General features: G+C 55.0%; 14 protein-coding genes (1 of these 14 cut by a window edge). 7 read left to right on the forward strand and 7 right to left on the reverse strand.

Annotated elements, in window-relative coordinates; all coding sequences use genetic code 11:
• Positions 1 to 17 precede the first annotated feature (17 nt).
• Complete coding sequence (locus Pla100_RS13565; protein ID WP_146578250.1) at positions 18 to 3005, forward strand: PVC-type heme-binding CxxCH protein; 2988 nt, start codon at positions 18 to 20, stop codon at positions 3003 to 3005.
• 471 nt (positions 3006 to 3476) lie between these two features.
• Here the strand turns inward: Pla100_RS13565 and Pla100_RS13570 are convergent, their stop codons facing one another.
• Complete coding sequence (locus tag Pla100_RS13570) at positions 3477 to 4697, reverse strand: DUF1559 domain-containing protein (protein WP_146578251.1); 1221 nt, start codon at positions 4695 to 4697, stop codon at positions 3477 to 3479.
• Between the two features lie 480 nt (positions 4698 to 5177).
• Between Pla100_RS13570 and Pla100_RS13575 the strand changes: the two genes are divergently transcribed.
• The 3 genes from Pla100_RS13575 (at position 5178) to Pla100_RS13585 (ending at position 11296) form a co-directional block, all read left to right on the forward strand.
• Entirely contained in the window at positions 5178 to 5714 is a 537-nt protein-coding gene (locus tag Pla100_RS13575; protein WP_146578252.1) for a sigma-70 family RNA polymerase sigma factor, read from the forward strand.
• Positions 5711 to 7678, forward strand: a complete 1968-nt coding sequence (locus tag Pla100_RS13580; RefSeq protein WP_146578253.1) for a FecR domain-containing protein — start codon at positions 5711 to 5713, stop codon at positions 7676 to 7678. Before Pla100_RS13575 ends, Pla100_RS13580 begins: the two co-directional genes overlap by 4 nt.
• Positions 7679 to 7831: 153 nt before the next feature.
• Positions 7832 to 11296: an AAA domain-containing protein gene (locus Pla100_RS13585; protein ID WP_146578254.1), complete on the forward strand. Its 3465-nt coding sequence runs from the start codon at positions 7832 to 7834 to the stop codon at positions 11294 to 11296.
• 154 nt (positions 11297 to 11450) lie between these two features.
• Here Pla100_RS13585 and Pla100_RS13590 read toward each other — a convergent pair whose 3' ends face one another.
• The 4 genes from Pla100_RS13590 to Pla100_RS13605 all read right to left on the reverse strand — a co-directional run bounded on the left by Pla100_RS13590 (position 11451) and on the right by Pla100_RS13605 (position 18901).
• Entirely contained in the window at positions 11451 to 12380 is a 930-nt protein-coding gene (locus Pla100_RS13590; RefSeq protein WP_146578255.1) for a hypothetical protein, read from the reverse strand.
• Between the two features lie 153 nt (positions 12381 to 12533).
• Positions 12534 to 15407 carry a protein kinase domain-containing protein gene (locus tag Pla100_RS13595; protein WP_146578256.1) on the reverse strand — a complete coding sequence of 958 codons (2874 nt, stop codon included), beginning with the start codon at positions 15405 to 15407 and terminating at the stop codon, positions 12534 to 12536.
• Between the two features lie 17 nt (positions 15408 to 15424).
• Positions 15425 to 17932, reverse strand: a complete 2508-nt coding sequence (locus tag Pla100_RS13600; RefSeq protein ID WP_231603034.1) for a serine/threonine protein kinase — start codon at positions 17930 to 17932, stop codon at positions 15425 to 15427.
• Between the two features lie 348 nt (positions 17933 to 18280).
• Entirely contained in the window at positions 18281 to 18901 is a 621-nt protein-coding gene (locus tag Pla100_RS13605) for an RNA polymerase sigma factor (protein WP_231603070.1), read from the reverse strand.
• A 250-nt stretch (positions 18902 to 19151) separates the two neighbouring features.
• Between Pla100_RS13605 and Pla100_RS13610 the strand changes: the two genes are divergently transcribed.
• Together Pla100_RS13610 and Pla100_RS13615 are read left to right on the forward strand one after the other, a co-directional pair.
• On the forward strand, positions 19152 to 49187 hold the full coding sequence (locus tag Pla100_RS13610; protein ID WP_197167921.1) for a LamG-like jellyroll fold domain-containing protein: 30036 nt from the start codon (positions 19152 to 19154) through the stop codon (positions 49185 to 49187).
• 413 nt (positions 49188 to 49600) lie between these two features.
• Positions 49601 to 53161, forward strand: a complete 3561-nt coding sequence (locus Pla100_RS13615; RefSeq protein WP_146578260.1) for a protein kinase domain-containing protein — start codon at positions 49601 to 49603, stop codon at positions 53159 to 53161.
• Between the two features lie 203 nt (positions 53162 to 53364).
• Here Pla100_RS13615 and Pla100_RS13625 read toward each other — a convergent pair whose 3' ends face one another.
• Both Pla100_RS13625 and Pla100_RS13630 read right to left on the reverse strand, forming a co-directional pair.
• Positions 53365 to 54474, reverse strand: a complete 1110-nt coding sequence (locus Pla100_RS13625) for a DUF1559 family PulG-like putative transporter (protein ID WP_146578261.1) — start codon at positions 54472 to 54474, stop codon at positions 53365 to 53367.
• A 160-nt stretch (positions 54475 to 54634) separates the two neighbouring features.
• Positions 54635 to 55240, reverse strand: coding sequence for an RNA polymerase sigma factor (locus Pla100_RS13630; RefSeq protein ID WP_146578262.1), 606 nt, complete (start codon positions 55238 to 55240; stop codon positions 54635 to 54637).
• Positions 55241 to 55516: 276 nt separating this feature from the next.
• On the opposite strand from Pla100_RS13630, the gene Pla100_RS13635 reads away from it, so the two are divergent.
• Positions 55517 to 57671, forward strand: the 5' end (the start) of a protein-coding gene (locus Pla100_RS13635) for a LamG-like jellyroll fold domain-containing protein (protein WP_146578263.1). It continues 28469 nt past the right edge of the window; the window shows 2155 of its 30624 coding nt (coding positions 1-2155); it begins with the start codon at positions 55517 to 55519; its stop codon lies off the right edge, out of view.

The following is a 57671-nucleotide window of genomic DNA, read 5'->3' on the forward strand; positions in this document are numbered from 1 at the left end:
AGAACGATCCGATTTTTATGTACTACTTGCTCGATTGGCCGAGACTCCTGAAACGTTCATGCGTTTTGATGCTGTTTGCCGTGTTACCGACGAGCAGCCTGGTGATGCAACCCGCCTTGGCCGAAGACCCGGTAGATGTCGTTACCGATGTGATGAAAAAACAGTCATCGCCGAGAGCTGCCGACTTTCCACCGGTGATCAACAGCCCCTCCGAGGCGGACCAGTTGCCGATGCCGGCCGAGGACGCTGCCGTTTCGATGAAGTTGCCTGAAGGCTTTCACGCGACCGTTTTCGCTTTGGAACCGGATGTCCAAAACCCCATTGCGATGGCGTGGGACGAGCGGCAGCGTCTTTGGATCGCGGAAAACTACACGTACTCCGATCGGACGCAGAGGTTCGACCTGTCGATGCGCGACCGCGTTTTGATCTTTGAAGATTCTGACAAGGACGGCAAAGCAGACACACGCAAAGTGTTCCTTGATGACGTGCAAATGCTGACCAGTGTCGAGATCGGCCACGGCGGCGTGTACTTGATGTGCCCGCCTCAACTGTTGTTCGTCCCCGATGCGGATGGCGACGATGTGCCCGACGGACCGCCGCAAGTTTTGCTCGATGGGTTTGAAATTGGTGAGAGCAGTCGCCACAACTTTGCCAATGGGCTTCGTTGGGGGCCTGACGGTTGGCTGTACGGTCGATGCGGACATTCTTGCCCAGGCCGAATCGGCCAACCCGGCACACCTGCGGATCAACGCATTCCGATCGACGGTGGCATCTGGCGATACCATCCAACCCGCCAAGTCGTCGAGGTCTTATGCCACGGCACGGTTAACCCGTGGGGGCATGATTGGGACAAGAATGGCGAGTTGTTCTTTATCAATACAGTCATTGGACACCTATGGCATATGGTGCCGGGTTCGCATTTTAAAGAATCATTCGGCGAAAGCGAAAACCCGTTCGTCTATGAGCGAATGGATATGATCGCTGACCACTATCACTTCGACACCCGTGGTAATTGGACGAATAGCCGCGACGGCAAGGCAAATGATTTCGGAGGCGGACATGCCCATGTCGGAATGCTGATCTACCACGGAGATCGTTGGCCCAAGCAATATCAAGACAAACTGATGACGATCAACATGCATGGAAGCCGGGTGAATGTGGAGCGACTCGATCGAACGACCAGCGGATACGTCGGGCGACACGAGCCGGACTTTTTAATCTCGCGGGATCCGTTCTTCCGCGGCACGGACCTGAGCGTTGGCCCCGACGGCGACGTCTATCTGATCGATTGGAGCGATACCGGTGAATGTCATGAACACACCGGAGTGCATCGAACGAGCGGTCGTATTTTCAAGATTTCGCATCCTGGGAAATCCACCCGTGTTTTTACAAAGCCCATGTGTTTGGCCGGAACAGGTGAATTGCCAAAACTTTGGCGTGACTATCAAGACGGAAAGATATCCTCCGAGGATTTGAGACAACTTGCCGAGCACGACGACGAACACGTTCGTGTTTGGGCCATTCGTTTACTTACTGATTTTTGGCCGCTCGATTGGATGACGGGGCCGAATCCGCAGGCCGAGTATCCTGTCGATTCGGCGACGACAAGCTTGCTCTTACAAATGGCGAGCGATGATCCATCAGGCTTGGTCGTGCGTGCCCTCGTGAGCACGTTGCAGCGGATGCCGATCGAGGCCCGCTCAAGTCTCGCCGAACAAATCTTGTCTCGGCAGGAATTCAGCGATCAAAGAGATCTGGCCTTACTTTGTTGGTATGGGCTGATGCCGTTGGTTGATCGGGCTCCGGATCAATTGGTTGAAATCGCAGCGAAGACCGAGTGGCCGCTGCTGAGCCGCTGGATCGCACGAGGTCTCAGTTCCAGGTATCGCGAGCATTCCGAATCGTTCGAACGACTCTTGCAAGCCGCTAACAAAATGCCGCCGGCGAGCCAGTCCGAAACACTGATCGGTATTCACGAAGGCCTTCAAGGTTATCGAAAAGCCGCCTTGCCGCGAGCGTGGAATGAGTTCTGTCGCTTGCCTGGCGTTCACGATTCGGACCGTCTACGCGATTTGAATATTCTCTTTGGAGATGGTCGTGCTCTCGATGCTGTTCGCGATTTGGTTCTTAACGATCGGGCCGACATGAAAGTACGGATCAGTGCGTTAGAGACTCTGATCGATGCCAAGCCGAACGATCTCCGTCGTGTTTGCGAACAAGTTCTCAATGTCCAATTGCTCAACGGCATAGCGCTGCGTGGGTTGTCATTCGAGGAAGACTCGGAAATTGCCAAACTGATCGTTCGTCGTTACCGGAACTTTCTTGCGGACGACCGGCAGAAAGCAATCGAGACACTGCTGAGCCGAAAAACATGGGCGATGATTTTGTTGGACGCGATCGATCAGGGGCAAAGTTCGCTATCGACTAGCGACTTGTCGGCATCGCAAGCCCGCCAGATCTTGACATTCGATGATGCGGACCTAACCGCTAGACTCGGTGAAGTTTGGGGGCAATTGCGAGAGACGAGCGAGGAACGACGAATTGCCATCGAGGACTGGAAAAAGCGTCTGGACAAGAAGACGTTGGCTGCGGCGGACCTTTCGTCAGGTCGCGTCCTGTTTGAAAAAACGTGTGCGGGGTGTCATATGCTTTACGGTCAAGGCAACCGGGTCGGTCCCGACCTGACCGGAGCGCAGCGCGGCAGCCTGGAATACCTACTGGAAAACATTCTCGACCCCAGTGCCGTCGTCGGCAAAGACTACCGAATGTCGAAAGTCTTGACGGTGGACGGTCGCATCTTGAGTGGCTTGGTCATCAGCCGCGACGCAAACCGATTGGTACTGCGAACGGCAACCGAACCAATTACCATCGCGGACGACGATATCGAGTTGATCGAGGAATCCGCGTTATCGGCGATGCCGGACGGTCTGTTGCACAATTTAACAGACGATCAAGTTGCCGAACTCATTGCTTACCTCATGCACCCGACCCAGGTTTTTCCATGAAACGTGGTGGTGCTTTTCAGTCGCCCATGACACTCCTCCAATCAAGCTGGCATCTGGATTCTTGGCCGCCAGCAGCTATTGGATGACTGATGCAACGACCCCGGCAAAGCAAGTTGCCGATGAATTCGCGGTTAAAGATCGTGCTAGTTCTGATCCCACGCACAATCAACCGCAGAAGCCGATTGCACGGATCGACTGCGGATTAGCTAGGAAGACAGAGAGCACTCGATCATTCGTCGAGTAAACCCGCTTCTCTTAATCTAGCTCCCTCTTTCTCATTCTCCTGAATCAACGCCTCCAAACCCGCTTGGTCGGATACAACCGGTTCGGAACTGTTGCCACAGCCAGTCGACGCAACGACAAGGATAAATATCATCAGGAATAGGCAGAAAGGTTTCATAGCTTCGACTCAGAAAGTATTTGACACTTGGTAACGAGATACATGAGAGGATTCAACACGAGACCGAGCACTCACAATTCCGCTTGGATGGTTTCCTTGCTCGCACGGGTACCTAGAGCTCCCCACAATCCGAAAGGACTGATGCTTCCAGGCGCCGTAGCTCCCGTATCGCCATCTTCCACCGTTGCCGCGACCGAGCCTCCAGCCTCGATCGAGTCGGTGATGAACTTCACCGCCCCGTCACCCATTAGCACGTGAGCTCCGCCCTGGTGTCGACTGGCGAGTGACGCGACACCCTCCTTGGCCCGGGTATTGCCATCCCATCCTACGGCGCCGTCAAAGCAATTTTCACGGTTGGGTGGCAAGATCGTTTGAAACCCGGAGAAAACGAGCATTGCGCTTGCCCATAGAAAACCACGCCCATGCACACCGTTTCCTTTCGTCGTATGCACACGGCCCGCAGCAATCTCCGCCGGTGCCCAGAACGTGGGACGCGCGGGGTCTTTCAATCCAGGTGCGTTGCAGGCGTAGACGTTTTCTTCGAGCGTATCGTTATTGCCGACATGTAAAATCGACGTTCGGATGTCATTGTCTCCGAGATCCGTCGCGATCTCGCCGCCCATCACCGTGTTGGCCAAACCATCGAGAACGTCACGAAAACGCGTGGGTTGATAGGGAACGAACATGCCTCGCAACGAAGCTCTTGCGTCGATTGATTCACCTTGGTTCTCTGCGTAGAAAACATCCCATGGACCTGAGACCGTTTGGTCGACTCCATCTCCGATGCAACAAGCATAATTCGTACGCGCGAACGCCGGCAAACCCTTGCCGGGATCGCTAGGACATCGAAAGGCAGGAACTTCGGTGATCCAAGGGGTGTACCATGCATAACTAGGAGTAGGCTGAGGGCCCATGGCCTGGACGGACGAACTACCAACAAAAGGGTTGGAGATTTGTTCCCAAAGTGCTTGCTGCTCGACGAAGGGGAGCGTGCCCACCAGAAAACCAAGCTTGAAGTTGTTCGAAACAGCGGTTCTCGTTGTTGCGTTTCTAGCTCCCCCGACTCCTAAGGTTCCACCGCCTTGTGTTGGCAATTGGTTGTAGGCAGCATGATAGTTGTGCAAACCGAGACCGATTTGCTTGACGTTATTACTGCAGCTCATTCGCCGTGCCGCCTCTCGGGCTGCTTGCACGGCGGGCAAGAGTAGCCCGACCAAGACGCCGATGATGGCGATCACGACCAACAGTTCTACCAAAGTAAAACCGAGGGGCTTTCGATTGACTAAAGGCATAACCAATTCCTCCGAAGATGCGAAAATGATGGGAATCGTGAAGTCGATTCTCGAAAGGAAAAACGACGCTTACGTTTTGGGTTCATTCCGCAATGCGGCAGAATGACTCACTAAAGTCTTTCTGCGACGTGTTCGTTCACCTGCCGTCAAAAAAAGAAAATATGCTTGTACTTTTGGCGAAGTCAGAAGAAATCAGAAATCTGGCACTTTATGGCAGATCGAGCCATTTGTTGCAGAACAGCAGTAGGATCCATGCTGTGCCGGATCAACGAAATTGTCCGGGCGCCTCCCCGGCCATCACAATCCTAGTGCTTCAACCAGATTTGACTTTAGGGCGTCAGCAACGTGGCTCGACGGTCCTCCGTCGAGAATCACGGTGGGGACCACCGTGCCACGTTTGAAGCCAACCCTCATTTTAAATATTGACGAAGCACTAGGGGCGAAACTGCAAACCGTCCTTGGAAACTCGATTAACCAGATATGCCTTCTCCCGATCCGTCGCGATTCGTCGAACTACTGATCGAACATCAGAGCGATCTGCTGCGCTCGATCATCGCGTTGGTCGGCAATTTGACTGACGCCCAGGACGTCTATCAGGATTCGGCCAAAGCGATGTGGCAAAAGTTTGATCAATACGACCCGCAGCGGCCGTTCTTGCCTTGGGCGAGGCAGTTTGCCCGAAACGAAGCTCTCATGTTTCATCGCAAAAAACACTCGTTCACATTTTTGTCCGAAGAACTGATCAACCAATTGGCCCAAGAGCATGACGAAAGGGAATCGGTTGACCGGGAACGCTCTCGGGCACTCCGAAGCTGCCTAAGAAAACTTCCTCAAGAAGATCAAAAGCTAATCCGACGTCGGTACGACGAACGGGAGCTGACCGTCCAAGAACTAGCCGCCGAATTTGGGAAGACATCCAACGCACTTTACAAGCACCTCGGACGGATCCGGGCGGAGTTGCTTAAGTGCATTGAAACAAGCATGCAGTGGAACGACGCAAAAAAAGGCATCACATGAGCGGAGCACCCGAATCCGAGGAGTCGATGAAGCGAGCCGATCGTTTGAAGCTAAATGATCTCTTGACGCTGTACTGTGATGACCACTTGTCGGCATCTCAACATTCGCTACTCGCCGGAATGTTGGAACGAGAGGACGCGCGTCAATATTATCTCGATTGGATGAGCTTGCATGGTGAATTGGCAGTGGGCAATGTTTGGGTTGAGTCGCTGGACTTCAATCACTCTAGCCTCCAGATAACACAATCAGAGCCCGTCCCGAGTTTTGCGTCCGCCGCAGGGTTGGGTCATCCATCGCGGCTTCATTGGTGGTTCAGTCGAACAGGAATCGTGGCCGCTTTGGTCGTTTTTATTCTGAGTTTCGCGTTGTTACGACAGGACACTTCACCAGCCCTCGGTACGATTGTCGGTCAGTCCAATGCACAATGGAAAGGTGGTCCGAAATCGGTAGGTGACCCAATCGGTGCCGGTGTGCTGGAACTGGCTTCCGGTGAAGCCGAGTTGTTGATGCAGTGTCACGCTGCGATGACGTTGCATGGTCCGGTCACGATCGAAGTACGTGACGCGAAAGCGATCAAGCTATTGTCCGGGCGAGTTTCGCTGAACGTGCCCGACGAAGGAATCGGGTTTCGCGTTCTGACTCCTTCGGCCGACTTAGTCGATATGGGAACCACATTCAGCGTTGATGTGGTCGACCGACATCAGACGGAGTTGCATGTGGCCAAGGGAACTGTCGTCGCTCGATCGATGCAAGCCGACGTCGTGGTTCCGTTTTACGCGCTCGAGGCGGCCCGAATCGGTCTGGGTGATTTCAGCGAAATCGATTTCATTCCGGAAATTTTTCCGAATCAGTTTCTGGACGAGGAACGTGTCGACGAGCTGCCGGTCGGCGCACCGATTCCACTGGATTCGCGAATCGTATTTTTGGGTGACCGCTGGACCGACCGTGAATCGCATTTGCTCTTGTTTCGGCAGGCCTTGACGGACGCGGGAATCGACCACCAAATCCAGCTCTTTAATTTGGGCGTCGCGTTTCCGCTTTCGTTCACCGAGCAACACTTCCGCGATTGCGTTGAATCGGTCCGGCCAACTCACGCCGTGCTTGAGTTCGGTTCTGAAGTCGCTTTGGAACGTCCCGCGAGAACGCCACAAAACTTTGAGACGGATATTCGAGCCTTGATCGATCGCCTCGAAGTCGCAGGCATCGAACCCATTTTGGAGACAACCATCCTGGGACCCTCGATCGCGCACGAGGATCGATCCAGATTGTCGCAGTACAACGAAATCTTGCGTCGCCTTGCACAAGAACTTAATTTGCGTTTGGTCGATTTCGCAAATCGATATAAGGCTTCCGAGAGTTCCGGACGAAGCTTGCTCGCACCCGAGGGCGTGTGGGTGACGTTCGCTGGCTATCAAGAATTGACACGATCCTTGCTTGCTCAATTTGGTTTCGCCAACGTCGTGGTGCCGAACCATTTGCGAGTCACTTTGCTTCCTGGAATCGTCAAGTCATGGCGATACCGATTCAAGGACTCGAAGGATTGGTTGAACGCTGATGAGGTTCGCGATCTCGAGGTAAACGAGGACTGGAAAACGCTCGAACTGCCACAGCCTCAGGGACCCTATGCCGAGCGATTGTCGGATTCTAACCTGGCGAGCTTTCGCGCCCGCGAGCAAGGATTCGCCACCGGGCTTTGGAGCGTCCCTGGTTGGGGTTTGATCGCCAAGGCAAGCCTCCATAGCCCGGATTCGCGTCGGGCCTACATCAACACCGGGGGAACCTTGTTCTCGGTTTGGTTCAACGGCCGCCAAGTCTACAGTCGCGGCAGAAAGGTTTGGACGGGATGGCACGCGGGACGTGAACGAATTGAGATTCAGTTGCGGCCTGGTGATAACGACATTGTGATCGAGGCGGACAACAGTTTTTTTGTCTCGGTCACCGATCAGCCCGACTGGAGTCTGTAGCTCCATCGCCTGTTAGCCGGGCTACTTGACCCTTCTGTCCGAGCAAAGTAACGTTGAAATGATCGGTTTGCCTATTTGGAACTCCGTTTATGACAACGCAATTGGGAGAACGTCAACGTCGATTGCGATCTCACATGAAGGTTCGTCGACGTTATGGACAAAGAGGACGTTACCGCTGATCAGGCGACTGACACGCACGTCGAGAATGCGTTCAAGTTAGCCAGGTTCCCCGTCAAGCTTGATCTGCCGCCGGGGCAACATCAGCAACTCCTTGATGCCGCTGCGTCGGTTGCTCAGGAATATCGGGACGGGTCGCGTTGGAAGCGGCTGGATTGCCGACGCGTGAGCATTTTTGCCGAACGTGATCGTGGCACGGTATATGTGCTTCACGTCGATGGATCGGTGGAATTCGATTGGACGTGGGAAGGTGCCACCGCGTTTTGTCCCGCATCATTCGATGGCGACCAATCCGATCGCGATGCACCGACATGGGAGCGTGGCGGCGAGGGGACCGGTTTCCAAGACGCCCCCGTTTGGTCGGGCGAGATCGTTGAGCTGGACGAACGAAACGGTTGCCTGTTCATTAGCTTGGACGATCCCGAGAAGACTCCGTCGGTCGGTGCGTTTATGGTTCGGCCGTTCGAGTTCATGTCGGTCCTCAACGCGATCTACCAACGCGACGAATTTGAAGAAGCCCGCGGGCATCTTGCGGCAAGACTCAGTGCCGCCGAAGGCAATGTCCATCCTCGGTTACCCGAACCGATTTCTTCGGGTGCAACCACGCCCGGCCTGCCGCACTTGGCCAACTGGTGGCAACATTCTTGGAGCGTGCTTTGGGGACCTCCGGGTACCGGCAAAACCTACACGACCGGTCGGCAAGTCGGCAGCGTCCTCGTCGACGAGTCCGAGCGGATCTTGGTGGTTTCGACGACCAACCGGGCGACCGATGCGGTCGCGATCGCTATCGGCGATGCCGCGAAAGAGTTTTGCCCTGATTTGCTCGAACAAGAAACCATTCTACGAATCGGCAAGGGAGCGGCGTACCAATCATTCACTGAAAAGAAACTCGACCCGATGTTGAGAGGAACCGAGTCGGACGTCTTGTCCCGGATCGACCAACTCACTCAGCAACTTCAAGGTTTAGAATCTTCTGAAGAGAAGGCTCTGACACGAAAACGTATCGTCGAACTACGAACATCCGGCAACGATCAAAGCAGCCACATCTTTGTCGATGCGGATCGCCGCGTCGTGATCGCAACGGCGTTCAAAGCGATGAGCTACCTAAAGGACGAGACGATTCGAACGATGGTCGAACAGGGCGAAGCACCTTTCACCACCGTCGTGATTGATGAAGCGGGACTGATTTCACGTGTGGCGGTAGCCGCTTTGTCGCTGCTCGCTTCCCGGCGAGTGGTCTTGGTCGGTGATTCCAAACAACTTGCGCCGATCAGTCGCATCTCTCGCATTCTGCCCACTCGCCAGCAAACGTGGCTGGCGAGCAGTGGTTTGAGCCACCTCGTCGATCCGCAAGACATCCCGACTGCCGTGCATCTGCTGTCGCAGCAATGGCGAATGCACCCTGATGTTTGCAAGGTCGTCTCCACCTACCAGTACGACGGAGTCTTGACCACCGCACCGGATCGAGTCGGCAAGGGTTCCGCTTTCCCGGATCACATCGAGACAGACTCGACCGAAAACGCGCAATCACCTTCGCCGTTCGTTACCGATCAATCGCGAGCCATTTGGTACGTGCTCGATCATGAGGACGTCGGCTTGTCGTCGATCCGCGCCGCGCGAGGACCGGGCAATCGAAGTTGGGTACGTGGCGTCACTCCAATCGTCCTACAAAAACTGTTTTCCGATGCAAAGCTTCGCGCGGCGAAAGGTTTGTTCATTTCGCCATTCAAAGCGCAAGCGGATCAGATCGGAAAGCATTTGGCGAGCTGGGGAATCGACCGCTGGGAAGCCTCAACCGTCCACAGCCAACAAGGTTCCGAAGCCGAGATCGTGATCTTCGACACCGTCAACGCGGGCAGCGGAACATGGCCGATTCCGGAATGGAAGAGACTCGTCAATGTGGCGCTCAGTCGCGCCAGAGAAGCGATCATCGTTTTGGCAAGTCGATGCGAAATGGACGAGCCCTATCTTCGCCAATTGAAGGGCGAGTTGACGGCGTTATTCCTTGAGCAAGAAGGAGATCGAATGGTTTGGCGCAACGCCGATCATTCAGTGCATCGCCAGACGTCCCGAGTGGCGGAGCCTCAAGCCGGATACAAGAAAGTTTCCTCCTGCCGTGTCGGCGATCAGTTTAATGATCGAAAGAGCTTGAAGCCGATCCTGTCCCAAGAGCAACAACGGCTAACCAACCTCGAACTCGACGGGAAGCCTCGCTTGGTTCGCGGTGTGGCCGGCAGCGGCAAGTCGATTGTCTTGTGCAATTGGCTCGCCAAGACTGCCAAGCGAATGCAATACCAGAAAGATGCTCGCATCTGGGCGGTGTATGCCAACCGAAGTTTGCATAAGCTTTTGCAAGATTCGATCGAGTCGGCATGGGAAAACTTGAACGAACGCGACTTATTCGACCAGTCCGAATTCCCATGGGAGAAGGTGTCGCTGATGCATGTCAAGGACGTCTTAACGGGAATTTTGCCGAACGGCCAGATGTTGGTCGAGTCCATCGGTTTTGATTATGACCGCGCCGCCGAGGAGTTCCTCAATCGCCATGATGTGGACGACTTGCTTCCACGATGTTCGGCTCTCTTCATTGATGAAGCGCAGGACATGGGACCCTCGACGTTGCGACTGCTTTTGGCAATCGTTGAACAGACCGACGAGAGCGATGTCAACAGCCGGTCAGCGCATCTATTCTATGACAACGCTCAAAATGTCTATGGTACCAAGACGCCGAAGTGGTCCGACTTCGGGCTCGACATGCGTGGTCGATCCACGATCATGCGAGAAAGCTTTCGTTCGACCGCGCCGATTACGGAACTCGCCGTCAATGTGTTGAGTCGATTGACGGACACTAAAGATCGCGTTGAGCAACAGGAGTTGTTCCAACTCGGCCTATTGGAATCGACGCGGCGCGGTGACGAAGAATGGTTGCAAGTTCGCTACAACGAGATCGAGGGTCCAAAACCGATCTATCGTAGTTTCGACGATCGCGTCCAAGAAATGGCATCCATCGCGAGCCACTTGAAACACCTCATTGTCAACGACGCTGTTTCGCCCAATGACATTTGCATCCTCTACAACGGCCGGTGCCAGGCTGATTTACAGTCCCACCTTGCTCCGGAACTTGCCAAGATCGGGGTCGAACTTTCATTCCAACGCAACCGCTCATTTGAGCGCAAGCCGGACACGCTCATTGCCACCACACCCCATTCGTTCAAGGGCTACGAGTCTGAAGTGGTGATGATTCCGGGAGTCGACTATTTTGTCGCCACCGAAGGTAAAATTCTGGCCAGCAGTTTGTACGTCGCGATGACGCGTGCCCGCTCGCTGCTGGCGATCTATGGCAGCAAAGAGGGGTCGGAGCCTAGTCGAAGGATCGGCCGAGTGATCGCCGAATGCCTCGCCATCCAAAACGATTCAGCAAGTACCCAAGACTTCGCTTGAGGCCACTGCCAGTTTCCCGATCCGATGTTGAGGTACCGGCTTGCACCAATTTGCCGTTTCGGTCGAGCCGCCGCTGCTTGTCAGTTTCGTCGATGGCGGCGACATGCATTCAATCAGGCGTGATGCGTTAGCCTCAGGGTACCCGACGGATCGTTCAAAAGGCGAGTCGATACTCGGCGCGGAGTGTGTCGCTGTACCAACGGGCTCCCGTGAGGGACCTACCGTAGCCGAGGTAAAACGAGCGGGTTCCTTCATGACAACAGCCAGGCGCGAAACTGAATCTCAAGCCAAGTTTTGCATTGACGATTGTTGTATTGGCATCTTCGACAAACTCCTCTGGTTGTCCTACGTTCTTGCTAACCCGTCCGCCGAGCACGGACCACGCGACGGTCTCAAAGACGGGCGCAACAGATAGCGTTTCGTTATCGATCCAGGTGCGAGAAACGCCGAGTCCATACCGCAGGACGTTGCCAGCCCAAGCGGTACCGCCGATGGGAATGATATCCCGGAGTTCGCCTTCGATGATGGTTCCATTGTGAAATCGATTCAAGAACAGGACGCTTGGTTCGAGACTTACATGCTCGGTGCCAAGCCCTTTTTCGCCGTCTCCAGTGGGAATGAACGTCCGAAATTGAAAGGTAACGTGGCGGTCTGGGCTCTGAGTAAGAGCGGCCCGAAAACCAACATTGATGTCAGATAGACCACTTGCATTCGCATTCAGGTCAGGATTGATCAGCCGAAACGGGACTTCAACGAAACCGGAAATAGCGTCGTCGATCAGCATGCTTTCGGCGTACAACGACAGTTCTTGGAAGTCGATGTTGGTTTCAGCAAGCGGTGGACCGGGCGCGAATGGGTCGACGACGCCATCAATGGGACCGCGACTCTTCGGATAAAAGAACTCCGCTCGATAAGGCGTCGGACTGCCATAATTCGCGTCGGTTCGAAAGCGTAATTGGTTCCGAATGATCGCCGAATCAATGTAGCCGACACCTGTGTCTCCACCTTGAAATTGGGCTGCCACCGAAGTTAGGAGCCCACAGACAATCGTCAACTGAATGCAAAGCTGTCGAAAAGTGACCATGTTGTCTGGTTCTTGCCTGAGGATCACTCTAATCCGGAATACTTCACTCTTCCCACTAATCGTCAGAATGAGTGGAATCCGTGTGAGAACCTCTCGTTGCCCGACTAGACGGCCTATCCTGCCCAGCTTTTTTGCAATGAATCGCCTAGCGATTCAGCGATTCGATTCCATCTGCCCTCGAGCTGCTTCGATTCTTTCGATCGCTTCTTCGAATCGCGGCAGTTTCCTGAGAGGTTGATACATCGAATGGGTTTTCAGTTCGTTCACGTCTCGATATCCGAGTTCAATAGCCTTCTCCAAGTGAGCGAACGGTTCGGCTGTATCTGAAATGGAAGTGTTTGTTTCGCGACTAAGCGACACGGCGATCGCAAAGCGATGATGGTTTAGCAGCCGATTTTTATATTCGAGATTGTGAGGCTGTCGTCGGCAGGCATTTGTTTGATGTTCAATGGCTTCGTTGATCAGTTGATGTGTCGCCTCCTTTTGCCCTTGAATCTGAGCAATTGCCGCACCGTTGCCGAGCACCACCCCCATCCAAGATTCGTATTCGGCGATTCCGGGATACTGATCGGTGAGCTTTTGGATCGTGCGAAGCGATTGCTCTTGGTTTTGGATACATTTCTGCAAACCATCATCGCCAAGCCGCTGTCCATAGAGGCTCGTCAGGTTCACCAGGCAGATGACACGATTCAATTGATATTCAGGAATGTTCCTTGGCAGTTCCTCAAAACGCACACTGGCTTGGGTTAACCAGCTCGCGCCAGATTCCCAATCGCCAATCCGATCAAACAGCAGGTATCCGAGATTACGCTCCGTCACGGCAAGCAGAAACTCCAATCGACGATTTTGTGGATCGCGACTGACGAGTGACTGCAGTTCCCGTGCTGCCTCCCGATATTTAGCTTCGGCGGCCAAATAGTCTTCTTGAACTCGATGCAAACGTCCGATGTTTACCAGCGTTCGCGCGAGATCACGTTGGTATTGAGAGTTGTCGGGATGAGACGCCAAGAGTTTCCGTAGCAGTTTTTCGGACTCGTAGTACCCTGCTTGAGCGGGATCCAGTCGATTCACGTCTTCCAACAAAATGGCCGAGTTGTTGTGCGTCCTCGCAAGCTCGGTCGTCGTTTCTGGATGATCCGGAAAACGCTTGTGGGATTCAAAAAGAATCTGCAATGAGCGATCATAAGATTTTTCAGCGTCCTCGAAACGATCGTGGTCTCGATAAAGTTCTCCGAGGTAGTCGAGCGATTTGCCCCACATCATGGCGTAAACCGGGGTCTCGGGTGACTGTTTGACTAAATGCTCGCACTTATCAATCGCCTTCATGAACGCTAGCTCGGAACGATCAAAGTCACCCAACAATCGACTAGCCTGAGCAACACGGAAGAGGGCTTCGGCAATGTTTCGCTCTCGTTCTTCGTCGGCGAGCTGTTGCCCGTGGTAGGCATTCCAGTCGTCTAGGACTTTGCCATACTCATCGAGCGCCCCTTGGAGTTGTTCGACGTCCATGCGAACACGTCGTGGAACAAGTTCATCATGAGATGAAACGTGTGTGTACTCGGCGCTTTCGATTTCGGCATCAAGGCGGCTTTTAGCTGCATCCAGCCGCACGACAAGACTGGCTTTCACCTGGGTGCTTCGTTGAAACGTCGTCGTCACTCCGAATCCCATGACGAGGATGATGGCAATTGTCAGCACGGCAACCGTACGGTTGCGACTACACAAACGCCAAACACGCTCCAGCGATGACACGGGCCTGGCTTGGATTGGGAATCCCTGGGCAAATCGACGTAGATCGTCTCGTAATTCGATGGCCGACTGATAGCGTCGAAAACGATCTTTTTCCAGACACTTCAAACAGATGGTGTTGAGATCACCACTGATTCGCGTGCTGAGCTTCCGGAGCGATGTCGGCGGCGTATTGATTACTTGGTCAAGAATGTCGTGATGCGATTCACCGATGAACGGTGGACGTCCGACGAGCAAGTGATACAGCATCGCGCCGATCGAATACACATCACTTTGAAATCCGACTTCGTGACGGCGACCGGACGCCTGTTCGGGAGGCATGTAGCTTGGTGTGCCGATCGCTTGGCCGGTTTGACTGAAGTCAACGTCATCCTCCAAGCACTTCGCCAATCCAAAATCGGTGACCATCGCTCGGCCCGATTCGTCGGTGAGTACGTTCGAAGGTTTTAAGTCGCGATGCAGCACGCCGTTTTGATGTGCATAGGCGATGGCATCACATATTTCGATCGTTAAACGCACCGCGTCCGCTTCGCTGATGGCGTGTTTCTTTGCCAGGTGCTGAAGGGTAGGTCCCGTAATGAGATCCATTGTGAAGTAGTGCAAGCCGTTGCATTCACCAATTCGATGAATACGGACGATGTTGGGATGACGCAGCTTGGCGGTCGCTTCGGCTTCGCGTTGAAAGCGGTACAGATTCCTTTCACCGGCGAGATCGCCTGCGACGATCGTTTTCAGCGCGAGGAAGCACTTCAGTTTGACATCCCACGCCTTATAGACGATCCCCATACCACCACGAGCGATTTCGCCGACAATCTCGTAGTCGTCGATTTTGGTCGTTCGGGACGAAATCCGAGTTTTTGTTGAGAATGAAGAACCGGAAATTGACGACCTATCGTCCGATGGCGCGATTGTCTCGGGCAGTCGCGCGTCATCGCCGTCGTTGGTCTCCACGCCGCTGTTGCCGCTGTCTTTTGTGTCCGCTGCCGAAGTCACCGAGTCATCGCTTGTTTGAGTCCAACGCTGTGGAATGCCGGCGATCCGAACCGCGGTGGTTAATCGCTTGGCAAGAGCTGGAGTCCAGGCTCGATCGGGAACTGAAGAATGTCGTTGATCAATCATCACGCGAATCGCTGATATCCCATCCGTACTAAGATGATCAAGGTTTGCTTGGCAGTCCGCACAGTTGTTGATGTGATCCTCCAATTGCGAACGCTTTTCCGCCGAAAGTTGATCGTCGATCAAGTTCCTAAGCGTTTCAATGGAGGGACATTGGAGCATGTCAATCGACGGTGGGCTCACTTGCCTGAACTCGTTTGCCACTGGGCGTTAACGATCGTCCCGTGGTGTTCGTTACCCGATGAATCATGCAAGACGTCACCGCTGCCTTCATCGACACGGTAGAGTGCGAGCGTGTGCTCATCCGTTTTCATTTCGAATTCTGGAGAGAAGTTGTCTTGGTACCGCGCGATCGTCGAGATGCGTGCTTCGCCGATCGATCCCACCATCGAGCCGCCCAATCGGACGGTGGAATCCCACTTGCCGCCACCGCCGGCTCCCCAGTCCATTGTCGAGGGTTCGGTTCCGACCAGTTTGCCGTTGAGATAAAGCCGTCGTTGTTTGTCAATTTCGTCGATGGCGGCAATATGCATCCAATGGGATGCCTGCTCCTGATGCCACAGTGGACCGTGGATGCCGCGAAAGCGAATCGGCGGTGCACCGCGTCCTCCCACTTCACCGTTTTCGATATACCCTGCGCCGCTACCGCTGGTGATCGACCAGTGGTCGATGCCGATGTAGTTTTCATGCGCGTCCATCTCTTGGCGGTCACGTTGAATCCACAATTCCAGCGTATAGACCATCGTGGGTCTGATTTGATTCCACTCCACTGATGCGGTCAGGGTGGGGAACTCCACATAGCTTTCGTTCCGCTCGGTGAAACGCAATGCGTGCTTGCCAGGGTACACGTCCGTCAGCACCGGAATGGGTTCGCGGTCTGATGGGAGTTTCTGAGATTGAGGAATCTCTTGCGAAGAGGACATCTTCGAAGCGGCAAGGGCATCGTTATCCGGCGACGATTCCGGCAATGGAGAGATCAGATGCTCCTCGATCGGCGTTCCATCGCGAATGATTTGGACTTTTTGGTTCTCGACCATCGTGATGCGAAGTGCGATGGTTTCTCCTTGACCGAGTGTGAATTCATTTGTTTGAAAGCTGACATCACCAACCTTGATTTGAAGGTGATGTTCCCCCGGTGCAATCTCGAATTCTCCTTGATCCGCCGTAACTCGGAGTCGGTCGTCGCCACCGACGGACACCTTAATCGACGGGTCATCAATCTCAATTCGCAGCAAACCATGAGGCGTTTGAATGAACATCAAAATGGCCGCCAACAACAACGAGAAACCACCTGCGGACGCGACAATCCATGGCCAAGAGGTGAATCGGTCGTTTCCTGCTGAAACAGTCCGTCTCGACGGATCCACTGTTTCGCTTGCGGCAGGATCAGCACTCGGTGGATCCACAAACGCAAGCGATTGATCCTCTGTCAATGTCGACGCCGAGCCCACACACATCTGAGTCTCGGCATAGGATTCGGAGCGGCGATCGCCTTGTTTTGCGCTGGCCAGATCTGCTCGTTCGGGCAGTCCAACCAGATTCGGAACGCCGAGCGTCACATCTTGGTCGCGGAAGCTGAGCAAGTCGGTAATCACCTCACTCATTGTCTGATATCGGTCATCTGGAGTTTTGGCAACCATCTTGGAGAATATGGCATCGAGAGCCCGTGGTACATCAGCACGCTTTTGACTCAGCGATGGAATTGCGTCCTCTCGATGCGACAAAATCTTTTTCATCATCGTGTCACCATGATAAGGTCGTTCGCCGTTAAGCAGGCAGTACATGGTGCAGCCGAGACTGTAGACATCGGCGCGGGCATCCGCCGATCGCGTGTCGAGAGCCTGCTCGGGGGCCATGAAGTCGACCGTGCCCATGATCTGGCCGACCTGGGTGAGTTGGGCGTCTTCCTCGTTGGCATCGGGGTTTACATCATTCCTGCGGGCGAGTCCCATGTCGAGAACCTTGATGATGCCATTTTGTTGCAACAATAGGTTGGCGGGCTTGATATCTCGATGAATGATTCCGCGATCATGGGCGTATTCCAATCCTTTGGCCGCTTGAATAATGCATTCGACCGCATCCTCCACCGCCAGTGGACCCAATTGTTTGACAATCTTTTCAAGGTCTTGACCCTGGATGTACTCCATCACAAAGTAATGAATCTCGTCCTGTTCGCCGGCATCGTAGGCGGCAACGATATGGGGATGACTCAATTGAGCAACCGCTTGAACCTCGCGGTAGAAACGATCCACTGACGCGGGATCACGGAACGCGGTTTCCGGTAAGACCTTAATCGCGACATCACGCCGCATTCGCTGGTGTCGCGCTTTGAGTACGATTCCCATTCCACCACGGCCCAAAACTCGTTCGACATCGTACCCATTGATCGTCGGGAATTCGGCGAGTTCTTTCTTGATCGTCGGTTGATCGTTCATCAGCAAGGCCTTGGCGACACGTTCCACCCGTGATTGATTCCATTCACCTAGGACACCACTTTTGGCGTTGCAATTATGGATGACTCGTCGAACCAAGACATTGGCGTCCGCATTTTCGACGTGATTCTCGAGTACCAGCTGACAGCGCGGACAAGTTTCAATATGCGACTGAATCTCGTCATGATTACCCCAGCCGATTTCGTCTTGGACAAAGGCTTCAAGAGAATCCTGAGGTGGGCAATCGATCATCATTCTGGCCTCAAAAAACGGTGACAGTTCGCTGTGCTTCGACAGAGAACTGTTGGGGAACATCGGGTCGCTTATTAATCAATACCGAGACCAGCGGATCAACCTACGAGCGGATTGCTGATTTTGATGATTTCGCCCCAGTTCGTTTTGTCAGGCCCGCCGAACTTAGATTGCTTACTTGGCTCAATCGCCGTCTTTTCGGCGGCATCTTCGCCTTCCCAAGAAACCTTGCTGTCTCTGCAGAATCTCGATCGGTCAGATGAACCGGTCCGCCAATGGCTGCGATGATGGGGCGGTCGTCGTATCGCAGCAATCGTGTCACCCGATCATTCGCAGTTACTTGAATGATTCTTAGCCTTCGATTTCGCTGCCGGACTCTAGCACTTCGATTTCGGCGCGAACTTGGTTACCGATTTGATTCTTGGCAGCGTACAACGTACCCAGAGGCATGGCCAATTCGCTGGCGACCTCTTTATTGTCACGCCCTTGAATGGTCGTTTCGTGCCAAGCTCTCCAACGCTCGGTCGACACACGCGAACGCACTCGAGTCATGGCAAACTCGAGGAGCTCCAAATCAAAAACTTCGCTCAGGTTCTCCATCAGCTCCCCTTTCGATTCGATCAAATGCAACCACGAAATGCTGTCGGGCTGATCGGCGGGTAATTGACGATTCTGTAGGCGAGTGAAGTCATTGACCGCATTTTCGGTCGCCTGTCGCAGGTATCCTCGAAAGCTCTGTTTGGCGTCATATCGGAAGCTGCGGATGTATTTCGCGATGCGAACCAAGACTTCTTGGGTGACATCTTCTGCGTCATTGGGTTGCAGGCCTCGGCGTTCGCACCATGAAAAAATCCGACGGCCATAGCGGTCAACGAAATCAACCCACGACTCTTCGTGTCTTTGGTCGGACTGGATACGAGCAATCAAACTGACGTTGGTGCTGCTATCGGTCACGCTCATCACTCGAATCACCTTCAAGAGTATTTTCGGCTATCTGAAAAGAATAGTCATTTTGACTCGTAGTATCTACCACCAATCGGGGTAAGACAGTTGGCGGACTCTCTCAGTGTCGGGAAAGCCGCCGATTCAACTTGGACCTACGATTGCGCAACCGATGAAAATCTTCCGTCGCCGACCTCGACGCTCTCTGACCACCTCTGTCATCCGGTCAAATGCCCGCCGTGATTTGAGTCGGCAACTCCAGTCGCTCGAGCCGCGGCTCTTGTTGGCCGCGGAAATTGGCCTGGAACCGATCGTGTTTGTGCCCGGGTTCGGGGGAACGTTCGCTGCCGATGAATCTCCGTCGGGCGTCGAAAACTGGCTGACGCATCGCGGTTTGCCTCCCGATCAGTTGCAACTCGAGCCGATCGGGAACGTTTACTACGACATCGTGGAGACCCTCAAGAACGTCGGATATGTGGAGAACCAGACTCTTTTCGTCGTGACATGGGACTGGCGTTTGCCGGTTGGGCCCGCCGATTCGACCATCAACGGCACCCTCGACACGGTGACGGTCGCTGGAATCACGGACAATGTATATGAGACCGGTCTGGATTATCTTGGTAAAACGTTGGCCCAGGCTGCAGCGGCCAACCCCGGCAAGAAAGTCGATGTTTTATCGCACAGCACCGGCGGTTTGGTTACCCGCAGCTACATTCAAAGTCCCGCTTATGGGCAGGGGGGATTGCCGCTGATCGACGACCTCCTGATGGTCGGTGTGCCCAATGAAGGGACGGTTGAAACCTGGAATTTGCTCAACGACGATTTCTCCGGTAAGCCTGCCTCGCGGATTCTCGGCCAGATCGTCGGCCTGGGGTATGACCTGTTGCAAAACGGGACCACGATTCAAGGTCCCGATTCGACCTTGATTACCGACGACATTAGCGATCCCGACATTGACCGGAAAGAGTTCAGTCGTCGCTATGTCGGTGCGGCCAAACAACTCTCAGCGACTTACCCGGCGTTTGATTTCGATGGCGATGGCAGTTTCGAAACCATCAGCACCAGTGATCCAATTGCCAATGACTTGTTGCTCGATCTGAATGCTCTGCCAGACCAGAACAGCTACATCGACAAAACCACGACGACGACGATCGTCTTCGCCACCGACGCGGACACGGTCGATCAAGTGATCCAGCAAACCGGACCGATCGATTCGTTTTTCGGTTTTCGGACGGATGAAGTCTTGCCGTTTGGAGACTATATCGGCCATCGTCCTGAGACCGGCCAAACGTGGTTCGAGGAGACGGAATCTGGTCGTGGCGGAGACGGTACCGTGGCTACGATCTCCTCGTTGGATCCGTTCCTTGGTGATTCTCGAATCGGTTCGAAGCTGAATCTGGTCGAAATTCGCAAGCAAGATGCCGGTGGCAAACCGGTTTTGCATACCGATCTGCTGGTCAACGAGTTTGCCCAGACGCAGGTGCTCACGACACTGGGCGTGACGGGATTCACTTCTGAGAACATCTCCCGAGATCGAGTTCGCAGCTCGGCGGGATCGGCGGCCAAGGCGGTCAGCCTCGGCATCGTTCAATCGGGAGACGCGTTCAGCGAAGCAACGTCGCGACTTTCGAGTCTGGTTACCAATTCACTGGCCACTGGTTTGATCCAGGTCGAACAGGCCATCGATTTGGAGAACGTCGTACTCGAATTGTTGACCGGGGATTCTGACCAGCTTTTCGCTGGCCTGTCCGACACGCTAGTCGACATCGAACTGGGCGCTCCGCTGCAGGATCAAATCCTTTCGATTCTTGCCTCGCTTGACGCGGGCGCGACGCGGATAAGTCAAAGTGGTGTTCTGAATCAAAAAATTCCTGGAGTTGATCGCAGCCTCAACGAGTTGCTCCGCGATGGCGACGACAACCAAACGAGCTGGACCGATTTGCTAATGCTGGAACAGGCAGCCGGCAACTACTTTGCTTCGTTCGATGCGTCCAGCGAAAGGTTCGATCCTGATACCGTTGAAAGTGAGCCGACGGCATCCGGATTGCGTGATGCGATTGACGAGCAGTTGCAAAAGGTTGGCTTGACCGCCGAGGATGGAACATCTTTGATCAACGTTCGCGGTGGCTTTGACCTAGCGACAAATAAGCTGCGATTCGATCTTGTGGTCGACGCTAACTTGCCAAAACGATTCGATCTGAGTTTCGACTCGCTGGGTCAGCAGTGGACTTCATTAGAGATTGACTTCAACGCCGCGGCCAAAGCGGAAGTGGCGACACGTGTTGATCTCGCCTTGTCATTCGGTGTCCAAATGGACTCGACGATCGGCGTTGCACCGTTCTTTAATCTCGACCGATTCGATATCGCAGCTTCGATTGACGGTAAGGATTCAACGATTGGATTTGAGCTCGGTCCGATCGAAGGGGAAATGACTGCGGAACAACTGTTGGTCGGCGCTGGAGTGTCGATTGCGATTCCCGCCGGCGCAGCGTCGCTGAGTGATCGAATTCGCATCTCTCCCGCCGTCTCACCGCTCGATCTCGATTTTGCCTTCACGGGAAGCCTGTTCGGTACCGGCGCCGACGTCGCGCTTCCCAATATCCAAGTGCACGATACGGATTTATTCGATAGCATCCCGCCGACGTTCGATGTCGATTTGAATCAATTTTCGTTTGATTTGTCTGGGGAAGCGTTCGTCAACGCGCTGCTGGACTTGGCCGATTGGTTCGATGAAGCTGCGTTTGAAGGCGAACTCGGTTCGAGCAAGATTCCGTTGATTAACAAGTCGCTCAGCGAACTCCTTTCGTCGACGCCCGAGCCGCGAGAATTCGCAGGTCCGGAGGTCTTGGACATCACTGCACCGATTGTTGATGAAGAGTTCCAGCGTTTCACAGCAACGCTCGACACCAAGGGGCTCGGTGCGACGTCGTTAGGCATTCGTTCGGGAAGTCCGGCGAAGTTTCTCACAACGACCGGCGATCGATTCGGCGGGACGGTTGAGCGTGTCGAAGGCGATCAGGTGACGATTCAATATGCGGCCGGTCGAACCGATATACCTAACCTGTCCAGCCCGTCGTTGACGTTCCAGGTCGGCGGTTCGATGGGCGATCATTTGCGCGCGGCGCTTGTGAACTTCAACGATCCGACGACAGCGGTGCCGTCGATCGGGCGACTGCTCAACGAGTTGGCGGTCCCGTTGGGAATCGATTTCGGGTCGGTGACTTTTGATAATAAGACATTGACGCTCACGCCACAATTCTCTCCATCGCCGCTGGCTTATGAAACCAAGCTTGATTTTGGCGATAAGATCGCGGGACTTGGATTCGAAGCGTCCGGTAATTTCTTGGTCGTGGCCGAGCCAACGATTCGGCTGCCCTTGAAGATCAAGTTGGGGCCAGGCATCGAGGATGACCAACGGATTGTCCTCGTCGATGATGCTGACCCAGAAATCTCAATCAAACTGACCGCACAGTTGGACGACCCGCAAGCGCGTGCGTCGCTCGGTTTTCTCAGCGTTGTTATGTCGGAAGATGCAACGCAATCGTCGAACGATGGGATTCGTCTGGAGACAACGTTGGCGATCGACATCGATCATCCCAACGATGCACCGGACGTCAACGCAGAACTTACCATCAGCGACATCCTTGACGATTTGCCAGGGTCGATCGATCCCGGTTTTTCAGGTCTGTTGGATATCGATGGTATCGTCATTCGCCCTGAGTTTGCCGGCGTGACCATTCCTGGTCAGATCGATATCTTCACGACTTCCATCGGCACCGCCCGCGGCGAAGCAAGGTTTACCAACTTCACACAGTTGGGGAATCTGTTCGCGAACAACATTCAAGCTCAGGTCAGCAATGATTTTGCCAGCTTTGATTCATTGACCCCTGATGCAGTCGTGACGATGTTTCTGCAACTCGGAAACTCGTTGCAGCAGATCGTCGGCGAACTCGATGTGCCAGAAGGAATTCCGTTTGTCAGCGATGCGATCAGCGAGGTGGTTCGATTTGTCGATACGACGGGAGACTTTGCTCGCAAGTTGTATTTCAATGCGTCATTGCTCGGCGATAGCGACATCAGTGTCACCAATGGCGTGCTCAGCGGTGACGCGATGTTCATGGTCCGCGTCGAAGGCGGCACGCCGCATTTCATCACGATTGCGGCATCGAGTACGGCCGACAACACCACAATTGATGATCTTTACGAGGATATCAATGCCGCCTTCACTGTAGCCGGTCTCGGTGGCTTTCTGATCGCAGAACGCCAACCGCAAGAGTCCGAGAATGCCAATCGTTTGGCGATTCGCACCGCTGACCCGACCGTCGGCACGTCGATGGCCGTCAGCACGGTTGCGGTAACGGCGAACGGCGCGACGTCGATCCAATTGCCCGCTGATTTGACGATCGAGTTTTCTTTAAACGGTGCCGATCGAACGACGTTTGCAATTCCCGCCGCTTCGACCACGTCGAATGTTACTGCGGAGGACATGGTCGCTTCGATCAACGCAGCGATCGAAACGAGCGATCTCAAAGGTAAATTGCTTGCAGTGTTAGTCGGTTCGACGCTTCGGTTCGCAGCGATCGATAATACCGTCGAGAGTCTTGAGGTTTTTGGTGCCAGTTCGCTCGGGTTTTTCGATGGCCAAGCTGCTGATGCTAATGTCGCACGAGACGAATTGGGCTTGTCGACAGGTCAACTTGCCGAGGCTCAGTTTCGCGCCAGCACGATTCAGGATTTGGTCAGCACGCTCAACGAGATCATTGACCAGCAGTTCAATGGCCAACCGTTTACCGCTTCACTCGGATATCAAGATACCCCGGTGCGCCGCGTCACATTTAATCTTGCGTTTGGCAGTGAGTTCACTCGCTCCATCGACCTGAACTTCGATCAAGGACTCGATGTCGGATTTGCTGAATTGGGTATCGCCGGCGGCGGAACAGGAACGTTTACCGCGACCGCGGGTGCGGAACTCGTCGCGGGCTTCGATTTGGATCGTCCGGGTTCCGGGCAAACGATCAGTGACGCGACGCTATTGACCAGTCTGGATGGTGGCCGCGGCATGGCGGTGAAGGTCGGATTGGTGGGAAATGCGGTGGCCTCCAGCGGTCGCAATTCACCCGCCACCGATTTGACGCTGTCGGTGGATGTGAGCTTACGAGCCGGCGGCACACCGAAACGCGTCTCGATCTTGGTGCCGCAGGCAGAAGTCGAGGACAACACCAGCCTGAACGATTTGGCAGGCGATCTCAATCGCCGTCTTCGAAGTTTCAATTACGCAAAATTTGGTTTACCGCCGGTCAGCAACGGACTTGCCCCGCTGGAAATCCAAGTGATTGACGGCAAATTGTCGTTGGTTGCAACCGACCGAAGCATTAATGGCTTGAACATTAGGCCGGGAACGGACACATTCCTCGGTTTCCAAGTTGGACAACTGAGTACCACGCCCGATCTGGTCGTTTCACTGCGGGACGGAAAGCGTTTCAACGTTAACCTGGACTTCGCCACGACACTGCTGCAAGTCAAACAAGCGATCACCTCGGCGGCCACTGCCGCTGGCGCAGCGGCCCCCACAATCACCTATGTTGGCGACCAAATCAAAATCGTCGATAACTCACCGCAGGTCGATGACAATCGCTTCAAGGTCATGGCGTTCTCGGACGACAACGGTCTCAGTCCCGCCGGTTCGGTGCTGAGAATCCTCAAGACGATTCAGCCAACCGATGAAGTGGCCGAAACGCCAGAAATCGAATTCAACGCCGGCGACACGTTGCTGGGCGACCCTCTGTTCGCGGGTGATGTCCTCGACCAGTTCTTTGTCAGCACGTCGGGCAGCAAGGTCTTTGCCGAAGTTTCGATCGACGCCAGCAACATTGACTTAATCGCATCGCTGGGGATTCTCGATCTCGGGATCGTCGACGGTTCAGGCAACTTGACGATCAGCGCCGGAGTGATTTTGGTTGATGTCGATAATCCTGATACGCCGGTCGACGAAAGTCTGGACGGACTGCTGCGTCTGAGCGACTTCTTTGTCGGATCAATCAGCGACAAACTGTTGCCGGAATTCACCTATGGCGGAGCAATCGACCTGCCGATTGATGGATCATTGTTAGCCTTTTTGCCGGCAGAGTTTCAACCGGGTGGGGCCAACGAATTGCGTATCGGCGTGTCGCTGGAGGGAACACAAACACAGTTAAAACCCGAAGTGAACTTTGAGGTTCCCAACTTGGAAGCCGCTTTGGGGTCGTTCCGAGATTTCTCTCTTGAAGATCTGGCTCGCGTTATTCAACAAGTCGTTGACATGCTGCAGAGCCAGGATATCGCGGGACTCAACACTCCGATTCCCGTTGTTAACAAAACGCCCAATGACATTCTGAATGTCGTCGATTCACTGGCCGCGGCCGCTGAGAGGTTGTTGGCGGGGCCCGACCTCGCGCTGCTAACGGAACAGGTTGGTTCACTCGGGGAACTGTTCGACCGACTGGGCGCGACTCCGACCCAGTCTCAGACGCTCGTCGATCAATTGAATGAGCTCCGCGCTGCGGTCAATGCCGACCATCTGTTTACGATTGGGCTGAATACCGGAAGCGGGGAAAAGTCAACCGTCGATCTGGATGCCAATGCGTCCGCGAAAGAAGTCGAAGATGCACTCGTTGCGGCATTAGGTGCGGGATTCATCGGCAAAGTGACCGGCCGTCGCGGCGGACCGTACACGATCACTTTTGACACGACGAAAGGCAACGTTCAGCCGCTGTCCGGACGCAGCATCACGGGACTTACTGTTCAAACGAAAACGACTACCGAAGGTGGTGGTTCAACAGCGGAAGTTCAAGAACTCAGCTTCCTGAGAACGGGCAAGCTGAACGCGACGTTGGTTCAATTGCGAAAGACTGTCGATGCACTTCCCGTCGATGTTCCCGGACGAACGGAACTGCTGGCCAAAGTCGACGAGATCCAAGACTCAGTCGTTTCAGGAAACAATCTCGGCAAGATCATCGGTGACGCGATCAAGTCGGAACTCGGTTTGTCCGATGATGCGTTCACGTTGCAATTGGACTTTGTCGATGCCGATGCCAACACGCCCGGTTTCCAAGCTGCGGCAATCGTCAAGCTGAACATCGACAAATCGGTTACGGAAACGGTCGGTTTTGATTTCAATCTTCCCGATTTCGGTCCGATCACCGTTTCCAGCGGCGGCGACATCGACTTTACCGTCGGTGGCGAACTGAATCTTGATTTTGGCTTTCGCTTCGATACGTTCACTCCCTATCTGTTAGACACAACCTCGTTGGTTCTGACCGCAGGCATTGATTCGTCGGTCAGCGTCGAAGCGGGCATCGGTGGCATCAAAGGCGGGCTGACGGGGAATCTGAAATTGCACAAGAGTGTGACAGAAAACCTCGGCACAGGACCAAGAACTTATACGCTGTCACAGACTCCAATCGACGCGCTAGTCGTTGTGTTCGATGGCACCAAAGTTTTAAAAGAAGGCGTCGATTTCACGCTCAATGGACGCAGTCTCGACGTGACGCAAACCACTTCGTCGAGCTCGCCGGTGCAAGTCCAGTATGCGACGACGACCGATGCGGCGACGATTTCAGTCAGTGTTGATCCGGGACTTGCACCGAATGATCAAAACACGATCGGCGGCATTCCCTTTACTCAGTTGTTTTCCAGCTCGCTGGCGAATTCTTTCGATCTTCAGGCCGATGGAGTCGTGATCGCATCGCTCGATGCAAACTTGCCGATTTTAGGAACGGTCGACAACGCGATTACTGCGGCGTTGAGTCTGGACCATCCCGGTTCACCTCAGTTTAACTTCGACGGCATTACCGACTTCTTCGAGAATCCACCGGCCGGTTTTGGGCTCGGTCAGATCAGTCTTGACGACATTATTTCCGGAACCCGAACGGTGCTCGATACGGTCGAGAGTGGATTGAAGTCGGACTTGCTGGAGAAGCTACCCTTGATTGGCGATGGCGTTGATCTAAGCCAAAGCTTTATCGGCGACATCCGTTCGCTCGTTGATGAAATGGAAGCATTGATCAATTCCGGTCAAGGAGCGATCAATGCGGTTGTCGATTCGCTCAAGCAAGTGATCTTCAATGAACTGGGGCCCTCCGGTGCAGGAATCCTTGTGCTAAACCCGCTGTTCAGCGACGATCCGAATGTTGCCAATGACGCCGAACGAGCCGACTTCCGCGACGTGGAAATCATTGTCGGACGATCGATCCATCATCCCGACGGAACGATCACGGCCGATCCGACACCGATCGCGCAGATTCCGGTCAGCGAGTTGGAAGTGTTAATCAACTTGCATCTTGTCGGTAGCGATTCAATCGATGTCGATTTTGATCTGGGACTCGACGCGTTTGTTTTTGAAATCGAGACGTCCGGCGGCGTGCAGCTCGACTGGGACTACGATTTCAATCTAGGCATTGGCGTCAGTTTGAAGGATGGGTTCTTCTTTCAACTCGATGAGAATGTGGTCTATGACAACGGAACATTGTCCAGCGATCCGAACATTGACATTGGTCTGCCTACGGATGCCGGAGGCAAACCCGAAATCAATCTCAATGCCGAAGTCAGTCTGAAGCCTGGCACATCGCTGACCGGTGAGCTGTTCTTCTTGAACTTGACTGCCCAGAGCAATCCGCTTGAGGTAGTCGACCTCAACGGCGACGGGCGGATCAGTAAGGGAACGGGTTTTTCGGGCAGCATTTTCATTGATATCGATAATCCCGATGGGGATCTCAAGAATCGATTGACGTTCCGTGAATTGGTGGGAACTCCCGTCAAGGAATTGTTTAACGCGGGGATCAGCACCGAAGCGTTTGTCGATCTGAATCTGAAGGCGGACACTGATTTGGCGGGACTGCCGGAGTTGACCGCCGACCTCACGCTCGATTGGGCGATCGGACTGACGGTTCGGGACGGGTTGGTCGGTGGCGGATTACCGGATGTCGCTATTCGCGACGTGACGCTCGATATTGGCAGCATGTTTGAAACGACACTGGTGCCGTTGATTCAGAAGTTCAACGAGAACGTCGGTTCGCTGAAGCCACTGATTAACTTTCTTGCCTCGCCCGTACCTGGACTGAACGATCTTTCCGAGCTGGTGTCGGGACCGAAGATCACGTTTTTGACACTGGGCATTCTCGGCACAGGCGTCAATGAGAATTCGATCAAAGCCGCTAAGATCGCTAATCAGGTTGTCGGCATGTTGAACGAGATCTTTGAACTGGCCGACTCGATCGAAGCGCTGCGTGCGGATGCCAACGGCATCAAGATCAACTTCGGTACTTTCCATGTGTCGGGTGGCGGGAAAGATTTGACCGACCCTGATACGGATCTGTCTGTTGATCCTGGCATGCTCGATACGACATTGGCACCGGGAACCGATGGCGGGCTTTCACCCGATGTGCTCGATCAAACCGCCAACTCAAGCGAAGCCGGAGCCAGCAAGACAAAGTCGGCGCTGAGTCGATTGACCGGTGCGGCGGACAGTGCGGGCAAAGGCGGTTTCGGCATCAAGATTCCGTTGCTGTCCGATCCATCGAATATCTTCAAACTGTTCACCGGCGAGAAAGCGGACATCATCCAGTGGGAAATTCCAACACTCGAACTGAACGTGCCGTTCAAGATGGAACTGGGGCCGATTCCCTTTGAACCGAGTCCGTTGTACGTGACCTTCGGTGCCGCGTTGGATGCGTATATCGATCTGTCGGTCGGTTTCGATACCCGCGGCATTGCCAAGACCGGTAACTTCATCGACGGGTTGTATTTCGGTGACTTGGCCGATGTGACCAGCGGCGACGACATCGACGAATTCCGATTGGGCCTCGAAGCCACCGTCGGTGCGGCGATTAAGAAAGGCCCGTTCAGCGCCGGAATCGAAGGAGGACTGCGAGCCGATATCGGGCTCAATTGGAACGATCTCGATGGTGACGGCAAGCTTTACCTCGATGAGATCGCCGATCTGTTTGAACTGCGTCCCGAAGGCGGTGGAGGATTTCCGGGCGTTTGTGTCTTTGACGCACACGGCGAATTCACCGCGTTCTTGCGTGCTTACCTGAAGATTCCGTTGAAGACTTTCAATATTGATATCGCCGACATCGAGTTGTTCAGCTTCAATCATCATTGTGCTGCACCCGGAGTCGCGGAACTGGGAACGGCCGATTCGGATATCGCGGAAGGGTCACTTCTATTGTTCGCGGGGGAACACGTCGACAATCGTGGGTCGCTCTATGGTGACGATGTCAATGAAGAGTTCTCCGTGCGACAGTTCGTTGATGCGGACAATCAAGATGTCGTTGAAGTCACGTTCCACTTTACCAATCGTGATGGCGATCCCGACTCCGTCGTGCGATTATACACCGGGGTGACGGAGATTTATTTCAGTGGCGGGGATGGCGACGACAAGATCACGCTCGATCCGAGCGTGACCGTTCCCGCAATCCTGATCGGTGGGGCCGGCAACGATGTGCTGATCGGCGGCAGTGGCGATGACATCATCAACGCCGGCACGGGCAACGACCGCATGGAAGGCGGCAATGGAAATGATCGATACGTCTTCGCCGATGACTGGGGCCAAGACATCGTTGTCGAAGCCGAAGGTGGGCCGGATCTTAACGACATCTTCGACTTCAGTTCGGTTACACAGTCGCTGAACGTGGCCTACGGTAGCATCGCCGTTACCAGTGGAAGCAATCGCGTCGACGGTGGTAAGAACGAAGCCGGGCAAACCGTCCGCACCGAAGGGATCGAACACTTCATCGCGGGCAGCGGCAGCGATACGTTGACCGTGGGCCAGATCATTGGCTCGGCGGCAAGCAACCGTTGGAATCTTACCGGTATCGGTCAGGGCCAGATCAACGAACTATTTCGATTCAGCGGCTTTGAGAATCTGGTCGGTGGTGCCCAGGATGATTTGTTTTCGATCGACGAGGCTGACGGTGTGACGGGTACGATCGATGGCAACGGGGGAACCGATACGCTCGACTACTCCACGTTTGGGACATCGAGGGTTGTCACCGTCAATCGTCAAACGAACACGGCACCCAATCTCGGTTCATTTGCGGGTATCGATCGCATCCTGGGCGGTCGTAGTTCCGATGATGTGCTGATCGGTCGAAATGTCGTTGCGACTTGGGAAATTACCGGTGCTGATGCGGGAATGATCACCGATGTCGGTTCGGCGAGTCCCGTTACATTCCAAGACTTCGAGAACATCATCGGTGGCGATGCGAACGATCTCATTGACCTGTCGCCGGTGAACGTCGATTTGAGCGTCGACGTCACGGGAATCAACATCGGAACGATTTCTGCCGCGACGAAACTGATCGACTTCGCAGCCATCGAAAGTGTCACGACGGGCTCAGGCAATGACACGTTTGTGATGACGTCAGGTTCGGCTTTGACCGGCACGACCGACGGCGGATCCGGTGACCGCGACCATTTGGATTACTCGGCTTTTACCAACGGCTTAACGGTCAACTTGATGACCGGCGTGAATCAAGTCGGGTTGGTAGCGGGGATCGAAGATGTCACAGGTTCATTCGCGTCGGATAACATCACGGGCAATAATTCCGATAATCGACTGATCGGCGGTGGCGGCGCCGATACGCTCGACGGGAAGAATGGCGACAACGTGCTCGTTGGCAACTCTGCCACTATCGAGGCGATCAACGGTGTGATCGTGTCGCTTCGCGATGACGATGAGTTCAGTAGCGACAACGTCATCACCGCCGGCGATGGGAATAATCTTGTCCTCGGTGGCAGCGGTGATGATCGCATCACCGTCGGTTCCGGAAACAATTTTATCGGGGGCGACTTGGTACTGATGACGTTGTCCGGTGGACAGGTCGTGACGATGCAAAGTCTGCAAGGCAATGATGCGGGTAACGACACGATCAAAATGGGAGGTGGCAATAACGTCGTCGTAGCTGGCATCGGTGATGACGAGGTCACGGTAACGAACCTGACGTTGACCGGGCGAAACATCATCCTCGGCGATCGTGGCATGATTCAATTCGTCAACGGACTTCCTACACGCGGCGAAAGCTTTGTTTCAGCACGCAGCGGTGAAGACACGATCACGACCGGTGGTGGGGCCGATGTGGTTATTGCCGGTGGCGGCGGTGACGCGATTCACGCAGGAAACGGAAACAACTTCGTGTTGGGAGACGATGGCGCGATCAGCTTCCTTGCCGGTGTCGCGACTTCGGCGACCTTGAATCTTACCGGGTTTGACGGAAACGACCACGTTACCACCGGCGATGGACGCGACATCCTCTTTACCGGCAACGGCGATAACACGGTATTCGCTGGTGCTGGTAACGATGACGTACTCGGTGGCAGCGGGATCGACATTTTACATGGTGAAGCGGGCGACGATTTCCTCGTCGGTATGCTGGGGGATGACGAGCTCGATGGTGGCGTGGGCAACGATGTGATGTTTGGAGGGTTGCCCGTTGGTTTGCGTAGTAACTATCGCTTCGGGACCAGCGACTTTACGTTGCCGCCCATGTTCGCCGAAATCGAAGCAGCCTTTCCTGCCGATTACCTGCCCGCGTTCTTGATCACTCCGGCGATTGTGGATGGTCTGTCGATCGACGGGACTGCGGGAGATGGGCGTGACATCCTGCGCGGCGGTGATGACAACGATGTCATGTTCGGTGGAGCCGATTCCGACCAACTTTTTGGCGGCGCGGGCTTTGACTATTTAGACGCGGGCGCCGGGAACGATCTCGTTGTTGAAGGCGGCGACAACGACGATGTGATTCGCGGCGGTTTCGGTGACGATGTGCTCCGCGGCGGCGCCGGAATCGATTATCTCTACGGTGACGCAGGTGATGACAAACTGTTCGGAGAAGCAGGAACGGGCGCTCGTCAGGCCGGCCAGCGACTCTTTGGCGGCGATGGTCGCGACGAACTTTTCGCCTTTGCACCGACCGGCAATCTCGCGACCGAAACGCAACTCGTTGGCGATCAATTATTCGGCGGTTCCGGCGGCGACTTCCTGTTCGGCAACATTCGCAAAGAAGTTCTTTCAGGCGATGGCGGCAATGACTTTATAATCGGCGATGGCCGCATCGGCCTCGATTACCTCGAACATACGAACGCCGACATCAGCGGTGCCGATGACCTAATCCTCGGTGGCAGCGGCGAAGATCAATTGTTCGGCGGCGGAGGAAACGATGAAATCTGGGGTGGTGCCGGGACCGATTACATTGATGGCCAAGCGGGCAGCAACGAGATGTTCGGCGGCGGAGGCATCGATCTGTTTGTGCTCTGGACTGGCGTCGGCAGCAACATCAACTCCAACACGATCGATGGTCACTTAGGCAACGATCCTCGCGAACCCGAAAACAATCGGACTGAGGACGATAACGCGACCGACATTTTGGTAATCGATGGCACATCGGGACAGGATACGATTCTGATCGGTCAGCGTAACGGCCAAGCAGCCGCGTTGTATAACGGTAACGTGATTCCAATCAACATGATCAGCCCCAGCGGTGACCTGTTGATTGAGCAGTTCCGCACTGCGGGTCTGGCGGGGAACGACACGATCGGGTTCTATACCGACGAAGCCATTCACAGCGGCACGCTTTCGGGCGTCGATGTCCCCACCGGGTTCCTGCCACTTGATCTTGCCGCACTCGGCAAGCGATCCACCGATTTTGTTGGAGTCTTTGATGGCAACAGCGGCAATGACCTGCTAATCGGCGGCGCGGGACGGGATCGACTCGACGGCGGTGGCGGCAGTGATGATTTGTTCGGCTTTGGCGGCGATGATCGCTTGTGGGGCGATAGCGGCAATGGCTTTGGGTTCGATCATGACAGGCTATTCGCAGGTCAAGGCAACGATGACTTGATCGGCGGACAAGGAACCAATGATCTCTATGCGTGGAGCTTTGATCCGACGCTCGGTGGCAGTCCATTCGGTGTCTTTGTCGATGATGACGGTAACTCTGTCGCGGACAATCCAGACGGTTCACTCGTTCAAGAGACCACCGGGCTGAATCGCATGTTGGGCGGCATGCGAGCCGATCGTCTGTTCGGAGGGACGACCGTCGACTTCATGTACGGCAACGGCGGCGACGACGAACTGATTCGCGCCGACGGGACCTTATTTGAAAATTCCGATGGCGGCGTCGCGGGTGACGAGTGGAAAGAATACGCTCGCGAGTCGGATCAAGTTTGGTATATCGGCGGCACCAATGCGGCCGATCAGATCAACGTCGACTTTGTCACCGAACCAGGCTTACTAGCCGATCATCATCTGATCACACGCTTAACGAACAACAACGGCAACTTCAGCTTCGCGGCACAAGTTCGTTTGGACTTTGGTGCGATCGATGGCGAAGGCAATCCGGTTTGGAATGCCAGCGACTTGCAGTTCACGCTCGATCAATTGCTCAGCGAAACGGATCCTGTGGCGCGCGGCGAGACGCTCTCCGAAGTCGCCGCGGATGCAACTGCCGAAGCGTCCGAATCGGAATTGATCGCCAGCCTGTTGCCGCCCGAAGGGGATTTCCTGGTGATCCTGATTGACGCACTCGGTGGCAATGACACCATATCCGTGGGCCCAACCGTCCAAAAGACAGTTTGGATCGATGCAGGTGACGGAGACGATCTCGTTACGGTTCAAAGCGGCAATGCGATCCTGGTCGATCGTGCGGAAAGCTCGCCGGGAACCTCGGGACTAAAATCGCGAAACGATGCGCCGGCACAGGCGTTCCCACTCACCTCACGAGATAAGGAAGGCGTCCTGGTTGACTCGCTAGAGAGAGCGGTCACCGGCGGCGTCACTTTCAGTGGGCTGACGATCGACAATCCGAACGATGTCGATTACTTCGCGTTTCGACCGAATGATGCTGTGCAGATGGTCGCAAACTTCCGAAATGACTTTCAATCTGTTACCCCGAAAGCAGGCTGGCAATATTTGTGGAATGCACCTGCTGGTTGGACGGTCGGCGGTTCGTCCGGTACGAGCGGCAGCAATCGGATCGGCAATCCGGCCAACTACTCGCCGATGGCATGGGCCGGATCTACTTACACACCCGATGGCGACAATAACAGTCAAACGAATCTTCCTGCCGCGTTCGCAAGAGTTACCTCGCTCGGTGGCAATCCTGGCGGCGGTTCGTCGCAGTATGGTTCCGGCGCCGATCGCTACACGATTTACGCGTACACCGTCGCCGAAGCCGGTCACTATTCGATCACCGACAGCTTCGTAAACAGGACCGCTGGAAGGCGTGCGCTGGACGTGGTTGTGCATGTCAACGGCAATGCACCGCTCATCGATGAATTCCAAACCACAAATAACATGTCGTTCGATACAGATCTGGGTTTCCTTCACGCTGGAGACACGGTTTATGTTGCCGTTGGACCGCGTGGCAGCGACTCTCAAGATGCGTTCACTCTTGATTTTAGCATCGAACAAACAGGGCTGATCCAACTGGCCAGCGGTTCGCCGATCGATCGTCTCGGTCTGGCGATCTTCGAGCAAGGTGCGGACGTTACAGAACCTCTCAATCGACTCAATGCCAACACGTTTGCGACCACCGGCCAAACCAGCAGCATCACGCTGGCTGGATTGGATCCCGGCAAGACCTACATCCTGGAAGTCACCAGCCCCAACGTTGTGCCGACGATCTACGATCTGCGTTTGAACTACGCGGGCACCAACGATCCGACGGCGCTGGCACAATTCAACGAAGTGAACATGTCGCTACGCAAAGACACCGTCCGCCGTGACGTGATCCTGGGCGGCGAAGGCAACGACATTCTGCAAGGCGGCGCGGGCGAAGATTTCATTCTCGGTGGACTTGGCAATGACGTACTGACCGGCGGTCGCGATCGTGGTGCCAGCGACTTGCTGTTTGGTGGCCCGGGGGACGATACATTCCAAATCATTCCCGATGCATTGCCACTACTGGGCAATCAACCTGACACACAGTTCGATCCGGCCACACAAACGTTCATTGCGACCTTCAGCGATCAATTCATCGGCGACGACGGAGATGATCGCGTCTTATTTCTCGGTGGCGATACTGACCGCCGCGGATTGCCTGTCCCCGATTACGCTTCGATTCGTTACAACACGGGACTGCATCGTTATGAATTCACCAGTCTCGTATGGGACATCGGCCAACAGCAGTTTGTCACAACGACGGACGCCGCGGGACGAACCGTTTACGAGCAGCAATACCTGTTCTATCAAACCCGCGATATCGAGCGGACTCAGTTCGACACCCGCGCCGGTGACGACATCGTTCATGCGGATCCCGAATTCAGATTCCTGCCATTGGCGTTGGCTCACCGTTACAGCTTTAGCGAAACTGCCGGAACGGAATTGATTGATTCCGTCGGCGGTGCAAACGCGAGGATTGTGGACCTCTCCGGCTCGGGAACCACCGGTGGTGGTGGCGGTCATTCGCAAGTCGATGGTAGCGTGCGATTGTTTGGTGGCGCCCGCTCCACGTCGGACTACATCGAATTGCCCGACACGATTTTGGATGGACTCACCGATGCCACCTTTGAGATCTGGGCAACACGTGAAAGTATCCGCAACTGGAGTCGAATCCTTGATTTTGGCGCGGCAACCAATGAATATCTGATAGCAACCTGGTCGGCGGCAACGAATGGAAACGCCAACCAAACCGAATGGCTAGACGGGGAACGAAAGTCGACCGGCACCTCCTATGTTGTCGAGAACGGAAAGGAAGTCCACTTGGCCATTTCGATCGACGAAGGTGGCGGGGCCGCTGGGGACACGCGAGTTGTCGTCTATCAGGATGGCATTCAGGTCGGCACTTTTGACACGGCGAATAAGCTTTCACAGCTCACGCCCATCAATAACTGGCTGGGGCGTTCTAAATTTTCCAACGACGAGACTGCAGACGCCTCGTACAACGAATTCCGCATTTATGCCGCCGCATTGAGTGCAGATCAGCTCCTCGCCAGCCATCAACTCGGTCCCGACGCCGCATTATCACCAGTACTAACTGGGCAGGCGGATCTGTTTGAAGAATGGGGTATCGATCTCGGTGACTTTGAACAGGGTGCCAGCGAAGCAGCTTTGACGATTGATCTGGGTTCCGGCAACGACTTCGCCTTCGGCACCGTGCTCGACGACACAATCATTGGCGGCCCTGGGAATGATTACATCGTTGGCCAACTCGGCAATGATAACATTCAAGGTGGCGGTGGCAGTGATACCATCTTCGGACATACACCGACCGGCGATGCCGTCAAGACGGCCTATCCCGCAGTGACATCCTTACCGGCCGGGTTTGTTCAAGGTCAATTTGCCGCTGAACTGTACTCCTATTCCTTGGCGACACCGACGTTGCCGACTGAAGTCCCGCGCGGCGGAATCGATTTGAACTCGGACATCACCCAGCCCATTAATGACCAAGCGTTTGGCGTGTTGAGCGAACAACCTGGCCCGTTATCCGCAATCACAAATATCGGCGATTTCAACGCAGATGGCCATGACGATTTTATCCTCACCGGCGCGGTCGCCAGTTACATCATCTTTGGGCCGTACTCGGTAAGCGATTTGGAGTTGACCACGCACGCAGCCAACATCGTCGTTCAGCATGCGGCGTTGGGAGTCCCGGCGAATAGCTTTGGCGATATTGACGGCGACGGCATCGTCGACCTTGTATTCCATAAAAGGGTCGATCGCACTACGCAGGTGACGATTGTCTTGGGTGGTGAGTTTGCAACTGATGCTACTCCCTGGCCGAGGAATTGGGATATAGGCTTCGCAACAGGAACACTCAATAGCGATAACAGCAAGACGATCGTGTTCAATGAGGCTCAACTCAATCCCTTTGACGTCAAGATTGAAGTGCTCAATCAGGATGGCGACGATCGGGCGGACCTGTTGATTAGTTCTCCGTCCTCGGAGGGCACATTCGGGGCATCCCAGAACGATTTCTTTTTCGGTCCGTCAACCTACGGGACTAATGCTGTGATCGCCGGTGGCGAGGTATTCTTATACAGCCGCGACCCGAACCATGTAACAGAAATGTTCTGGATCAACGGAAATGGCCGGGCTCAATTGATCGCGGGCCTGCCTCCACAGATTCCTTCCTTAGGCCGGCCTGTTAGTCTCAATGGCGTGCTTCATTTCATGGCCTTGGATAAGGCATCATTCGCAGACCCTGCGGCGAAATCTGAAATCTATAAAGTCACCGTCAACTCGGCCACGCAAACGGCGACGGCAACCAAGGTTACTAACATCGGCGGTGCTGGACGAACCCTCATCAATAGCATCGCTGCCATTCCACGCCCTAACAGTAACATCGAGGATTTGTACTTCGATCACGCTCAGAGTTGCAACAATCTGACGAACGTATGCACTGGAACTCGTGCTGTCTATAAACTCGACGGCACCAATGCCGCAGTCACTAGGCAATCGGCGGCGAATCGGCGAGCCGTACTGAGCAGTACGGCGAATACGGAGAGTTCGTTGTTTATGTACACGAGCCTCGACTCAAGCAACTTGAGCCAGCGCGCGTGGCTGCATCTGGTCGACAATCAGGGTGCCGAGCGGGTCGTCGATCTGGAACAGCATTTCGGCAAGATGATCGACCGGACGAGCACACCTGGCTCGGTCTTTGTCAATTTATTCACGTCGGCTTATCCCTTTGCGGCTGCCTCCGCGGATGGAATCCTGCTTTCGTATGACGGAAACACGAACATTGGATCAGAACTGTTTTTCATTTCCAACCTGCAACCGCTGGCAAGTAACGGCCAGCCGCAAACACCGGCAATCACGCCGGTCGATTTATTGGCCGGGCCAGTCGGTTCCGCACCCAGGGGATTGGTTGCGGTAGATAATGTCTTCTACTTTACCGCTACCGGCGGGCCTGAAGGCGAAAGTTTGTGGCGGTATTCGCCGCAAACGGGGGCTAGCAAGATTTTGGACCAAGCTGGCAACCCGATTCTGGGTGCGTCGAGCTTGCGTTCCGCCAACGGCACGCTGCTGTTCGTACGTGACAATGCCGTCTGGCGATATGACGGTGCCCGCGTCACGTTAGTGCGCGGATCGGAGCAAAAAGTTTCGACGGCACCATTATTCATACAGGGCGATAGCCAGACCGCGTTTATCCGCGACGGTCTTCAGTTCTTCCCGTTGCGTGAGGATCGATTCGCCTACGTCATCTCTGGGAATGACATCGCCAATGGGTTGTCGACTCGACAAGACGGCACAGTACGTACGTCGCAAACTGTCATGGAACTTCATGCCAACGCACTCGGCTTGCCGGGCGATACGGAACTGGCTTGGCAGGTGATTGGTGACATCGACGGCGACGATAACGAGGAAATCGCCGTCTCGCATGGCACTGGAATCGTGATTATTCCAGGAGGACTTCAGGAAGTGGAACCAGCCAACTTGATTGAATTCAATCAAGCTCCAGAAGGTCGCGATGCAAACAAAGCATTTCGGTTGGGCGACATCAATTCAGACGGATACGATGATTTTGCGATACGCGCCGGTGATGCGATTGAAGTGGTTCGAGGCGCGGCAGAACTCAGTGCGATTAGCAATGTCGTCCATCTGGACTTCAGTTCGGTGTTCAATGCGGACACGATTCGTAATCATTCATTCGGTGCAACGGATGTGACAGACTCCGCTATCGACAATTCACCCTCTAGCGCCCGGTTGATTACCAACAGCTTTGCGAAGTTCTCCAATAGCGTGACCGGAAATGGGCTACCCGATGACGGATTTTTCCTTGCCAATGACCACCATCCGAACATTCAACTAGGTTATCGCAACGATTCCGATGGCTTGAACTCTGTTCTGTTGCAAGGGCAAGAAAATGCGTTCACGTTCGCTGTTCCCACGATTGGTGCCAATGTGTTGCACCTATTCGGGACGTCGGCGGACGGTGGGAGTGGGATGAACGTCACGCTCAACTATGCCGATGGATCTGTGGTGCGGCAAACCACCGTATCGGACTGGTTCAGCAACCTAAATGTCGGTGTCAATGGAGATGCCGTTCGCTATCCTCTCATTGATGGCATGGATCGTTTTTCAGGTAACTTATATTCCAACACTAACGATCCAGCCGTATTCGGGCATCGATTCGATGTGGACCCTTCGCGGCAGTTACAAAGCGTCACCGTCACGAAAACGGGTTCCACCGGATCCAAGTTGGTTATTCTTGGCGCGACGATCGAAACGCCGGTGCTTACGACCGCGATTCGCGGCTTTGCGGAAACATCGCGAATCACGGTGACTGCGGGCGACTTCAATGCAAACGGACGATCGGAAGTCGTTGTTGCGGACGCGTCATCCCAGTCGGTCTATGTCTACTCGGGTTTCGATTCACTGCAATCCAAGGACGTCAGTGATGGTGTCCGGGTGCGATTGCATGACGTACCGGTGACACCAACACTCGGATTCGAGGAGGAAATCGTGGCACTGGTGGACGCGATGATTCCTCAAACTCTAACCGTGACAACGACCGGTAAGACGATCTCGCAGACGGTGGTTGGCGGAACCGTCGGATTTGGAGTTAAGTTGCAAGGGGTCGCGGTTTCGCAAACGGCTGTCGGAACAACCAATGAGTTCATTCCTCATACCATCGACAGAGAGGTGTTTATCGAGATCACGGCTGTTGCGTCCGACACGGCGGCGACGATTGTCGGCAAGCTGCAAGCCGCAATCGAAGCAACTCCACTCGCTTCCTACGTCACAGTCAGCACCGCGGAGAATCAGATCAGGTTTACCGCGACACTCTCGACTGCAATCGACCCGGACATCATCGGCGGGACAGAACTCCGGTTGGCGGTGGGCGAACTGACCGCCAACGGGCCATTGACCGTGTCTGCGCTCCCGAATCTTGATCTAAATGGTGATCGCGTAGCCGACCTATCAATCGGTGTCAGTGCAGTTCCAGCGGTCGCAGCGGCCCGCACCGATTTCCAAGGACGCACCTATTTGATTTACGGATCGAGACAGCGAAGGCTGCTACCGACACGGTTCGACGTTCTGGAGAACTTCTCCGTTGCCGGCAGCGGTTCGTTTGTGGTGGATCGAGGCACGGGACGTGCGGAAATCTTTGACGATGGTGGTGATCCGTTTGAAATATTGGCGAAAGAACGTTGGTTTCAGTTCACGACGCTGGGTGATGGAAAGGGTGGCAACACGATTCGCCTGGACAAGGGTGTGCAGGCCGATCTGATCGATGCCGATGGCGAGGTGATGCTGGTTGGACAGCGGGTCTTCGACTTGCGGACACTCGAAGCGGGAACTTACTACCTGCGAGTGACTCGCGCCGATGCGGCAACCCCCGCTCTGGATTTCGATGCGGCGAACGCTCAGGACGATAACACGAATATCTGGGAATCAGTGACGTCCCCCGGAAACATTACTTTCGGCAACGGCGTGACACTGACGACGGGGCTGAACAATCCTCAGGGGATCAACAATGCGTATTCATTCGACGGCACAGATGGCGGGACTGCGTTGTCGTTTGGACGCGATCTGGTACCTGATTCACGGGGCCAATCCGCAGCGTGGGAGATTGTGTTTCGTCCGAGCGACCTGACTGGAAACGAAGTCCTGTTCGAAACCGGTGGTTTCGGAATCGGCACATCCATTAACATCGCGGAAGCTAGCGGAGGTTATCAAGTACAGTTCGTAACCCAGACCCAAGGCGATAATCGTTTTGAACTGCGCAGTGACGTGCTGACGGAACTGAGCGATTTTACCCATGTGTTGACTGTGTGGAACAAGGCAGAAAACCAACTGCAAATGTTTGTCAATGGTATCCCTATCGGTGATCCGGTTGATTCGACCGGACTGACTCTTTGGGATAGCGGTGACGGGGCGGGGATTGGTCGCATCAACGGCAATCATGGAGCTGGCTTCTTGCTGACCGACTATGGCAATTTCAGGGGCGAGATTGCAGCCGTTCGGTTCTACGATTCGATCGACGAAGCGTTACTGAGCCCCTTCCGCGTCGAATTTGCCGCACCGATTCGCGGCCAAACGCACGAGACGTCAACGCATCCGGATCGCGATCGACTCGACGGTGGCGACGGCGACGACGTCATCTTTGGCAACCATGATCTGGATACCATCTTTGGCGGCAGCGGTGCCGATACCATCACCGCTGAACCGACGGAAGTTCGCGATCGCGATGTGGCCGATCCGGCATTGGGCGAGGTAGCGGTAAGTGAAGCGTTAGCCGGCAACACAGTTATGGCGATTGATCCGGTGGTCACCGTACCCGACCATCGACTGAATGCATCGCTGCATACGGCCCTCGGTAATCCGGTGACTCATTTGAGTCCGTATGTTCCAGGAACAGTGATCTCAACTTTCACGGGTGGCGATCCAGGCGAAGGCATTGACCTGCAAGGGAAGTTCGTCCACGCCGTGAACGTGTTGGGGCCAGCGGTCGGTGCGATCGGTGATGCCAACTTCACGACTGACACGGTGCCTGGAGTGCAAGTCACGGCTCAGAATACGATTCTGGACTGGGTCACGGGGTTGAACTATGGCAACTCGACAAACGATGACCGACTCGAAGTCGCGATGCGTTCGATTCGTTGGTCCTTTTTCGCCAATACCGTGCGCGTCAGCCTGGCTGATCTTGTCCCCGGGAAACATTACAAGTTGCAACTGCTACTTGCTGAAGCGTCGACCGGGAACCGCTTGTTCGACGTGCTGGTCGAAGGGCAAGTTGTCGCTGCGGCCGTGCATGTGGCAGGACTTCAGGGAGGAGTCAGCGTCCGCAATCGCGGCGTTGTCCTGACGCATTCGTTTGTTGCGACAGACACCACGCTCGACGTCGAACTGGTTGGTACTGGAAGTGGCGATCGAAACCCGATTTTAAACGCCTTCACACTGGAAGACGTTTCTCCGGTGACTCACGACGTCATTCGCACAAGCGAACTGGGATCGTTAACGACGCTGATCGCAGCCAACGAGGCAATCACGGATTTGTCGGGGATCGAACATCTTGTCAATCTGCAATCGCTCGACCTGTCGCAAGCCTCGCCGGCGAACCTGCTGGGCTCCAATGACCTTGCGACATTGATCCCACGTCGATTGACCAGTGGGGCATTTGCCGGTGAGATTGCCGGGATGCGTAGTTTGGAATCACTGAATTTAACTGGTCAAGCTGGGATCACCGACATCTCGTCGCTCGCAAACTTGACTTCGCTGCGTGAATTGCGTTTGGACGGAACGGGCGTTGATCCGCTGGCTCCATCGACTCTGGAAACGCTGGCGGCCTTGCCGAATCTGGAATTCCTGACACTGCCGGGTGCGGTGATGCCTGCGGGAACGAATTTGGTCGTCGACGAAGGCGATACGGTTTCCATTCCGATTGCGAGCGGAGCGTGGTCCGTGACCGGAGCTGTCACGGCCAGCGGTTCTGCCGGACCGATTGCGTTTGCTGCGACGGATGACGGCATTGTGATCGCAAGCGCTTCGGGGCAGTCATTCCCGATCGTGATTCGCAACCTCGCACCGACGATCACGCAATTGCCAGACTTCTCGCGGTCGATCCGTGAATTGCAAGACTTCGAAATCGGCGGTCCTCGTTCGGTTCTGTTTGACGGACGCGACGGGTCGGATTTCAATCGAATCGTCGTACCCTTTGACCCAGCACTGAATCCGGCCGAGTTCACCTTCGAAGCTTGGATCAAAATCACTGGTGATGAGGGACAGCTTCGAACGCTCGTGAGTACGGAGTTAGTTGGGTCGGGTGGATTCTTCCTGAGCGTCGATGGGACTGACGAATTATTCTTTGTGACACGAGATGAATCATTCGGAAGCGGACTGCGAGGGCCCATCCCTGTTATCGATCAGTGGACTCATGTCGCGGTTACATTCGAAGCGACGGGAGCCGCCGATGCAGCGGGCGTGTTTCCAGGAACCATGCGGATGTTTGTCGACGGAACGCTGGCGGCAGAACGCACGACGGGACGTTACCGACCTCAATCCACCAGCACACGAGACTTCGTCATCGGACGAGGCGCCGGCGGTGGAGGAGATTTCCACGGCAATATCGACAAGATACGGCTGTGGGATACCGCGCTCGACGCGGCAGAAATCCAAAGTCGTCTCGGATCGGATGTCACCGGTGGCGAATCCAACTTGGTCGCTGCTTGGTCGCTCGACGAAGGCACCGGAAATGTGGCGACGGATCGCACGGGTCGATTCCCTGGTCAAGTACTTGGCGGTGCGACCTACTCACAAGCGACTCCGCAGATAGGAATCAACGAAGGCCAGACGATCAGTCTGCGAGGCCCGCAATCGCTGGTGTTTGATGGGGTGAACGCACGAGTGGATGTGCCGTTTAGTCCAACGCTCAATCCGCCGAGCTTTACCTTTGAAGCCTGGGCCAAGGTGACTGGTAAAGTCGGTGAATGGCGCACCCTGGTAATGTCGCGTGGCTCGGAAGTCGGCTTCAACATCTACGCTGGCACCAACAACCGCTGGCAGTTTTGGACCGGGATTGATGGATTGCCGGGGGCACCAACGTGGGACGTCGCGACGGGTCCTGCGATCGTCCTGAACGAATGGACGCATGTGGCGGGAACGTTCGAGGCCACCAGTGGTCCCGATGTGAACGGCACACTGACGGGAATCAAACGTTTTTACATCAATGGAGAGTTGGTCGCCGAGAAAACGAATGCCAGATACTTGCCGATGACCACTACTCGGCCTTTTACGGTTGGCCGGGGCAACGGCGGTGGACTGGGCTTCATAGGCAACATCGACGACGTGCGGTTCTGGGACGCCGCCCTTTCCCAGTCCGACATACAGCGCCGAATGAACGCGAGCGTATTGGGTACAGAAGACAATCTGGTCGCTGCCTGGAACTTTAGCGAGGGAACCGGCAACGTTGCTGCGGATCAAACCGGAACGTTCCCCGGCCAAGTCAATGGTGGAGCATCCTGGTCAGCCGATACGCCTCCGATCAATCGAACGCAGCAGCAAACGTTCCTGGTCGATGGCGTTTCCATCGGCGATCTGATCGTCAGGGATCCCGGTTTGGATTTGAACACGGAATCATTGCAGGTCTCGATCACCGCTCCTGATGGAGCCGTAACGGATCTGCTGTCGCGAGCATTGACCTTTGACAACGATCGTTTGCGGCTTGATGCGGGTGTGCTCGATGGCGCGTCCAACGTCACGACGGCGTTTTGGCTGCGAACCAGCAAAACAGGGCAACAGGTGTTGGTCAGCGGCGGCAATTCCGCAGAACTGGACGAGTACCGAATCGAACTGCTCAATAACACGACGCTGCGACTGGTGATTCAGGGACAGACGGTTAGCTGGGCTATTCCCACGGTGGCGGACAACGTTTATCGCCACATCGCCGTGGTGCGGAATTTGGAAACGCGTCAAGCGGAACTGTTCCTCGACGGTGTGTCGCAGGGAACGAAGGCATTGGCTGCGGAACAACGATCGCTGAAGATCGGCCAGGGCCAGTTGGTGGTCGGCCAAACGCACAATAGCGTTGTCGGTGATCGATCGCTGGTCGGTTCGTTGGATGAATTGAACATCTGGAATCGGGCGCTGACGGCAACGGAGATCGCGGCGGTGCGGACTAGCACGTTCGATTCCAAGTCGCCTGACCTGTTGGGGTATTGGCCGTTCAACGAAGGGACCGGCACCGTGGCTCGCGATCACAGCCGCTACGGACGCGACGCGACGTTTGGCATTGACCCGCTCGCGGCGAACTACGCGAGGTTCGTTCGCGTCACGAACCTCGGCACGGCCACACGCCGCATGGATATCGGCGAAGTCGAAGTCTTCGCGCCTGGAGCGACACCAGGCAATCTGCTATTCAACGAGACCATCGATCTAGCATTCATCCCCAACGGCGCGTCGGTCTTTGCCAAGGGAGCGATCAGCGGGTTCTCGCAACCGCATGGTGCGACGGATGATCCGTTCTTGATCGATGCAGGTGAGACGAGCGGCGCGAATACTTGGTCCAGTAATGGCGTTGGCAACTTCGTGATCATCGATCTGGGGGCCAGCCATGAAATCGGTAGCATTCGCATCCACCAGCGCAACGATAGCTGTTGCCAAGATCGTTTGCGCGATGTCGCGATCACATTGTTAGCCGACGATGGTAACGGTCGGCCTGGTGAGACCGTGTTCGCACAGATTCTTCCAGGACAAGTTCCGACCAACTTGTTCTCGACCGCAACCACGCCAGCCGAAGGAGGCACCGTCGCCGGTTTCGAACCCGTTTGGACGAACCTCACGCCCGCAGCGCTCGATCAGTCATTCACCTTTGTCGACGACGGTACTTACACGCTAACCGTCACCGCTAATGATGGTGATGGCGGCATTGATAAAACGATGACATCAATCACGGTCGTCAATCTCGTTCCGACGATTGGCGATCTGAATGCCACCGAGTCCGGTCCGTACCGCGTTGGAAGAAAGATCTCACTCGACGCTCGTGATGCAACGGATCCTGGAACGAACGATTCGTTCACCTATCTTTGGGAAGTCAATAGCAACAATGGACAATCGATCTCGGCATCGGATGAAATGGAGTTTGACTTCACGCCACAATTTGCGGGAATCTACACCGTCAATCTGACCGTGACCGATTCCGATGGTGGCCAAGCAACGAGGTCGCAGGTTTTCCACGTCGACCCGGTCGCCGTGATCACGTTGTCGGACCCAAACCCAGCAGTGGGGAGTGCCGTGAAGCTCTCGTCAAGCGATTCGAGCCTGCTCGCTCCGTCTGGCGGACTCCGCGGGACCAATCAATCGGTGACGCGTGAGTATCAGTGGAGCATCCTGGAAGTACCGCATTTAGTACCGGCGGGCGCAATCGCCATGTACTCATTCGACAGCACGATTGATTTCGCTCTCGATTCATCCGGTAACAACAATCACCTTGGAACAGTGACTGGCGTCACCCATGCTCCGGACGGTATCGTAGGCGGGGCAGCATTATTCGCCGGGCAGAGCAGCTTGCTGCAGATTGGTACGACAGGAATCGAAGCCGGATCGGAGTGGACTGCGGCAGCATGGTTCAAGGACTACGTTGTGTCGAGTAGTTGGAACACGTTGTTCCGTGGGGACAATCTCGAAAGCGATAGCAATCAGGTCATCGTTGAAGCGAACTCGCATGACTTCGGAATGTTTGCCCATGGAGACGGCAGTTTTCGAGACGCGGGCTTCGACGCCGATCCGGTGGGCTGGGAAGACCACTGGCACCACGTCACGGCAGTCGGAGCAGGTGGCACAACCGACTTCTACATTGATGGCGTTTATGCGGGCACCTCGGATCGCCAGGGATCTGGAAACTTCTTCACAGTCGGAAACGTCCTGAGCGGAGGTCAGCAATTCGCCGGCGAATTGGACGAAGTCTACATCTACGACCGAGCCTTGAATCCCGATGAAATCCAGTCACTTTATGCCTTCACCAGTAAGACATCGGACCTGCAATTTGTGCCGAAAACGGCAGGAACTTACACGTCTGTGTTAACGGTCACGGATACCTTCCACGAAGATTTGCGAGGCTGGACGGGCGTCGGCAACACTTCGGGAAGCAACAACTACGTCGCCATCGATTCACGAAGTGTGGGCGGAAGATTCCAGTCGCGTGCAACAGCCTCTTATCTCGCGGACACCGATTTAGGTCAAACGCTCGATGTCGCCACCGATGCTTTTTCAGCCTCAGGGATGTTGACGTTCGACAATCCCGAGAACGCCAATACCAACTTTCGTTTCGGGTTCTTTAATACAAGTAACTTTGACGGGAACAACGAAACGTATGGAATCGCGTGGGGCAACCAGAGTGGTAACCGCTTCCGCGTCGGGAATACGAACGGATCTGCAATTACCTCAATCAACGCCGGAACCTATCCATGGTCGATTGACTACAACCCGAACGTCAATGGCGGAACGCTGACGGTTACGGTTGGCTCAGTAACTGAGGTGGCAACCGGGCTCGCCGGCCACGGACGCGTTTTTGATGCCTTTGGTTTTGTCCAAACCACTGGCGATGACGCGTCAAAGACCTTTGAAACCGTTTTGTATGATTTGCAGTACACCGGCGGAAGTTCCTTCACCCAACTAAGTCATACCAAAACGATCACCATTCCAGTACGTGAGGCGGGTGACGTTGGGCCGCCACCGCCGGGTGATTTTGGCGATGCGCCCTCGCCTTATCCCACCCTGCGAAGTCAGCAAGGTGCCTGGCATCGCACCGGGACGCCTTTGTTCCTGGGAACGCAAATCGATTCGGATACCGATGGGGTGCCTAGCACTCATGCTGACGGCGACGATCTTAATGGCATCAACGACGAAGACGGGGTCGAGTTCACGTCATTCTTGATCGTCGATCCGACCGCACCGACGACTGGAACCTATACGGTGATCGCATCCCAACCCGGAAACCTGGATGCCTGGATCGACTTCAACATCGACGGTGATTGGGATGATCCCCGCGAACAGATTGCGGTTAGCATTCCGTTAGCGGCAGGATTGAACGAATTGACGTTCACGATTCCCGTCAATGGGAATGTCGGATCGACGTTCGCACGGTTCCGTCTGAGCACGGTGGGCGGATTGACACCGTTGGGCAGGGCCGAAGATGGGGAAGTCGAGGACTATCAGCTCGTCCTGCGGCCGCGAGGCGACTTCGGCGATGCGCCCGCACCGTATCCGACGTTACGAGCCGACGCGGGTGCTTGGCACAAAGTCGGCGGTCCGCTGTATCTAGGAACATCGGTGGATTGGGAACCCGACGGGATCCCCAGCGAGTTGGCTGACGGCGATGACAACTCACAACTCAACGACGCTGACGGGATCATCTTCGCCACACCGATGATCGCCGACACGCAGTCACCGACGATCGCTTCGGTGTTTGCGTTTGCTTCCCAGGCGGGGCGGATCGATGCGTGGATCGACTTCAATCAAGACGGCGATTGGGACGACGTCGGAGAGCAGATCACCAGCAGTCTGTTGGTTTCGGCGGGCAGGAATGTGATCCCGTTCGTGGTTCCCGCCGGTGCCGACGTCGGCGAAACATTCGCGCGTTTCCGAATCAGCACGACCGGCGGACTCACGCCACGCGATCTGGCCGAGGACGGCGAAGTCGAAGATTATCGCGTTTCCATTGCATCGGGCCCGACCGAACTCCGAGTCCAGTTGCCTAATGAACTCAACCTGAGCGTGGAAGGAACGCCGACCCACGCGAGTCTGTTGATTGGTGAGGACGTCATCTTCTCGGCTCCGAAATCGGCATTGACCTCGATTACGCTGTTGAACGACGCGGGAGAATCAGTCTTCCACTCCACCACCGCCGACTTGCCCGGCAATCTCGTTACCGACGCAGCGGGCGGCGTCCGATGGGGCATCACTGGGAGCGACAATCGTATCGATCTGACGACGATTGATGACGCTGATCTTCAAGGCATCGAAACGATCGACCTCCGCGGCACAGGCGACAATCGTTTGGTTGTCAACGCCGCAGAGATTATCAACTTGTCAAAGAACAACACGTTGCGTGTCATCTCGGAAATCGGCGACACGATCGACGCCGGAATCGGCTGGGGCTTTGAACTAACGATGGTTCAGGGCGACACGTTCGTGCATCGCTTTGTTCAGGAAGATATCACGATTGAAATCGAAACCATCGCCGGCTGGACGAATCCGCTCAATGCGATGGATGTCAACGGGGATGGCTTCTTGAGCGCGCTCGATGCATTGATCGCCATCAATGAGCTGAATGAGCAACTCATCATTGATGCCGATAGCACGTTGCCACGACCTGATCAGATTATTGAATCTTTCTTCAAGTTCTATGATACTTCTGGTGACGGGAATCTAACGGCGTTGGACGTGTTGCTGGTGATCAACGAGCTCAACCGCGTCGCCCCGTTTGGTCAAGAACCGGCTTCGCCGCAGCCTGAGCCGATGGTAGGAACCGCAATCGACGCGATCTCCGATTCGGCGTTCCTCGCAGTGCCTCAAGCGTCCCCCGTTTTAGTCGCCTCGACGGATCTTGTGAGCATCGCAAGCACAACAGGTGTTGGCGCTATACATTCACTAAGCCCAGAAGCGGCGTCTGAAAGTCGTGGCCGATTGCAGGATGCATCACTTTCCGATTCCCTGATGCTGAGCGAGGCGGACCTGTGGTTGGAGTCCGAATTGGAGCGACCAAGCTCTCTGTCGCCGAACGAGCCTGACTTGCTTGATTGGGTAGAAGTGCCAGAGTCTGAGTCGACAGAGTCACGAGTATCTTCGATCGATGCAGCGCTGGCGGATTGGTTTCTCAATCGAGATCGTTCATAGATTTTTTTCCTCCGCTTTCCCGCAGGATGCAAAAAAACAATTGCTCGATTCAAAAGTGCGATCTGGTTTTGCGTTAGAATTGTGTCGCTTCTCGCTGATCGCCACCAGCTTAAACGCTCGTTCCCAGGATCTGCGACGTATTGATTGAGTGCACGTTTGGGCACTTTCGTTTAACGGCAAGCCGCAGGCGACTGCGTTTTCAAACACTGTCGCCTGCGGCTTGCCGTTAAACGATTCAATCAACAGACCGTCCAGCCTGGGAACCAGCAGTGCATTTGGTGGCGTTTACCGGCAAGCCTCGAATTCTTGGTGTTTTCGCGTAACGCCCTTCGGCATTTAGGTACTGACGGACAGTAAGAACCGACAGATCGACTTTTTTCACCGCAATTCGTTGGTAATGACCTCGGCTCACCATGACGAATAAGATAATGTTGACCGATGAGTCCTGGTCGGATTGCAGTTCGCCTCGCTCAGCAACTTGTCTCCTCCGACAACTAGCGGAGTCCGAATCCGGTGAACTTGACATCGATCGTTGCCTTCAATGCCAAAGTACCGTGGCTGTGCTCGAAAGCGAAGTCCAAACCGTTGGCAAGCGATTGAATGAGGCGATCCAGTCAGCCGGAAGCGACACCGGCTTGGTCGGCTTAATCGAGGCGAGCGTTTTATCCGATTTCCATTCGCCTTCGATGGATCGTTGCCCTATAACGATCGGGGAGTATCGGATCGGTAGTCTGATCGGTCGTGGCGGAATGGGGGTGGTTTATCGGGCGACGCATCGACGTCTCGAGCGAGTGGTGGCGATGAAGTTGCTCGCTTCGCGATCGTCGCGCATCGGCAATGCGGACGCTCGTTTCGACCGCGAGATCAAAGCCTTGGGTCGTTTGGAACACCCGAACATTGTCCGGGCTCTCGATGCCGGCCAGGTCGGCGGTATCCGATACTTGATCATGGAATTGATTCATGGCACTGATCTTGATGAGGTCGTTCGCAGACGTGAAAAACTCGCCGCTCCGTTGGCTTGTGAGATCATTCGCCAAGCCGCCGTCGGGCTTCAATACGCCCACACCAATGGTCTGATTCACCGGGATATTAAGCCATCCAACTTGATGATCGGAATGAATGACGCCGATCAACCAATCGTGAAAGTACTGGATCTTGGAATCGCATCTTTGAGTGATTCGGATGCGTCGGCCCAACTGACCGATCAAGGACAATTGATCGGAACATTGGAATTCATGGCCCCCGAGCAAGCTTCTAAACTGGGTGATCTGAATCATCTTGCAGACGTTTATGCTTTAGGGGCCACTCTTTATCGATTGCTCGCCGGTGTGGTGCCGTTCTCGGGCACCGGCTACGAAACCCCCGCCAAACGATTGCGAGGTTTGATGAGCGAACGGCCTCCTTCCATCGCCGTTCATTGTCCTCAATTGCCGCAGCCATTGATCGAACTCGTTGATCGAACGTTGTCAACGGATCCCGAATTGCGTCCGCAGTCGATGCAACAATTCGCCGAATTGCTGCAACCGTTTTGCGACCCACAAGAGTTGGTTGGGTTGTGCGGAGACGCCAAGCAACGCAGTCAATTGGAAAGTGATCATGCGACGATCTATGGAAACAGTCTTTCCGAACCCCGACCGGATGATCGTCATGTTGACTTCCGCTCCGGCGCTCACGATGCAGCCGATGCCGCTTCGCAGTCACCGCCGGACGACTTGAATCCAACTCGTCGACGTGGCATCGGAAGAGGAGTTGGATTGTTCGGCGGCCTCGCGATGATGGCGATCGCGGGAGTGATCTGGTTGCAAACAACCGAAGGCGGCTATTTAAAAATTGAAGCGGATCCGTCGATCGAAGTGAAGGTCGAAGTGATACCGCTCGTCGATGATTCGAACACGCCACCACTCCATGTCATCCGCGTGGGGTCAACCGCTGGCGTGGTTTGGTTGCGATCGGGGCAATATAAGATCCGTATCCAAGGCGAGCCCGACGACGATCTTAGCTTGGACGAGACGCAGTTCGAACTCACTCGAGGCGAACTGAAACTCGTTCAAGTTCGTCGGACAACCGTCGATGGCCGACACGAGTCGATGCTCGATCGAGCGACTCAAAACTCACCGCCGGATCAAGATCCATCCGCCGACGCTTCACGATCGGATCTCTTGGTGGTACGAAACGTCAACGACGACGGCCCAAGATCACTCCGCGATGTACTACAGCGATCATCATCGGGCGAAACGATCCGCTTCGATGCTAAGCTATCGGGACAAACCATACGTTTGGGAGGCAATCCGATCGTCATCCACCAAGACGTCTCGATCGACGCGAGCGACTTGGACGAACCGATAACGTTGGATGCCGGTGGACTTTCTCAAGTCCTTGTCGTTTCTGCTAAAACGACGGTTGTCTTTGAAAACCTTGTCGTGACGGGAGGTCGCGCCGGCGATGCCGGTGATGGAGGCGGCATCCACGCGGTCGACGCCAAATTGACATTGCGGAATGTCATCGTGAAGAACAACAAAGCTTGGCAACATGGCGGTGGCATCTCCGTCGTCGGCGACGCTAGTCGAGTGGAGATGGTCAATTGCATGATCTCAGGCAACCATGCCGAGATGGGCTCCGCCTGTTTGTTTCGTGGCGGAAAATACTGGATTCGCAATTCCACTTTTTTTGGAAACGATACCGGATACGAAGCGGCGATTGTGCAAGACGGCGGCCAAAGTGAATTGACCAATGTGACGATCGCGAATAATTCAGCCGCGGGCGTGTCTGGGCTTTTGTTATGTCGAGCTGCCAATACGATCGTTCAAAACGCAACGATTTCTGGCAACCATTCGTCCACATCGGCACCCTCCTATGCGGTTAGACTGGCGACGGGAAGTCGAATGGAAATTGAAAACAGCGTGATCGCGAACAATGGGAGCCAGAACTCGTTTGATTTGGAACTCCATCAGTCCGATTCGCTCGTGATTTATCGCGGCACCAATTTCATCGAACACTTCGAATCTCAGTTCGGACATGAGTTGCCCGCGTCGGTTTTGACGAAAGACGATGCGTCTCGATCCAAATTACGCCTCGCAAGTTTGGGACACTACGGTGGCTTCGTCCAAACGATGCCGCCGGCTGCGGGATCTTCGCTGATCGATACCGGCGTCATCGGCCTCAATCCACCGACGGTCGATGCCCGATTTCTGCCTCGGCCCGTTGACGGCGATCGGGATGGCGAAGCCGTTTTAGATGTCGGTGCGGTGGAATGGTCCCCCGATAAGGACGCGAAGATAGAACACCAAAAAGGAAGCCCAGGCAAAGATGTGGAGGTTGGCAAGAATGACCGACTCGGTCCCTTTCAACGATTGTTGAAAATCGAAAACGTCTTCTTGCGAAACGAAGGCGATACCGAGACGCTCCAACGGTCAAGTTGCCAGATCATTCCGTTTGTCACCTATTCGACTGACAAACCTGATTCTTCCATTCGCCAACAGGGATTGGCTCAATGGGAGCAAGCTCTCGCCTCACGAGACGCCGACAAGGGAAACTGGTTTGTTCTTCCGTCGTGGATGCGCCAGACGAATCGGATTCCCCTGCCTGCTTGGACGCCCACGCAAAAAACGGTGACGGTACGATGTGACGAGGGCCATGCGTGGTATATCCCGTACCTCAATCACACCGGCGCGTTTGTGCTGTCCGATAACCCTGAAACGACCGACCACGACGAGGCGCTCGATGTCGGATTCTTATTCATTTCGCGTTTCGCGACCAAGGACGAATCCAAAATGGCGTACGAGTTCAAATTACTCCGCGAGATGTCGCAGGCGTTTTCCAACACGGACCCTCAATCCTATCACCAGCGAGAATTGACCACGCCGAGAGTGCGCAACCTTCTTGATTACAACAGTCGAGGTTTAAGCGTCGGCAAGGGCTACTTCATGCACTATTTCTTGCTCACCTTCATTGACGGCGTACCCGGTCGTCGCTGAGCGGTCGGATTGACTCGTCGATTGATTCATAACCCGACGCGTCATGGTTTGTTGATTTAGTCGTAACCCGAATGACAACAATTAGCCGATGGGCGTTAGCCCCGGTTAACTGCTGCGGAAACCGCCGCTAACGCGGTACGGCTAATTAAATCAACAGCCCGCAAACCCGGTGAAAATCCATCGACGCGTCAATGCGATGATCGCTAAAACTCATTGAGAACTTCCCGTCCGCGCGGGGTCATCAACTGCACCAGCGTTGCCGCGTCGAGGCTTTCGGAAACGAAGCGGACCGCCCCATCGGCGATTAAGATTTGAGCGCCGCCGGTGTGGAACGCGTAGATCTCATCGTTGTTGGTCAGATTGATTGCCGGGACTTCGTCGGCAAAGAACTGATTGGTTGGGTCGGCCCAGCCTGCTGATTCGACCGAGTCGCCAGAGAATAGTCTTCCCTGTCGGATCCAGTCGGGGCGTCCGCCGCATTCGACCAGCATCAGCGTGTTCGATGTTCCATCGAGCAGGTCATTGAATTTGGGACGTGCGGCGATTAAGCCCGTCTTGGTAATTCGACCCGTTGCCCAACCGGTCAGCTTCACCAGATCAACGGGCGGGTTGGGCCACATGCCCAACACAACCGGATTCGGGTTCCCTTGAGTCATTTCCAGACGCGGATCATCGCTTAATTCGATCACTCCGTTTCCGTTGCTGTCCAATCCGGCTTGCAACAACACCGCCCCTTCCACACCATTGCAGATGGCATAATCCGATGGTGCCAATTCGACGTTCGTGCGGAGATATGCCGCCGGGTTGATGGGCAAGCCCAATGATGCCAAGGCACTAATGTTGTAGTCAGCCGGGTCAAAATCCTTCGTCAGCCGTGTCAGCGAACGGGCCGCCGAGGGACACGTCAGCGTGGGCATGAGATTTCGGACGATTGGCTGATTCTCGTCGTCGGCAAAATACGTGTCGGTATCGTAGCCCTCCGCGATCGCAGAAGCTTCGAAAAACGGTGCAGCCGAAATCACCCATGACTGAAGTTGCAGTTCCGCGCCCGTGGCCGGGTTGCCGGAAAAGCCGTACTCCCAAAACGATGGGAACTCGCGAAAAGCGCTGTGGAAATTGTGAAATGCCAATCCCATTTGACGAATGTTATTGGAACAACTCATCCGGCGAGCCGCCTCGCGGGCGGCTTGAACGGCCGGCAACAACAGCCCGACCAGGACCCCGATGATGGCAATCACGACCAACAGTTCGACCAGGGTAAATGCGGCTGGGCGTCGTTTCGGTCGGCAACTCGCGTTGGTGGCTGTGGTCATCAGCGGATGCTCCTGAATGGGAAGGTCGTCATTGCTGACCGCCTCAATGCGGGCACCAACATGGTCTCGCTACAGCAAGAAAACGAATCGAATGAAACTCGCCCGTTCTCTAGAAGTAAACCTGTGTTACGCAAAAATTAGGAATGATGAAAATTGACGCTCAGTTTCCCAGGAATTCCTTCAAACGAGCCAAAACACGAAACTTGGCCTGCCGGACCGCCCCTTCGGTCATTCCCAGTTCGGCGGCAATGTCGCACGCTTTCCTGTCTTCGACAGCGGTCATCCAGAACGCTCGCCAAGTGTGTTCTTCAAAATCATCACGAATCAACTCGGCGGCCCGGCTGAGCACCAGCGATTCGGCCAATGGATTCTCCGGGATGGCGTCGTCGTTGATCCAATCAGGTAGCTGAGAAATCATCATCGCCGCGTCCGTGCCGCCTAACGCACTGGGTTGGCGGAGCGAATGTTCAATGCACCGACCCACCGCGCGTCGAGTGATCACCCACAGCCAACCGCGGAAGGTGGCGTGCGAGCCTTCATAACAAAACTTGGCGATTCCCGAGTGAACCCCTCGGAAAACCTCTTGGCAAACGTCGGCGATGTCGGCGTCGTGCACACCAAGCTTTCGGCACCAAGCAACAACTAAAGGTGTGTACAAATGAACAAACTTCGACCATCCGGTCTCGTCACCCTCTTTCAATCCGTCAAGCAGCCCGATCGACGTCGACCAACGCGATTTCGATTTGCTTAGATCTTGGGACGCCATGGGGTCATCTCTGGAAAACGCTCGTTCGGCTCAATTGTACATCCTCTCTAAGGGAGATCGCCTCTCCCTTTCAAGATTTTCGGCCGTGAGGTGGTTCCCGACGACCTTTTTAGGGATCGAGAAGGTTCGACGGGTAAGTCCTCCCGTTGGCTCACCGAATTTTCGCGTAACTCGGCGAGTCATATATCAGTAGGAGAACTTCTCCAGCGAAGGATTCGCGAAACGCCATCTAGGACATTGGGCAGCCGATTCCCCTCTCTCGATCGATAAGACTTCATGCGATTTTCACCTGAGATTCGACGTGACTCATCCAACCGTGACCTGACCAATCGATCGACTCGAAAATCTTCGCGACGACGAAATCAGCAACGACGTCAAATCGCTCAAGTCTTCGAGCGACTCGAGTCGCGGCAATTGCTCGCTGCGGGAATCAATCCGGTTGTCGTCATTCCCGGATTCGGCGGGACGTTTGCGGACGTACTGAACGATCAAAACGCGTTGATTGACGAACCGCAACGGTCAGCACGCGTGGACGAGTGGTACACCAACCGAGGCTTGGAACCAAGCAAACTCGCCCTCGAACCGCTCGGCCAAGTCTATCAGAACATCGTCAAGACGCTCGAGAATGTAGGCTACGTCAAGAATCAAACCCTCTTTGTCACGACGTGGGACTGGCGCGTGCCGGTTGCTCCAGTCGACGGAGTCAACGACGGGCTGTTGGCGGCGACCTACGCCGACATCACCGATGCGACCTTTGATACGGGTTTGGACTATCTGGCCCATACACTGCAGGCCGTCAAGGCAGCCAATCCCTCGGCAACGGCGGTGGACCTCGTCACGCACAGTACCGGAGGTTTGATCGCGCGGGCTTATCTGCAAAGTTCGTTCTACGGAGACGGCACGGACGATTTACTGCCTGTCGGCAATCTCGTCATGGCGGGCGTTCCCAATCAAGGAGCCTCCGACCCGTGGAATCTGTCCCTGGACGATTGGGCGAGTTCCCCCGAATCTCGCGTGGCGTCGCGTTTGGTCGATCAAGCCTACCAACGTTTACAGGGCGGCGCCACGATCTTCGGTCCTGACGGTTCGATCACCACCGACGACATCTCTAATTCGAGCATCGACAAAACTGAATTCGCCCAACAGTACGTCGGCGCGCTTCGACACCTGCTGCCCACCTATCCCGTCCTCGATGTCGATAGCAACGGCTCGCTCGATTCGATCACATCGGCCAACACACCCGAAGCCAATTTGTTCAATGATCTGTTACTGGATCTGAACGCGGATCCGACGAACGCTTACATCAACTCGACGGCTTCGACATCGGTCGTCTACAGCACCGAAGTCGACACCAGCAGCACGTTGGTTTCGCACACGGGTGCCGACGGAATCTTCTTCCCCAAGAACGAAATCTTATCCTTCACCGATTTCGTCGGAACGGTGCCGACTCCGACGGAGGTATGGTACGAGGACGTCCGGGTCGTCGCCGGCGGCGACGGTACCGTGCCGACGGAGTCCGCTTTGGGGCCGTTCATTGGTGACACCAATGCAAAACTATCGTTGGTCCCGATCAATGCCGCCGACGCGGACAACAACGGTGACCCGGTGATTCACACGGGGTTGGTGATCAACAAGTTCGCTCAGTCGCAGATCCTGCAAGCCATCGGCGCGGCAGCCAATGGTGCTAGCGACATCGTATCGAATTTGACGCTGGGCAAACCCACCGCCGCGGCACGCCTGTTGGCACTCGGCATCATCGAACTGGACGCCCTCGTCGAGGAACTGACACTTAAGGCATCGGATATTTCTGCGTTTGTCGTTCAGTTGGGCGACTCGCTGCAGTCGCTTGCTCGCGATTTGAACGTGCCCGGAGGTATTCCGTTTGTCGATGATGCGATCTCGACGATTGCCAGCTTCACCGATCAAACCAGCGAACTGCTCACGAAGTTCTACAACAACGCACGAGTCTTTGGCAGCGATGACATCAGCGTTACCAATGGAATCCTGAGCGAGGAGGCGACGTTCGCCGTTCGCATCGACGATCAAGACCCGGTGTTCGTGACCGTGGCTCCGGATCTCACCAATGGATCGATCGATGATTTGTACGACGACGTGAACGCCGCCTTGGTGGCCGCCGGACTCGGTGCCCAGGTGATCGCTGAAAAACCACTCGGAGCGATTGCCGATCGATTCTCGATTCGCACCGTCGATCCCTCGGTCGGTTCGACACTGGATATCTCAACGTTGCAAATCACCGGTCCCTCGCCGGCACCGAGCAGCGGACGACTGGGACGAGACGTAAATCTATCATTCACGGTCGATACCAAGAACCTGGACCAAGCCGTCGAGTTGGACGTCACGCTGACCGCCGAATCAACGGTTTCCAATACGCGTTTGAACGATTTGGTTCGCGACCTGAACTCGGCGATGG

Source organism: Neorhodopirellula pilleata (assembly GCF_007859915.1).
GTDB classification, from domain to species: domain Bacteria; phylum Planctomycetota; class Planctomycetia; order Pirellulales; family Pirellulaceae; genus Rhodopirellula; species Rhodopirellula pilleata.

What these genes read in the sequence shown, in the direction of transcription:
- Pla100_RS13565 (WP_146578250.1), top strand. Translation starts at nt 18, where the DNA reads ATGTACTACTTGCTCGATTGGCCGAGACTCCTGAAACGTTCATGCGTT.
- Pla100_RS13570 (WP_146578251.1), bottom strand. Translation starts at nt 4,697, where the DNA reads ATGCCTTTAGTCAATCGAAAGCCCCTCGGTTTTACTTTGGTAGAACTG.
- Pla100_RS13575 (WP_146578252.1), top strand. Translation starts at nt 5,178, where the DNA reads ATGCCTTCTCCCGATCCGTCGCGATTCGTCGAACTACTGATCGAACAT.
- Pla100_RS13580 (WP_146578253.1), top strand. Translation starts at nt 5,711, where the DNA reads ATGAGCGGAGCACCCGAATCCGAGGAGTCGATGAAGCGAGCCGATCGT.
- Pla100_RS13585 (WP_146578254.1), top strand. Translation starts at nt 7,832, where the DNA reads ATGGACAAAGAGGACGTTACCGCTGATCAGGCGACTGACACGCACGTC.
- Pla100_RS13590 (WP_146578255.1), bottom strand. Translation starts at nt 12,380, where the DNA reads ATGGTCACTTTTCGACAGCTTTGCATTCAGTTGACGATTGTCTGTGGG.
- Pla100_RS13595 (WP_146578256.1), bottom strand. Translation starts at nt 15,407, where the DNA reads ATGCTCCAATGTCCCTCCATTGAAACGCTTAGGAACTTGATCGACGAT.
- Pla100_RS13600 (WP_231603034.1), bottom strand. Translation starts at nt 17,932, where the DNA reads ATGATGATCGATTGCCCACCTCAGGATTCTCTTGAAGCCTTTGTCCAA.
- Pla100_RS13615 (WP_146578260.1), top strand. Translation starts at nt 49,601, where the DNA reads ATGACGAATAAGATAATGTTGACCGATGAGTCCTGGTCGGATTGCAGT.
- Pla100_RS13625 (WP_146578261.1), bottom strand. Translation starts at nt 54,474, where the DNA reads ATGACCACAGCCACCAACGCGAGTTGCCGACCGAAACGACGCCCAGCC.
- Pla100_RS13630 (WP_146578262.1), bottom strand. Translation starts at nt 55,240, where the DNA reads ATGGCGTCCCAAGATCTAAGCAAATCGAAATCGCGTTGGTCGACGTCG.